Genomic DNA, 57,671 nt, shown 5'->3' on the forward strand with positions numbered 1-57,671 from the left:
TATTCGCCGCTGTTCCAGGTGATGCTGTCGTTCCAGAACAACCGGATGGACGCGCTCGAGCTGCCCGGGCTGACCGTGCGCGTGATCGACGACATGGCGCAGGGCGCCAAGTACGACCTCACGTTGACGATCACCGAGAAGGCCGACGAGTCGGGTCGGCCCGCGGGTCTGGGCGGGCGGTTCACGTTCGCCACCGACCTGTTCGAGCGCGGCACCGCCGAACGTATCGCGGAACGGTTCGTCGGGATCCTCGAGGCCGTCGTCACCGATCCCGGTGTCGCTGTAGGCGACATCGACATTCTCACCGAACACGAGAGAGCAAAGTTGAGCCAAGCGCGACCTGCCCGCACGATGACGGTTCGCGAGCTTCCGCAGCTTCTGGCTGCTGCGGTCGACGTCGCCCCCGACGCCGTGGCCGTCGCCCACGACGGCATGCAGGTGACGTACCGCGAGTTCGACGAGCGCCTGCGCCTGATGTCGGCTCCGCTGTCCGAGCGGGGCATGGGCCACGACGCGATCGTGTCCGTCGTGCTGTCCGGCCTGGTTCCCACCATCATGATGGCCCCGCCGTCGGAGGACGGGAAGGACGGCTTCGGTACGATCCTCGACCAGGTCATCGCGGACGCGCACGCCCTGGTCGGCGACATCGAGATCGTGGCGCCCGCACCGGAGATCGTCGCCGCACCCGAGGCGGAGACCGCGGAGACGGAGGGCTGGCCGCTCGAACTCTTCGTCACCCGCTGGCAGGAGTGGGTCGAGCGCGACCCGCAGGCTCCCGCCGTCGTCGCCGGGGGTGTCTCGACCACCCGCGGCGACGTGAACCGTCGCGCCAACCAACTCGCCCGCGAACTGGTGTCGCGCGGGGTTCGCCCCGACGACGTCGTCGCACTCGTCATCCCCCGTTCCCTGGAATGGGTGATCGGCATGATCGCCGCCTGGAAGGTCGGCGCGGCCTACTCGCCGTTCGACCAGAAGTGGGGGATCGAGCGGATCACGGGACTCGTCGACGACAGCGGAACGCGGGCCGTGGTGGCCACCCGGTCCTGGAGCGGGCTCACCGGCGCACTCACCGGGAACGCGGCGCTCGACGACCCGATCGTGCTCGACGACCCCGAGACGATGCGTCACCTCGCCTCACTCGACGACACCGATTTCCCGCACGATCCGTGGTCCGACGAGCACGCGGGCAAGCGACTGGGGCACGTCATCTCGACGTCGGGCTCGACCGGACGGCCCAAGCCGACGATGGTCCCGATGCTGGGTCTGTCCAACAACTACCAGTCGTACCAGGGCGACCTCCGGGTGAAGGACGGCACCGGACTGCTGATCGCGAACTCCCCCCTGTTCGACCAGACGCAGAAGAACATCTGGGTGGGACTCGCGTACGGCGGCGTGCTCCACCTCGCCGACGACGGCTTCGATCCGGGACCGATTCTCCGCATGATCGGCACCGGCGACGTCCAGATCACCAACCTCGCGCCGAGTGCGTTCGAGGTGCTCACCGAACTGGACACCGAGGGTGTCCTGCCCAACCTGAAGGTGATTCTCCTCGGCGGCGAGATGCTGCGGCCTGCGGCGTGCACGGCGCTGATCGGCACGGACTCGCGCCTGCTCAACAATTACGGTCCGACCGAGGCCTCGGTCACGTGCTCCTCGTACGAACTGGACCTCTCCACCGCGGACGCCGAGAAGTGGCCGGTCCCGTTCGGCACCGCGTTCCGCGGTGTCCGGTACCACGTGCTCGACGGCCGGATGCGCCCCGTGCCGCCGGGAGTGACCGGTGACCTGTACATCGGCGGCCAGGTCCTGGCCCGCGGTTACGGCAACATGTTCGGCACCACCGCGTCGCGGTTCGTGGCGAACCCGTTCGAGGGGCCCGGCGCCCGCATGTACCGGACCGGCGACCGTGTCCGCGAACTCGACCACGGTGGGCTCGTGTTCGTGGGCCGCAGCGACTTCCAGGTCAAGATCCGCGGTCTCCGGATCGAACTCGGCGAGATCGAGGCCGCCCTCACCGCGAACAGCGCGGTGCAGAAGTCGGTGGTGGTGGTGCACGACAGCGAGCAGGGCCCCCGGCTCGTCGCGTACGTCACCGCGACCGCGGGCGCGGAACTCGACGTCGACGCGACCGTGGACGCACTGCGCGACGTGCTGCCGTCGCACATGATCCCGGACACGGTGATGGTCCTCGACGAGATGCCGCTCAACGCGAATCTCAAGGTCGATCGCAAGGCTCTTCCGGAACCGGTGTTCACCACCGGCACCACAGAATTCGTCGCACCGCGCACGGCGCTCGAGGAGGTCGTCGCAGGCATCTTCGGTGACGTGATCTCCGCTCCGCGGGTGAGCGTCGACGAGTCGTTCTTCGACCTGGGCGGCAACTCGCTCAGCGCCACCCGGGTGGCCGCCCGCGTCACCTCGGCGACCGGCACCGAGGTCGGGATCCGGGACCTGTTCGAGGCGCCCACGGTCGCGACCCTCGCGAAGGTCGTCGAGGATCGGGCCCACAACGGCACCCGCCGCCCCGCACTGGTCGCGGGACCGCGGCCCCGGGCGTTGCCGCTGTCGCTCGCGCAGCAGCGGATGTGGTTCCTCAACCGTTTCGATCCGTCCTCACCCGCGTACAACGTTCCGCTCACCGTGCGGCTGCGCGGCGAACTGGACGTCGAGGCCCTGGCCGCGGCGCTGTCCGACGTTCTCGCGCGGCACGAGGTGCTGCGGACCGTGTTCCCGGACTCCGATTCCGGTGCGCACCAGGTGATCCTGCCTGCCACCGACGTCGACCTCGCCCTCGAACCGGTCGACGTCCGCGAGGAGGACCTGCGGGACCGGATGTTCGAGTTCGGGTCCACCGGCTTCGACGTCACCGACACGATCCCGGTCCGGACCCGCCTGTTCCGGCTCGGCGCGAACGACCACGTCCTCGTGCTCGTCATGCACCACATCGCGTCCGACGGCGCCTCCACGCTGCCGCTGGCCCGCGACGTCATGACGGCGTACGCGGCCCACCGGGAGGGCACGGAGCCCGCCTGGCCCGTGCTGCCCGTCCAGTACGCCGACTACGCGCTGTGGCAGCGGGACGTGCTCGGATCCGAGGACGACCCCGATTCCCTGGCCGCCGCGCAGATCGACTTCTGGTCGAAGACCCTCGCGGGTGTCCCCGACGTCCTGGCTCTCCCCACCGACCGTCCCCGCCCCACGGTGCGGTCGATGGCAGGCGCCTCCGTCGGCTTCTCCGTCGACGAGGACGTGCACCGTCGTCTCGGCGAGGTCGCGCGGGCGCACAACGTGTCTCTGTTCATGGTGCTGCACGCCTCGCTGTCAGTGCTGCTGGCGCGGCTCAGTTCGAGCACTGACATCGCCATCGGCGCCGCGGTGGCCGGTCGCGGCGACGAGGCGCTCGAGAACCTCGTCGGCATGTTCGTCAACACGCTGGTGCTGCGGACCGAGGTCGAGCCCGGAACCTCCTTCGCCGAACTGCTCGAGCAGGTCCGCGCCCAGGACCTCGCCGCATTCAGCAACCAGGACGTTCCGTTCGAGCAATTGGTGGACGCCCTGAATCCGACCCGGTCCACGGCGTACTCGCCGCTGTTCCAGGTCGTGCTGACCCATCAGGTCAACGGCATCCCGTCGCTCGAGTTCGCCGGGCTCGAGGCGACACCCGGTGCCGTGGACGTCGAGTTCAGCAAGTTCGACCTCACCGTCGACCTGCGCGAACTGTGGTCGGACGAGGGTGCGCCCACCGGGATCACCGGTGTTCTCGGGTACGCCACCGAGATCTTCGACGCGGCCACCGTGCAGGGATTCGCGGACCGCTTCGTGCGGATCCTCACCGCCGTCGCAGGCGGCGGAACCGACGTCGCGGTCGGGGACATCCCCATTCTCGACGCCGCGGAGACCGAGGAACTGACACCGGTCCGCGGTATCGAGGGCGTCGCGCCCACCACGCTCGTCGAACTGCTCGAGGCTGCGGTCGCCGCGAACCCGGACGGGGACGCGATCGTCTCGGGCGGCGACAGCATCACCTACCGCGAACTGGACGAGCGCTCGAACCGGGTGGCGCGCATCCTGATCGAACGCGGGGTCGGCGCGGAAACGTTCGTCGGGCTCGGCATCACCCGCTCGATCCCGTCCATCGTCGGCATCTGGGCCGTCGCCAAGAGCGGCGGCGCGTACGTGCCGATCGACCCCGGGTACCCGGACGAGCGCATCGCCCACATGGTCACCGATTCCGGTGTGACACTGGGTCTTTCCGTGAGCTCCGAGGTCGGCAGGCTTCCGCAGGGCGTCGACTGGCTGATCCTCGACAGCGACGACTTCGTGGACGCCTCGGCGCGCTACTCCACGGCTCCCGTCGCGGAGGCGGAGCGCCGGACGGCGGTTGCGCCGGCCAACAGTGCTTACGTGATCTACACGTCCGGCACCACCGGGCAGCCCAAGGGCGTCGTCGTCACGCACCGGGGTCTGGCCAACTTCGCCGCCGAACAGCGTGAGCGCTACTCGGTGACGACCGACTCGCGGACGCTGCACTTCGCGTCGCCGAGTTTCGACGCGTCCGTTCTGGAGCTGCTGCTCGCGGTCGGCGCCGGTGCCACCATGGTGATCGCCCCCACCGACGTGTACGGCGGACCCGAGTTCGCGAACTTCCTGCGCGAGCACCGTGTCACGCACGGCTTCGTCACGCCGTCGGCGCTGGCCTCCGTGGACCCGTCCGGGCTGGACGACTTCCAGTTCGTCGTCGCCGGCGGCGAGGCCGTCCCGGCGGAACTCGCGGCCCGCTGGGCGCCGGGACGTTCGCTGTTCAACGGCTACGGTCCCACCGAGACCACGATCATGACCAACATCAGCGACCCGATGGCCGCCGACGGCCCGGTCACCATCGGTGGTCCGATCCGCGGCACCAGCGCGCTGGTCCTCGACGATCGGCTTCGACCCGTCCCGGTCGGTATCGCAGGTGACCTCTATCTGTCGGGCCTCGGACTGGCCCGTGGCTACCACCGGCGCACGCCGCTGACCGCGGGACGCTTCGTGGCGAACCCGTACGGTGAGCCGGGCGACCGGATGTACCGCACCGGCGACGTCGTGCGCTGGACGAAGGACGCGGACGGCGCGCTGACCGTCGAGTACGTGGGCCGCTCGGACCAGCAGGTGAAGGTCCGAGGGTTCCGCATCGAACTCGGCGAGATCGACGCGGTGCTGGCGAAGCATCCCGCCGTCGACTTCGCGACGACGTCGGTGCTGCCCGGGCCGTCCGGGGATTCGGTCCTCGTCTCGTACGTGCTGCCGGCGCCGGGCGCCGAGGTGGACCTCACCGCGGTGCTGGACTTCGTGGGCGAGTTCGTTCCCACGTACATGGTGCCGTCGACGATCGTGACGCTCGACGCGATCCCGCTCACCCCGGTCGGCAAACTCGACCGCCGGGCGCTGCCCGAGCCGGACTTCCTGGCGGAGGACCGCGAGTTCCGTGCTGCGGGAACCGCTCTCGAACAGCGGGTCGCCGCGGTGTTCGCGGAGGTGCTCGGTGTCGACCAGGTCGGCGCCGACGACTCCTTCTTCACGCTCGGCGGCAACTCGCTCGCCGCCACCCGCGTGATGGCGCGGATCAACGAGGCCGTCGGAATCGACGCGCCGGTCCGCGAGATCTTCGAGGCCCCCACGGTGGCGCAGCTGGCCCGCAGGCTGGAAGCGCTCGGCGTGGACGGCGGCGCCCGTCCGCCCGTCACCGCCGGACCGCGCCCGGAGCGTCTGCCGCTGTCGCTGGCGCAGCAGCGGATGTGGTACGCCAACCGATTCGACCCCGAATCGGCCGAGTACAACATCCCGCTGGCGCTCCGGCTCACCGGCGCACTGGACGTCGATGCGCTGCGGACGGCGATCACCGACGTCGTGGCCAGGCACGAATCGCTGCGCACGGTGTACCCGGATTCCGTCGACGGCCCCTACCAGGTCGTCCTGTCCGCGTCCGACACGCAGTCCGCACTCGACGTGGTCGGCGTGGTCGGCGAGCAGGAACTGCGGGAGCGGGTCGTCGAGCTGGCGTCGGCAGGTTTCGACGTCACCGCCGACGTCCCGGTGCGCGCCGCCCTGTTCGCGCTCGGGGAACGCGACCACGTCCTCGTGGTCGTCGTCCACCACATCTCGGCGGACGGTTCGTCGATGGCCCCGCTCGCGCGGGACCTGTTCGGCGCGTACGGCGCACGCGTGCAAGGGGAGGGGCCCGGCTTCTCGCCGCTGCCCGTGCAGTACCCCGACTTCGCCCTGTGGCAGCGCACTCTCCTCGGCTCCGAGGACGACCCGGAGTCGCTCGCGGGCAAGCAGATCGCGTACTGGGCGCACGCCCTCGGCGATGCGCCGGAGGTCCTCGACCTCCCGGCCGACCGGCCACGCCCGGCGGTCCGCAACCCGCAGGGCGGGCTGATCGAGTTCGAGATCGGGCAGGACGTGCACCGGTCCCTGAACGAACTCGCGCAGACCCACCAGGCGTCGCTGTTCATGGTGGTGCACACCGCGCTCGCCGTACTGCTCGGACGACTGAGCAGCACCAGCGACATCTCGGTCAGCACGCCGGTCGCGGGCCGCGGTGACCGCGCGCTCGACGACCTCGTCGGGATGTTCGTCAACACTCTGGTGTTGCGCACCGACGTCGACCAGAACGCCCGCTTCAGCACGCTGCTCACGCAGGCCCGTGAGGTCGATCTCAACGCCTTCGCCAATGCCGATGTGCCGTTCGAGCAGATCGTCGAGGTGCTCCGGCCGTCGCGCACCGCCGCGTACGCACCGCTCGCGCAGGTGATGCTGAGCTTCCAGAACCTCGAACGGCCGAAGCTCGAACTCGCCGGGCTGACCGTCGAGGTCCTCGAGAGCGGTCTCACCACGAGCAAGACCGATCTCGGTGTCGCCGTCGAGGAACGGTTCGACGAGGAATCGGTCGCGAACGGCATGCGGGGCTGGTTCTCCTACGCCACCGATCTCTTCGACGAGGCCACGGTCCGCGGTTTCGCCGATCGTTTCGTCCGTGTGCTGGAGGCCGTCACGGCCGACGCGGACGCCGTCGTCGGCGACATCGACATCCTGACCGAGGACGAGAAGGCCGGGCTCGCCGTACCGGACGAGGGCGGACAGTCCCTGTTGTCGCACTCGATCTCGCAGGAGCTGGCGGCCACCAAGTCGCTGCCCGAACTCCTCGACGGCGCCGCGTCGATCAACCCGGACGGAATCGCGCTGTCGCACAAAGGTACCGATGTCACGTACGTGCAATTGCGGGACAAGTCCGCGGAACTCGCGCGCACGCTCGCCGGCGTGGGCGTCGGCCCGGAGGCCGCGGTCACGGTGGCCCTGTCCACCCTGCTGCCCGGACTGCTCGACGGATCGTCGGGCGAAGGCTTCGCCGACACGTTCGCCGGTGTCCTCGCCGGCGTGATCGCCGACGCGATGTCGGCGACCTCCGCCACCGACGCGGAGGAGCAGACCGTCGTCGACCTGTTCGACGAGCAGGTCGCGCGGACGCCGGACGCCGTGGCCCTGGTGTCCGGCGACGAGTCGCTGACCTACGCCGAGTTCGACCAGCGTGTCAACGCCCTCGCGCGAACCCTGATCGAGATGGGTGTCGGGCCGGAGGTCCGGGTCGCGCTCGCGATCCGGCGGTCGATCGACTCGATGGTCGCGATGTACGCGATCGTGAAGGCGGGTGGCGCGTATGTTCCGCTCGACCCCGACCATCCGGCCGAGCGCACGTCCTACGTGCTCGACAGCGCCTCGCCGCTCTGCATCCTGACGGTTGCGCGAGATGCTCTCGACCTTCCCGCCGGGCACAACGTGGTGGAGATCGACCGGCTGTCCGTCGACATGCCGGCCGAACCGCTGCGCGACGAGGAGCGCCGGGGGACTCTCCGGCCGTCGAACCCCGCCTACGTCATCTACACGTCCGGTTCGACGGGTCGGCCGAAGGGCGTCGCGGTGAGCCACGCGGCGGTCCTGAACCAGATCTCGTGGATCGTCGACGAGTACGGACTCGGCGCGCACGACGTCGTGCTGCAGAAGACCCCGGCGACGTTCGACGTGTCGGTCTGGGAGTTGTTCGGCACGCTCGTCGCGGGTGCCCGCCTGGTGATCGCGACGCCCGACGGTCACGGTGATCCCGAGTATCTCGCGGCGTTGATCGCGCGCGAGGGCGTCACGGCGACCTCGTTCGTGCCGTCGATGCTGTCGGTGTTCGTCGGCGAGGCCGAACGGCACGACCTTCTCAGCCTTCGAATCGTGCTCGTCGCGGGCGAGGCGTTCCCGCCCGCGACCGCCGAGGCGTTCCGCGGACTGTCGGACGCCGAAGTGCACAACCTGTACGGTCCGACGGAATTCACCGTGCACGCGACCGCCGGGCAGGTCGACCGCGATGTCCGCGGCACAGTGCCCATCGGTAGTGCGGTGCGGAACACCGATCTCCACGTGCTGGACTCACGCCTTCGCCCGGTGCCGGTCGGGGTTCCCGGCGAGCTGTACCTCGCGGGGACGCAGTTGGCCCGCGGATACGTCGGACGGAGCGATCTGACCTCCGATCGGTTCGTCGCCAACCCGTTCGGCGGGTCCGGGCAGCGGATGTACCGCACGGGCGACGTCGTTCGCCGGCGCGCCGACGGGAACCTCGAATACATCGGACGTAGCGACTTCCAGGTCAAACTGCGTGGATTGCGGATCGAACTCGGCGAGGTCGAGGCCGCGTTGCTGACGCACGAATCCTTGGCGCAGGCAGCGGTGACGATCCATCGAAGCGAGTCGACCGGCGAGAATCTCGTCGCCTATGTGGTGCCGCGGTCCGGCGCCCGCGTCGACACGAAGTCGGTGCAGGACGCGGCGGCGCAGGTGCTGCCCGCGTACATGGTGCCCGCACGCATCGTCGTCCTGGACAGTTTTCCTCTCGGTGCCAGCGGGAAGCTGGACCGGAAGGCCCTGCCGGAGCCCGAGTTCGCCACCGTCGCGGTGGAATACGTGGCCCCGCGCACGCCGATGGAGACCGTCGTGGCGAGCGTGTTCGCCGACGTTCTCGGTGCCGAACGGGTCGGGTCCGCCGACTCGTTCTTCGACCTCGGCGGAAACTCGATCAGCGCGACCAGGCTCACGGCCCGCCTCCGGGCGGCGGTCGGCGCGCACCTCTCGGTGCGGGAGTGCTTCGAAAATCCGACCGTCGCGGAACTCGCGGCGCTGCTCGAGGCGACGTCGGGGGCCGCGGAGCAGCGTCCCGCGCTCGTCGCCCGACCGCGGCACGACCGCATCCCGCTGTCGCTGGCCCAGCAGCGGATGTGGTTCGTCAACCAGTTCGATCCGACCTCCCCGGCGTACAACCTGCCGTTGGCGGTGCGGTTGACCGGCTCGATCGACGCGGCGGCGCTGAATGCGGCGTGGGCGGACGTCGTCGAGCGGCACGAGTCGCTGCGCACGGTCTTCCCGGTCGGCGACGAGGACGCGCACCAGGTCGTGCTGCCCGCAGCGGACGTGGTGTCCGACCTGACCCCGACCCCGGTCGCGGACGAGCAGGACCTGTTCGCGCGTCTGCGTGAACTCGGTGCCACCGGATTCGACGTCACCGAGACGGTCCCGGTGCGGGTCGCCTGCTTCGAGGTGAACCCCACCGACCACATCCTGATGATGGTCGTGCACCACATCTCGGCCGACGGTGCGTCGCTGGCACCGCTGTTCACGGACGTGATGACCGCCTACGCGGCGCGTGCCGCCGGCAGTGCCCCCGGCTGGGAACCGCTGCCCGTCCAGTACGCCGATTACGCTCTGTGGCAGCGTGAGTCGCTCGGCAACGAGTCGGACCCCGACTCGCTGGCCGCCCGCCAGCTCGGTTACTGGCAGCAGGCGCTCGGCGGGCTCCCCGAGGTGCTCGAATTGCCGACCGACCGGCCCCGGCCGCCGGTGCAGTCGCTGCGCGGCGCGTCGGCACGGTTCACGATCGACGCGCAGACCCACCGCGGGCTGCTCACGATCGCACAGGAAACGAACACGACCCTGTTCATGGTCGTGCACGCCGCGCTCGCGGTGCTGCTCGAGCGGCTGTCGTCGCAGACGGACGTCGCGATCGGCACGCCGGTCGCCGGCCGCGGCGAGCAGGAACTCGACAGGCTCGTCGGCATGTTCGTCAACACCCTCGTGCTCCGCGCGTCGGTGCGTCCCGACGACACCTTCGCCGACCTGCTGGCACAGGTGCGCGCCACCGATCTGAATGCGTTCAGCCACAGCGACGTTCCGTTCGAGCGCCTCGTCGAGGTCCTCGACGTCCCGCGGTCGACGGCGCACCAGCCGCTGTTCCAGGTGGCGTTGTCGTTCGACAACAACGAGTCCGTCCGGATGGAGTTCCCGGGCCTCGAGATCTCCGCGCTCGACGCCCCGCTCGAGGTCGCGAAGTTCGACCTCCAGCTCAGTGTCGGGGAGCGCTACGCCGACGGGGCCGCCGCGGGTATCGCCGCGACGTTCAACTACTCGACCGACATCTTCGACGAGCAGACCGTCCTGAGCTTCGCGGACCGGTTCGTCCGGATCCTCGGCGCCGTGTCGTCCGACCGCGGCGTGGTCCTCGGCGACATCGAGATCCTCGACGCCGCGGAGAAGGCCGCGATCGCCCCGGTCCGCGGGCCGCAGTCGGTCGAGCCGAGCACACTGCCGGAGCTGCTGCGTTCGGGCGTCGAGATCTCGCCGGAGTCGGTCGCGGTGTCCTTCGAGGGTCGTGAGCTCACGTACCGCGAACTCGACGAGCAGTCGAACCGGCTGGCGCGTGTCCTGATCGATCGGGGTGTGGGGCCGGAGGACTATGTCGCGCTGGCGATCACGCGCTCCGTCGAATCCATCCTCGGGATCTGGTCGATCGCCAAGGCAGGCGGCGCCTACCTGCCCGTCGATCCGAAGCTTCCGTTCGAGCGGATCGGCGAGATGCTGTCCGATTCGGGGGCGGTCCTCGGACTGACGGTCGCCCGCCATCACACCGGCCTGCCCGGCACGGTGCCGTGGATCGTCCTCGACGAGACGGCAGCCGCCGAGGAGATCGCTGCCCGCGGTGCGGCCGCGGTGGTGGACGCCGATCTGCGCCGCGCGCTGACGGTCGACCACCCGGCGTACCTCATCTACACCTCGGGTTCGACGGGCAAGCCGAAGGGCGTGGTGGTCACCCATCGCGGTCTGGCCAACCTCACCCGTGAGGTGCGCGAGCACTACGTCGTGTCGCCGGACTCCCGGTTCCTGCACGTGGCGTCGCCGAGCTTCGACACGTCGGTCGGGGAGATGCTCGCCGCGTTCAGTGCGGGCGCCACCCTGGTGATCTCGCCCGCGGACGTCTACGGCGGCGACGAACTCGCCGACCTGATCCGCCGCGAACAGGTCAACAACGTGGTCATGACACCGACCGCGCTGATGACGGTCGACCCGGACGGCCTCGACTCCGTCACGTCCGTCGTGGTCGGCGGCGACACCTGCACGCCGGAACTCGTGGCGCGGTGGGCGCCCGGCCGCGAGATGCGCAACGCGTACGGTCCCACCGAAACGACGGTCATCGTCACCATCACCGAACCGATGGTGGCCGGTGAACGCGTCACGATCGGTTCGCCGCTGCGTGGCGTCGAATCGCTCATCCTCGATTCGCGGTTGCGTCCGGTGCCGGAGGGCGTGCCCGGGGAGCTGTACATCTGCGGTCCGTCGGTGACCCGCGGCTACCACAACCGTCCGTCCGTCACGGCGGAACGGTTCGTGGCCAACCCGTTCGGCGAGCCCGGCGCCCGCATGTACCGCACCGGCGACGTCGTGCGGTGGGCGGACGGACATCGGGTGGAGTACGTCGGCCGGTCCGACTTCCAGGTGAAGGTCCGCGGATTCCGCGTCGAACTCGGTGAGATCGACGCCGCCCTGACCGCGCAGCCGGACATCGAGTTCGCGGTGACCGTGGGTCGCGAGAACCCCGCCGGGCTGACGACCCTCGTGTCGTACGTCCTGCCCGCGGACGGCGCGGCCGTCGATCCGGAATCGCTGAAGTCGGTTGTCGGCGACACACTTCCGCCGTACATGGTGCCGTCCGTCGTGATCCTCCTCGACGAGATCCCGCTGACCGGCATCGGCAAGCTGGACCGGGCGCGGCTGCCCGAACCCGAGTTCGTGTCCGCGGGTGCGGAGTTCCGTGCCCCGACGACACCCGCCGAAGAGACGATCGCGGGCATCTTCGCGGACGTGCTCGGGCTCGAGCAGGTCAGCGTCGACGACAGCTTCTTCGACCTCGGCGGAAACTCGCTGAGCGCCACCCGGGTCGTGTCGCGTGCCGGACAGGTCTTCGGCCTCCGCATCGGCGTGCGGGAACTGTTCGAGGCCCCGACGGTCGCGGGCCTGGCCGCCCGCATCGCCACCCCGGACGAGAACGTCCGGCCACGGCCCGTCCTCGCACCGCGGGAGAGGTATGCCTTCGTCCCGTTGTCGCTGGCGCAGTCCCGGATGTGGTTCATCAACCGCTTCGACCCGGACTCGCCCGCCTACAACATCCCGCTCGCGGTCCGGTTGACCGGCGCGCTGGACGTCGACGCACTACAGTCCGCGGTGTTCGACGTGCTGGAACGGCACGAGTCGCTGCGCACGATCTACCCGGATTCGGCCGACGGACCGCACCAGGTGATCCTCCCGGCCGCGCAGGTGCCGATCGACGTCGCACCCGTTGCGGTCAGCGAGACCGAACTGCGTGAGCAGCTGGTGGAGATGGTGTCCACCGGATTCGACGTCACCGCCGACGTGCCGCCGATCCGGGTGCGACTGTTCCAGGCCGGTCCGAAGGACTACGTGCTGGCACTCGTCGTGCACCACGTGTCGACCGACGGCGAATCCACCGCCCCGTTCGTGCGGGACGTCATGGTGGCGTACGCATCCCGGGCGGCAGGCCACGAACCCGGCTTCGCGCCGCTTCCGGTGCAGTACGCGGACTACGCGATCTGGCAGCGGGAACTCCTCGGCAGCGAGGACGACCCGGACAGCCTGATCGCCGCCCAGCTGGGCTTCTGGACGAAGACCCTCGCGGGCGTGCCCGACCTCCTCGAGCTGCCCGTGGACCGGCCGCGCCCGCCCGTGCAGTCGCTGCGCGGGTCGCGGATCGATTTCACCGTCGACGCCGAGGTGCACCGCGGACTGGCCGCACTGGCCCGCAGGCACAACGCCAGCGTGTTCATGGCCGTGCACGCCGCGTTCGCGGTGCTGCTCAGCCGGCTGTCCGGCACCGAGGACATCGCCGTCGGCACCCCGATCGCCGGCCGCGGCGAACGCGAACTCGACGACGTCGTCGGCATGTTCGTCAACACCCTCGCGCTGCGGGTGCAGGTCGACGGGCGGCAGACGTTCGACGAGATCCTCGATCGCGCCCGGGAGGCCGACCTCGAGGCGTTCTCGCACGCCGACGTCCCGTTCGAGCGCCTCGTCGAGGTCCTGAACCCGGCACGCTCGATGGCCCACCACCCGATCTTCCAGGTGGGCTACTCGTTCCAGAACACGACGAAGGCCGAGCTGGAACTGCCCGACCTCACCGTCGCGCCGCTCGACGTCGAGGGCGACACCGCGCAGTTCGATCTGCATCTGATCCTGGGAGACAGCCCCGAGGGTGAGCAGATGTCGGGTGTGTTCACGTTCGCCACCGACCTGTTCGACGCCGCCACCGTTCAGCGTTTCGCGGACATGTTCCGCCGCGTGCTGGCCGCCGCGGTGGATTCGCCGCAGACAGCGGTCGGCGACCTGCCGCTCACCGGCAGCGACGAGCGCGCACTCGTGGTGTCCGGATGGAACGACACCGCGCAGGTATTGCCGGCGACGACGCTGGCGGACATGTTCGCGGCCGCTGCCGCGGAGAACCCGGACGTCACCGCTGTCGTGTTCGACGGCGAATCTCTCACGTACGCCGAATTCTCGGCGCGGGTGAACCGGTTGGCCCGGCATCTCGTCGGCCGCGGTGTCGGCCCCGAAACCGTGGTGGGCCTGGCTATTCCGCGTTCGGTGGAACTGCTGGTCGGAATGTATGCGATCGCCGCGGCAGGCGGCGCGTACCTGCCGATCGACCCGGACCATCCGGCCGAGCGCACCGCGTACGTGCTGGAGAGCGCGCAACCCGTCTGCGTCCTGGCGACCCGCGACGTCGTCGGGGGACTGCCCGGTGGCGTCGACTACCTCCTGCTCGACGAACTGGATCTCGGCGGTATCGACCCGGCTCCGCTGACCGACTCGGAGCGGACCGCACCGCTGCGGCCGGAGAACGCCGCGTACGTGATCTACACGTCCGGCTCGACCGGACGGCCGAAGGGCGTGGCGATCGCGCACGGTGCGATCGCGAACCAGTTGCGGTGGAAGCAGTCGGAATACCCGCTCACCGCCGAGGACTCGGTGCTGCTCAAGACGGCGGCCACGTTCGATCTGTCGGTGTGGGAGTTCTGGTGGGCGCTGACCGCGGGCGCACGGCTCGTCGTCGCCGCACCGGACGGCCACCGCGATCCGTCGTACCTGGCCGGACTCGTCGCCGAGCAGCAGGTGTCGACGGTGCACTTCGTGCCCTCGCTGCTGTCGGCGTTCGTCGCGGTGGCGGAACCGGCACAGCTGGCGTCGTTGCGGCGGGTGCTGTGCATCGGTGAGGCCCTGCCCGCCGACACGGTGCTCCGGTTCCGGGACGTCTGCGACGCGGACATCTTCAACCTGTACGGCCCCACCGAGGCCGCCGTCAGCGTCACCCACTACCGGTGCGGCGACGAACGCGACGGTTCGGTCCCGATCGGCAGGCCCGAATGGAACACGCAGACCTACGTTCTCGATTCGCGTCTGCACCCCGTTCCCGCCGGCGTGACAGGTGAGCTCTATCTCGCGGGCGAGCAGTTGGCGCGCGGGTACTTCGGCCGCCACGACCTCACCGCGGAACGATTCGTCGCCGGCCCGTTCGGCGAGCCCGGTGCGCGGATGTACCGCACCGGCGACCTCGTGCGGTGGAACCGCGACGGCAACCTCGACTACGTCGGGCGCAGCGACTTCCAGGTGAAGGTCCGCGGTTTCCGCATCGAACTCGGCGAGATCGAGCGTGCCCTCGTGGCGCACCCGGCGGTCGCGCAGGCCGTCGTCGTGGTGCACAGCGACCGGCACACCGGCGACCGCCTCGTCGGTTATGTCGTGCCGGAGCCGGGCGGTGCCGTCGACGACGCCGACGTGCTCGCGTTCGCGGGTAGGTCGGTACCCGGCTACATGGTGCCGTCCGCGCTGATCGCGCTCGACGAGCTGCCGCTGAACATCAACGGCAAGCTCGACCGCAAGGCGCTTCCCGAACCCGAATTCGGCGGTGCCGCGGACCATTACCGGGCTCCGCGGACCCCGGTCGAGGAAATCGTGGCGGGGGTCTTCGCCGACGTTCTCGGCCACGAGCGGGTCAGCGCCGACACGAGCTTCTTCGACCTCGGCGGCAACTCGCTGGTCGCCACCCGCGTGGTCGCCCGGCTCAACGCAGCCCTCGACACGTCGATCGGTGTGCGCGAGTTGTTCGAGGCGCCGACGGTGATCGCGCTGTCGGCTCGCGCCGAGCAGTCCGATTCGGCGGGTGCGAACCGGCCGGCACTGGTGCCGCAGTCGCGTCCCGCCCGGATTCCGCTGTCCCCGGCGCAGTCCCGCATGTGGTTCATCAACCAGTTCGACACCGCGTCGGCGGCGTACAACATTCCGCTGGCGATCAGGCTGACCGGCCACCTCGACGTCGCGGCGCTCGAGCAGGCGCTCGGCGACGTCGTCGAACGGCACGAGACGTTGCGCACCACCTACCCCGACACCGGTGACGGACCGGGCCAGGTCGTGCTGTCGCGGGCCCGGAGTTTCACGGCCCTGGACGTCGAGGACGTCGCCGACGAGACTGTGCTGCGCGAACGCGTGATCTCCCTCGTCACCGCCGGATTCGACGTCGCGACGGCGGTTCCCGTCCGGGCCCGCCTCCTGCGGATCGACGCCGACCGGCACGTGCTGGTCATCGTCGTCCACCACATCTCCTCCGACGGCGCCTCGACGGCACCGCTGGCACGCGACGTGGTGATCGCCTACAGCGCCCGCGCCGCCGGCTCGGAACCCGCCTGGGCTCCGCTCGACGTCCAGTACGCGGACTTCTCGCTGTGGCAGCACGAGTTGCTCGGTGACGAGAACGCCCCGGATTCGCTGGCCACCCAGCAGATCGACTACTGGCGGACCACGCTGAGCGGTCTGCCGGACGTGCTGCCGTTGCCGACGGACCGGCCGCGGCCGCCCGCACAGTCGATGCGCGGCGCGGGCTTCGACTTCGAGATCGACGCGGCACTGCGCGACCGGCTCGGGGCACTGGCCCGCGAACACAACGCGTCGCTGTTCATGGTCGCGCACGCGGCGCTGTCGGTGCTCCTCGCGCGGCTGAGCGCCACGGACGACATCGCGGTGGGCACCGCGATCGAGGGCCGCGGCGAGGCCGCACTCGACGACCTGGTCGGCATGTTCGTCAACACGCTGGTGCTGCGCGCGCAGGTCGACGTCGACGCGACGTTCGCGGACCTCCTCGCGCAGGTGCGTCAGCACGACCTCGGCGCGTTCACCCACACCGACGTGCCGTTCGAGCGGCTGGTCGAGATCCTGCAGCCGGAACGCTCGACCGCGTTCTCGCCGCTGTTCCAGGTGGCTCTCGCGTTCCAGAACATCGAGAAGGCGCACCTCGAACTGCCCGGCCTGACGGTCGAGGGACTCGACGGTGGGATCAACGCCGCCAAGTTCGATCTGCAGCTCACGCTCGCCGACGCGGCAGGCGCGGACGGGGACGCGCCGATGCGCGGCGTGTTCACCTACGCGACGGATCTGTTCGACGAGCGCACCATCGCGTCGTTCGCGTTCCGCTTCCAGCGCATCCTCGAGGCGATCACCGCCGACGCGTCCGTGCTGATCGGCGACATCGATGTCCTCAGCGAGAACGAGCACTCCGTGCTGGCTCCGGTGCGGGGCGCGGACACCGCCGCACCCGAGCTGCTGTCGGGCATCCTCGGCGCTGCCGCGGCGGTGAACCCGGATGCCGTCGCCGTCGTGTGCGGCGACGACCAGGTCACCTACCGCGAACTCGACGAGCGCTCGAACCGTCTCGCCCGCGTCCTCATCGGCAGGGGCATCGGCGCCGACGACTTCGTGGCCCTCGCGCTGACCCGTTCCGTCGAATCGATCCTCTCCATCTGGGCGGTCGCGAAGACCGGGGCGGCGTTCGTCCCGGTCGATCCGAGCTACCCGTTCGACCGGATCATGCACATGGTCACGGACTCCCGCGTGGAGATCGGTCTCACCACCGGCGCCCATGTCGCCGAACTCCCGGACACCGTGCGCTGGCTCGTGCTCGGCGCGGACGAGATGGACGAGGCGTGCGCGTCCGTGTCGGACGAGGCCGTCACCGACGCGGACCGCATCCGTCCGACCCGCGTCGACGACGCGGCGTACGTGATCTACACGTCGGGATCGACGGGTCTGCCCAAGGGCGTCGTCGTCACCCACACGGGCCTGGCGAACGTCACGACCGAGCAGGTCGAGCGGCTCCGGCTCACCCCGCAGTCGCGGGTGCTGCACTTCGCCTCGCCCAGCTTCGACGCATCGGTATTCGAGTTGCTGCACGCAGTGGCCGCCGCGTCGACGATGGTCATCGCGTCCGGCGTCGTGTACGGCGGAGACGAACTCGCACGGTTGCTGAAGAAGCAGAAGGTCACGCACGCCTTCATCACACCCGCCGCGCTCACCACGGTGGACCCGGCCGGGTTGGACGGCATCGAGGTGCTGTCGGTGGCCGGCGAGGCCTGCCCACCGGAGCTCATGCAGAAGTGGGCGCCGGGCCGCCGCATGTTCAACCTGTACGGCCCGTCCGAGGCGACGATCTGGAGCACGTCGAGCAACCCGATGAAGGCGGATCGGCCCGTCACCATCGGCGGTCCCACCCGGGGCGTCGACGTGGTCGTTCTCGACTCCCGGCTCACGCCCGTCCCGGTGGGTGTCGCGGGTGAGCTGTACGTCGCGGGCCCGAGTGTGGCCCGCGGTTACCACAACCGGTTCGCCCTGACGGCGGAGCGATTCGTCGCCAACCCGTTCGGCGGTCCCGGTGAGCGGCTCTACCGCACCGGCGACGTCGTCCGCTGGGTGCACGACGACGAGACGGGCGACCTGGTCCTCGACTACGTCGGCCGTTCCGACTTCCAGGTGAAGGTCCGCGGATTCCGCATCGAACTCGGCGAGATCGACGCCGAACTCGGCAGGCACCCGAGTGTCGACTTCGCCGTCACGCTCGGCCACCACCGCGAGCAGACCGGGCAGACCGTGCTCGTGTCGTACGTGATGCCTGCGGCGGGCGCGTCGATCGACGTCGCCGAGCTGTCGGCGTTCGTCTCCGAGACCCTGCCCGGGTACATGGTGCCGTCGTCGATCATGGCCATCGACTCGGTTCCGCTGACACCCGCGGGCAAGCTCGACCGCAAGGCGCTTCCCGAGCCGCAGTTCGTGTCGGTCGCCAGTGAGTACACCGCGCCGTCGACGCCGATGGAGAAGGCCATCGCCGACGTCTTCGCGCAGGTTCTCGGCGTCGACCGGGTCGGCGTCGACGATTCGTTCTTCGCCCTCGGCGGCGACAGCATCGTGTCCATCCAGCTGACGACCCGGGCGAAGAACGCCGGGGTGCTGTTCACCGCGCGCGACGTCTTCGAGCGCAAGACCGTGGCGGCGCTGGCCGAGGTGGCCGCGTGGGCCACCGAGGTCGACTCGGTGAAGCTCGAGGAGTTGCCGGGCGGCGGCGTCGGAACGATGCCGCTCACCCCGATCGCGCGCTGGCTGGTGGAGACGGCCGGATCCTTCGAGAAGTTCTCGCAGGCCGTGCTGCTGACCACCCCGCCTGCCGTCACGCGAGATCAGCTGGCGGACACGGTGGACGCCATCCTGGCGCGCCACGACATTCTCCGCTCGCGGCTCACGCGGGTCGGGGACGACTGGTCGTTCGAGTCGCTGTCCGTTCGACGCGCGTTCGACGCGGACGAGCTGATCGAGCAGATCGAGTTCACCGACAAGCCGGGCACCGCCGAGTTCGAGCGGCTGGCCCGCGCGGCGCTCAGCCGTGCCGCAGACCGGCTCGATCCGGCGGCCGGCCGGATGACGCAGTTCGTCTGGTTCGCCCCGGCGGAGTCGTTGCCGGGTCAGAGCGGACGCCTGCTGGTGCTCGCGCACCACCTCGTCGTCGACGGGGTGTCCTGGCGAGTGCTGTTGCCGGACTTCGCGACCGCGGGTTCGCAGATCATGGCGGGAGCGCCCGCGCAGCTCGAACCGGTCGGATCCTCCGTCCGGGCGTGGGCGCACGGACTCGCCGAGGAGGCGAAGTCTCCGCACCGCGTGGCCGAACTCGACTTCTGGCGCGGCATGCTCGCGGGAACCGATCCGCTGATCGGACGGCGAGCATTCGATCCGGAACGCGACGTGATCGCCCGGACCGACCGTCTGAGCATGACGTTCTCGACGCAGGTGACGCAGGCGCTGCTGACCACGATCCCGCAGTCCGTGAACGGCGGCGTCAACGACGGCCTGCTCGCGGCGCTCGCCCTCGCGGTGTCGCGCTGGCGTGAACGCCGCGGCGGCACCGCGGATCGTTCCGTGCTGATCAACCTGGAGGGACACGGCCGCGAAGAGTCGACCGTTCCCGGCGCCGACCTCGCCCGCACGGTGGGCTGGTTCACCAGCCTGTATCCGGTGCGGCTGGACGTGTCGCGGGCCGACCTCGCGGACGCGTTCGACGGCGGCACCTCGGCGGGTTCGGCGTTGAAGGCCGTCAAGGAACAGTTGCTTGCCGTGCCCGACAAGGGCATCGGCTACGGCCTGCTGCGCTACCTCAACGACGAGACCGCCCCGGCTCTGGCGTCGCTGCCGACTCCGCAGATCGGGTTCAACTACCTCGGCCGGGCGGGTTCGGTGGATCTGCCCGCCGAGATCCGGGATCTCGGCTGGATTCCGGACAGCGACTCGGGTGAGTTCGGCGGCGCCATGGACGACGAGATGGTGGCGCCGGCGGTGCTCAGCATCAACGCCGTGACGTCGGAGACGGCGTCGGGCCCGCAGATCGAGGCCAAGATCGCGTTCGCCACCGAGATTCTCGACGAGGCGGACGTGTGGGAGTTCGCGGAGCTGTGGCACGCCGCGGCGACCGCGCTCGCCGAGCACGCGTCCGGGCCGAAGAGCGGCGGTCTCACACCGTCCGACGTCCCCCTCGTGACCGTGACGCAGGACGACCTCGAGGCGCTCGAACGGCGCTACCCTGCGGCGACCGACGTGTGGCCGCTCGCTCCGCTGCAGTCCGGAATGTTCTTCCATTCCGTTCTCGCCGAGGGCGCAGTGGACGTCTACACCGCGCAGGTGGTGCTCGACTTCCGGGGCGTCGTCGACACCGGCCGCCTCCGCGGCGCGGCAGAAGCGTTGATCGCGCGGCACGCGAACCTGCGCACCGCCTTCGTCCCCGACGATTCGGGGACCGCGGTCCAGGTGGTCGTCGACCACGTCGCACTGCCGTGGGAGGAACTCGACCTGTCTGCGCTGTCCGAGGCCGACCGTGAGGAGCGGATCGGTTCCGTTCTGAGCGAGCACCGTTCGGCGCGGTTCGACATGGGCCGTCCGCCCCTGATGCGGTTCCTGCTGATCCGCACGGGGGAGAGCAGCTACCGGTTCTCCATCAGCAACCACCACATCCTGCTCGACGGATGGTCGATGCCGTTGCTGATGAAGGATCTGCTGGTGCTGTACGCGACCCGCGGGGACGGCTCGGTGCTGCCGCGAGTCCGCGGTTACCGTGACTTCCTCAGCTGGCTGTCCGAACGCGACGCCAACGCCTCGCGCAGCGCGTGGGCGCACGCACTGGCCGGGCTGGACGGGCCGACCGTCCTCGCCCCGGCGCCTGCCGGCGAGGACCGCCCCGAGCCCGCCGAGTTCGCACTGCATCTCGGTGAGGTGGTGAGCGAGAACCTGGCGCGCATCGCGCGGGATCGCGGCCTGACGATGAACACGATCGTCCAGGCGGCGTGGGGACTGCTGCTGGCCCGGATGACCGCGTCCGACGACGTCGTCTTCGGCGCCACCGTGTCGGGCCGCCCACCGGAGGTCGCGGGCATCGAGTCGATGGTGGGTCTGTTCATCAACACCATCCCGATCCGGGTGCGTGTCGATCCCCGCGAGTCGATCCTCGGCCTCCTCGAAAGGCTGCAGGCGGAACAGTCCGCTCTGTTCGACCACCATCACATCGGTCTCCCCGAGATCCAGCAGATCGCCGGAATCGGCGGGCTGTTCGACACGTTGACGGTGTTCGAGTCGTACCCGGTGGACCGGGCGGGACTCACCGAGGACAGCGACATCGACGGCCTGCGGGTCGCCGGGGTGCAGATCAGCGACGCCTCGCACTACCCGCTGAGCCTGCTGGCGCAGTCGGACAGCGAACTGCAGTTGGTCCTGAAGTACCTTCCGGACGTGTTCGGCGCCGACACCGTCGAACGCCTCGGTTCCCGGCTGAACCGGATCCTGCAGACCATCGCGGCCGGAAGTTCCACTCTGGTGGGGGATCTGGATCTGCTCACGCAGGACGAGCGCGACCTCGTCCTGTCCGGATGGAACGATTCCCGCCGCGACGTCGCGGAAGAATCCGTCGTGTCGATGTTCGGCGCCCAGGTGGCGCGCACACCCGATCGGACCGCCGTGGTGGCGGACCACGTGCGGCTCACCTATGCCGAGTTCGATGCGCGGGTCAACCGCCTGGCGCGGCACCTGATGGCGATGGGTGTGGGACCGGACACGGTGGTGGGCATCGCGATGCGGCGCTCGCTCGACATGCTGACCAGCCTCTACGCCGTTCACGCGGCGGGCGGCGCGTACGTGCCGATCGACCCCGAGCATCCCGCCGACCGGACGTCGTACGTGGTGGACAGCGCCGCTCCGGCCTGCGTGCTGAGTTCGGCCGACGACATCGCGAACCTCGACGTGGAGGTCCCGGTGTACCTGGTCGAGGACTTCGACCTCACCGGGTACGGCGACGGCCCGATCGAGGACACCGAACGGCTCGGCGACCTGCGCCCGGACAACCTGGCGTACGCGCTGTACACGTCGGGTTCGACGGGACGTCCGAAGGGTGTGGCGATCCCGCACTCGGCGCTGGCCAACCAGCTGGCGTGGATGCGCGACGTCTATCGCATCGATGCGCAGGACGTGGTGCTGCAGAAGACACCGTTCACGTTCGATGCCTCCGTGTGGGAGCTGTTCCTGCCGTTGGTGGTCGGCGGAACCCTGGTGATGGCCTCACCGGACGGTCATCGCGATCCCGAATACATGGCCGCGACGGTCGACACGGAATCGGTGACGGTGATCCAGTTCGTCCCGTCCGTGCTCACGATGTTCCTCGACGCCGCGACCGCCGACGGGTGCGGTTCGCTGCGGCTCGTGTTCGCGGGCGGCGAGCCGCTGCCGCAGTCGGCTGCCGAGCGGGTCGCGGGACTCGGCTCCGCGGAGCTCGTGAACCTGTACGGCCCGACCGAGGTAACCATCAACTCGACGGCCCACGTGGTGGAGCGGTCGGGGACGGCCACGATCGCGCCGATCGGTTCGCCGGCCTGGAACACGCGGGCCTACGTGCTCGACGCCCACCTGAATCCGGCGCCGGTCGGTGTGCCCGGCGAGCTGTATCTCGACGGCGCGCAACTCGCCCGCGGCTACGTCAACAGCGCCGCGCTGAGTGCGGAGCGGTTCGTCGCCGACCCGTTCGGCGATCCGGGTGTGCGGATGTACCGCACCGGTGACCTCGTCCGGTGGAACGAGAACGGTGTCCTCGAGTTCGTGGGCCGCACCGACTTCCAGGTGAAGGTGCGCGGACTGCGCATCGAGCTCGGCGAGGTCGAGGAGGCGTTCGTCCGGCACGGCGACGTGGCGCAGGCGGCCGTCATCGTGCACAACAGCGAGGTGGGGGCGCGGCTCGTCGCCTACGTCGTGCCGAGGCCCGGCGCGGCCATCGACCAGGCGGCGCTCGATGCGTTCGTCGCGGAATCGTTGCCCGAGTACATGATCCCGGATTCCGTGATGGTTCTCGCGGAACTTCCGCTGGGCACCAGCGGCAAGCTCGACCGGCGTGCGCTGCCGGTGCCGGACTTCGCGTCGGCGGCCGAGTTCCGCGCGCCGCGCACCGACACCGAACGGGCCCTCGCGACCGTGTTCGGGGAGCTGCTCGGCCGGGAGAACGTCGGCATCGACGACTCGTTCTTCGAGCTCGGCGGCGACAGCATCGTGTCCATCCAGTTGGTGGCGCGGGCCCGGTCGGCCGGTATCCACTTCACCGCGCGAGATGTGTTCGAGCGGCGCACCGTTGCCGAGCTGGCAGCAGTGGCCGATTCGGGTGAGTCCGCGGCGGCGGCACTGGCCGAGTACGAGGGGGGCGGCGTCGGAACGGTGCCGCTCACCCCGGTCGCCCGCAAGATGGTCGAGCGCGGCGGCGACTTCGACCGATTCGTCATGCCGTTGCTGCTGACACTGCCCGCCGGGATCGACCGCGAGCAGGTCGTCGCGACGATCACCGCGGTGGTGGACCAGCACGACGTGCTGCGGTCGACACTGGTCACGGGCGGTGCCGGGGACGCGCTCGAGATCGCGCCTGCGGGCAGCGTCGACATCGACGCCACCGTGCAGCGGGTGGAGATCGCGGCCGGCGCCGAGCCGGGTTCGCCGGAGTTCGACGCGGTAGCGGGCGCGGCATTCGATGCGGCGCTGGATCGTCTCGATCCGCGCACTGGGTCGATGCTCCAGTTCGTCTGGTTCGATCCCGCGGAGGCGGATCGGCGCGGACGGCTCCTCGTCGTGCCGCACCACCTCGTCATCGACTCCGTGTCGTGGCGGATCCTGGTGCCGGACTTCGCGACCGCAGGCGCCCAGATCGCCGCAGGCACGACGCCGTCGCTGGAGCCGGTCGGAACGTCGCTGCGGCGATGGACCGACGGCCTGCTCGAGGCGGCGGCGACACCGGAGCGGGTGGCCGAGTTCGCGGTGTGGGAACGGATGCTGACCGGTCCGGATCCGCTGCTCGGATCCCGTGAGCTGGACCTGCGCACCGATCTGGTCAGCACTCTGGAACGGACCCGGGTGGACGTGCCCGCACCGGTCACCGAGGCGTTGCTGGGCGACACACCGGGTGCGCTCGACGGTGAGATCGGCGACGTCCTCGCGGCAGCCCTCGCGTTGGCGGTGGCCGCGTGGCGGCGAGACCGCGGAGTCGAGGCCTCGTCGACGGTGGTCACGCTCGAGGGCCACGGACGTGAAGAGTCCGCGGTGCCGGGCGCGGATCTGTCGCGGACGGTCGGCTGGTTCACCACGATGTACCCGGCACGGCTCGATCTGGCCGGGGTCGACATCGCCGACGCCCTGCGGGGCGGTGCGGGCGCCGCGGACGCCGTGCGCGCGGTGCGGGATCAGCTCGGTGCGATCCCGGACCGGGGAATCGGGTACGGCCTGCTGCGGTACCTCAACCCCGACACGTCGCCGGTGATGAGGAGCTGGGCGGAACCGCAGATCGTGTTCAACTACATCGGACGCGTCAGCGCCGCCGAGGTTCCCGAGGCGGTCCGCGGACTCGACTGGCTGCCCGACTTCGAATCGCCCGTCACGGGTGGGTTCGAGAAGAGTGCGATGCCTGCCCAGGCCGTTCTCGACATCCAGTCGGTGATCTCGGAAACTGCTGAGGGCCTGCAGTTGTCGGCGTTCATGTCGTTCCCGCCCGGCATCCTCTCGGCGCCGGACGTGGACCGGTTCGGGCAGTTCTGGGTGGCGGCGCTCACCGCGCTCGTGGCTCAGGCCGAGGAGCGGTCCGGGCACTGATCTCCGAGCGACCGTGGTGGGAAGGCTCCGCGCCTTCCCGCCGCGGGCATCGTCGGTTCAGGGGTCCGCCTCAGCGGCTCACCGCGGTTTCCCGCTCGACCCGCGACAGCTTCTCGGGGTTGCGCACGATGTAGAGCCCGGTGATCAGGCCGTCGTCCATCCGCACGGCCACGACGTCGTCGATCTCCCCGTCGAGCCGGACGATCAGCGCGGGGGAGCCGTTCATCTGCACGGGTTCGACGGACACCTCGCCGCCGATCCGGGGCAGGCCGGCCGCCAGCAGGCGGCCCACCTTGTCGGCCCCGACGATGGGTCGCAGCACGGCCTGCTTGACTCCGCCGCCGTCACCGAGGAGGACGACGTCCGGTGCCAGCTGGTCGAGCAGGCTCTGCAGGTCGCCTGTCTCGAGCGCCCGCTTGAACGCGTCGAGTGCATCCCGGGACTCGGCCGGAGTGACGACGCCCCGCGGCCGGCGCGCCGCGACGTGGGTCCGCGCCCGGTGCGCGATCTGGCGGACGGCGTCCGTGCTCTTGTCGACGGCGGCCGCGATCTCCCCGTACTCCAGATCGAACACCTCATGCAGCACGAACACCGCTCGCTCGGTGGGTGCGAGCGTCTCCAGCACCAGCATCATCGCCATCGAGACGCTGTCGGCCAATTCGACGTCCTCCGCCACGTCGGGCGCGGTCAGCAACGGCTCCGGTAGCCAGGGTCCGACGTAGGACTCCCTGCGCCTGCCGAGCGTGCGCAGCCGGACCAGCGCCTGGCGGGTGGTGATCCGCACCAGGTACGCCCGCTGATTCCGCACCGTGCCCAGATCGACGCCCGCCCACCGCAGCCAGGTCTCCTGCAGGATGTCCTCCGCGTCGGCGGACGAGCCGAGCATCTCGTAGGCGACGGTGAACAGCAGATTGCGGTGCGTGACGAACGCCTCGGTGGCGGGATCGGAACGGGCATCGGTGTTCCCGCCGCGATCGTCGGGCGTGGTGTGCGACGTGCTGGCCATGGGTGGCTCCTCTTCGTTCTCGACGGTGTCACACACCAGACACCGGGACCCGCCGTTCTGTGACAACCGGACGGGAGAGGCGCGGGCGAGCCGGCTTTCCTGCGACGTCAGGCCCACTCGTAAGACATCTCGCCCGCGACCCCGAGGTGTTTGCACAGTTTGTGGATGCCACCGAAATCCTGGACCAGAGCGGACCGGCGGGTGTCGTGTTCGGCGTCGTCGATCATCGCCTGACCGCCGTCGAGGTCCAGGATGTCGACGATGGTGTGCCAGGTCGAGTAGTCGTTGCTGCTGAACGCGGTCATCGCGTCGACCAGCCCGTCGAGGAAGAGCCGCCGGTCGCCGGGGTTCAGGGTGTCGTAGACGACGCCCGCGATGTCGTCGGCGATGGAGGCGTGACAGTACTCGTCGCGATTGTGCAGCCGGACCGTCGCCCTGTTCACCGGTTGGATGACGTCGTTCTCGGAGATCAGGTCGAGGTAGGAGCTGATCGAGATCTCCGCCACCGTCATGAAGGCGAACGTCGTGATCGCCCGCTGTCGCGCATCGGCGGCCTCGGCCGTCGCCGCGCGCTGGCGGCGCAACGTCAGGACGTCGGGCAGGGCGCTGTTGGGCATCGCCCAACCGCGTTGCCTGCGGGTGACCGCGCTCGCGTTCAGGTGCATGAGCGTGTGGTACTGCTCGTCCACCATCGCCTGGTGGACGGCCACGGCGAACGTGTCTCCGAGCCCGGTGTCCAGGGCGTCGTGCGCGACGAGGTCGAACCCCGGGTTGACCACGTACTGCTCGATGTCCATGACGTTCTTGTTGAACGCGATCCAGGCCCACGCCCGCAGCTGGTTCCGCTGCTCCTCACCCATGCGGAGGAACCGGTCGTGATCGGCGAAGGGCAGCAACTCGTCCGGGTAGTCCTGTTTGCCCAGGTCGAACAGCGCGTCGAGGTCCGGCTCCGGTTTCTTCACGGTCGCCCGCTGCCCCCAGTTGCGGGCGAGCCGCGTCACGACGGCGCTCTCCACCGGATCGGACGGGTCGTACTCCGGGAGCGAGGGAATGTTCCGGGTCGTCATGACGTCTCTCCGTTCCGCGGCTGTCGGTGAACGAGATCGGTGAAGAGGTCGGCGCACAGCCGGGCGAGGGGTTCGCTCCGGTCGCCGAGGGGCGACGTCGCGCGGGACATGAGCGCGGCGAAATCGTCCTCCGAGCCCTGCTCGACGGTGTCGGTGAGAGTGGCGAGCGCGGCGGCGAGCGCGCGGCGGGCGTCGCCGGCGAAAGGATTGCCGGCCTGGATGTCCCGGTAGACCTCGGGGCCACCGCCGCCGACCCGTGCGAGGAGCGCGAGCGAGACGAGATGCGGTGGGGTGGCCGCCGCGGTGAGTTCGGCGCCGTCGACTCCGAGTTCGGCGAGGGCGAGGCCGAAGGCGAGCACGCCGGCGTGCGTCAGTGCCTGGGTCGCTGCCGTGAGCCGGTCGTGGTGTTCGGCGTCCATGCGGACCACCGACGATCCCCAGCCGGACAGCGCGGACAGGAACCACTCGACCCCGGTGCCGTCCCGGTAGGTCACGGCCGCGACGGGCCGGCCCTCCGGTCCGAGGGACGGCGCGAACATCGGGTTGATGCCCACCGCGCCGCCTCGCAGTGCGCTCTCCCGCAGGGCCGCACCGAACCGGGACTTCACGGACAGCGTGTCGACCAGCAGCGCGTGCTCGGGCAACTCCGCGACGACGAACGGAATCGACTCCAGCGCGACGTTTTCGGGGATCGCGAGGATCACCGCATCGGCGGCACGCACCACCGCCCGCAGCTCCGGCGACGGGTCGGTGACGTCGCCCTTGACCTGATCGGCGTCGGACCGGTCGGTGAACCGTATATCGATGGTGCGCACGGTGTTTCCGTCGGCGCGGAGCCGATCCGCGAGCATCCGGCCGACATCGCCCGAGCCGCCGATCAACGCGACGGTCCTGGCGGATGCGGCCGGAACGTTCACTGCCCGATCTCGTTCGGCCGGTCCGCCGTCACGGACAGCGCCCGCAACATGGTGGCGGCCTTGACCATCGCCTCGTCGAACTCCTCCTCCGGGTCCGACAGCGCAGTGATCGCACCGCCGATGCCGAACGTCACCTCGTTGTCGGTGGCGACGATCGTGCGGATGACGATGGACAGGTCGGCCGTTCCCGTCAGCGAGAAATAGCCGATCGAACCGGAATACACACCGCGCGGCCCGGACTCGAGCCGGTCGATGATCTCCATTGTCCGGATCTTCGGGGCGCCGGTCATCGATCCGCCGGGGAAGGCGGCCCGGACGCACTCGACGACGGAGGCGTCGGCGCTGAGGGTTCCGCGCACGGTCGACACGAGTTGATGCACGGCCGCGTATGTTTCGACGTCGAACAGCTTCGGGACGTGCACCGAGCCTGGGACGCACACCCGGGCCAGATCGTTCCGCGTCAGATCGACGATCATCAGGTTCTCGGCGCGGTCCTTCTCGCTGTCGAGCAGGTCCTGCCGCAGCGCCGCATCCTTGGCGGGGGTGGCGCCGCGCGGACGGGTCCCCTTGATGGGTTTGGACTCCACCACCCGGTCCGCGCCGATCCTCAGGAACCGTTCGGGGGAGGCACTGAGAACGGACAGCCCGGCGAACTGGAGGTACGCGCTGTATGGCGTGGGGCTGATGGAGCGCAGCAGTTCGAACGTGTGCAGGGGATCGATCGACTGGTCCACCGTCGCCATGTTGGTCAGGCACACCTCGTAGGACTCGCCGGTCCGGATCTCGCCGAGCGACGACGCGATGTGGTCGAGGTACTTGTCGTGGTCGTGCCGCAGGGCCAGTTCGGCGGATTCGGGTTTCCGGATCGGCGGCACCGCGGTCGGAGGCTGGTCCGGCTCGGCCAGCCGGTGCAGCGCTGTCTCCATCTCGTCGAGCCAGCGGCGCAACTCCGGATCGTCCGGGTGGTCACTCAGGCACAGCGCGTACGTGCGCTCGTTCGAATGGTCGATGACCACCGCGCGGTCCGCGAACACCAGTGCGGCGTCCGGGGTGGGCGACTTGTGTGCCGCTGTGCCACCGGTCTCGGCCTTCAACTCGTAGCCGAGGTACCCCACGTAGCCGAGGCCGAACGGCACACCCGGGAGTCCGGGCACCGACCGTGCCTGCAGTTGCCGTTCGAGGTAGTCGAAGAACGGTGCGTGCACCTGTTCGACCGGCAACCCCTCGCGTGTGATCCGGACGATCGCTTCACTGACGTCGTACGTGATGTATTCGGCGCGCGGACCGGAACAGTTGCCCATGATCGTGAAACGCGAAGTCGGTTCCGACGCCGACGTCCCGTCGAGCCAGAACGCGTTGGGCCCGGACGCGAACAGGTCCTCGAACGTGGTGCGGGGGTCGACCTCGTGGTCGACGCGCACCTGCTGGACCACGTACGGCGCGTGGGGGATCGGGATTCTGAGCAGGGAACCGTGGGTGGGTGTTCCGGAATGCGTCCGGGTGAGGTCGCGGAAGTTCGCGAGCAGTTCGTGGCCGAAGGCGGTGCTGATCGATTCGGGGTGGAATTGGACACCCCACAGCGGGCGCGTGCGGTGCCGCACGCCCATCAGGAGTCCGTCGGCCGTCCAGGCGGTCGCCTCGAGGTCGTCGGGGAGATCCTCGACGATGAGCGAGTGGTAGCGGACCGTCGGGAACGGTGAGGGAATGCCGGCGAAGAGTTCGGATCCGTCGTGGTCGACGAGGGACACGCGGCCGTGCATCGGCTCGGGCGCGAGCACCACCTTGCCCCCGAACAGCTGGCACAGCCCCTGGTGGCCGAGGCAGACACCGAGCACGGGGAGTTCGGTCTCCCTGATGATGCGGGCACTGATCCCGAAGTCGCGTTTCCGGTCCGGCCGGCCGGGGCCGGGGGAGATGACGATGTTGTCGAAGTCGGACCAGGGGATCGAACTCCACTCCACGTCGTTGTGCACGACCGTGGGCGGTTCCCCGTTCACCTCGGCCAGCAGAGTGAACAGGTTGTAGGTGAAGGAGTCGTAGTTGTCGACCAGCAGCGTCCGGGTACTCATCACGACTCGACATTCGCAGACGGCACGGAACTGTGGCGAACCTGGTGGTTGCCGGCACGGCCGCCGTTGTGGGTGCCATTGTGGCGGGGTGTCTCGTCGACGGTCTCCGCGTTGATCACGAGGTCCTCGAGCCTGCACGTCTCGGCGATGAGGAGGTCGTAGAGCGAATCGAAGAACTCCGGGGACAGGGAGTGGCTGTCGGCGTACCGGCGCGCCCGTTCGTGGACGATGTGGATCCGTCCCGGCTGCATCATGGCGATGTGCTCGCGGCGCTTGAGTTCGCCGATGCGCAGGCACACTTCCAAACGCTGCCGGACCGTCTCGAGCAGGGTCGCGTCGACGGCGTCGAGTTCCGCGCGCAGACTCTCGAGTGCGTGCTGCGCCGAGGCGTCAGAATGCTCTCCGGAATCGTCGCCGTTCCGCTGTTCTACGGAGAAATACATAGTCGCCCCACTCACTCGATCGGCAGTAGCTTTCTCATCCCGACTATCGTGTGCAGTTGGTGGTTCGTTTCCATGAGCCTTCCGGATGGCCGGGAGGGCCGTGGTCGATCGGCCGAATACGAACCAGGTCGGTGATCACCCCCGAGTCTCGATCTCAGGTTGAGACTTTGATGGACGGTTGGCTAACGTAACCTGAAGTCTATTTCCGCAAACTCAGGATACGAGGAATATGCGTATATCGTCGGCCACTAGGGCTCTGTTGTGCGTGCTGGCAGGCATCGTGATGCTGGGCAGTGCGGCACCCGCGGCAGCGGATCCCGTGGAAGCGGAGCCCGCGCCCGTGGTCGATCCGTCCGCGCTTCCCGGGGCCAACGACTGGAGTTGTAGGCCGTCGGCGGCGCACCCCCGTCCCGTCGTGCTGGTGCACGGCACCTGGACCGGCATGGTGGGGACGTGGAAGGACCTCGCTCCGGAGCTCAGCGCGGAGGGCTACTGCGTCTTCGCCCTCAACTACGGACAGGCCGCCGGTCTGACCAAGGGCAACATGATGCGCATGTTCGGCGGCGCCGACATCGAGGAGTCCGCTCGGCAGCTCGCGGGGTTCGTCGAACTGGTCCGCACCGCCACCGGTGCTCCGCAGGTCGACATGATCGGCCATTCGCTCGGCGGCACGGTGTCCCGCCAGTACCTGCGGTTCGAAGGCGGCGCCGACCGGGCGAACCCCGCACTGAACAAGGTGCACTCGCTGGTCACCCTCGGCGCCACCAACCACGGCAGCAGCTTCGGAGACGTCCAGGCGCTCGGTGCGATCGCGCAGGCGCTGGGTGTGCCGGTCACGACGCTCGCCGGCGTCGCGGTCGGGCCGTCCTACATCCAGCAGATGGTGGGCTCGCCCTTCCTGCAGCTCCTCAACGCGGCGGGCGACACCGACCCGGGCATCGACTACACCGTGGTCGCCAGTCGCAGCGACACGGTGTCCACCCCTCCCGAGAACACATTCCTGACAGCCGGTCCGGGGGCCGCCGTGCACAACATCTGGCTCCAGGACGGCTGCGACACGAACACCGCGGACCACGGCCAGCTGACCACCGATCCGCGGGCCGTGTACATCATCCAGCGGGCGCTGGACCCCACATACGGAGAGCGCAACCCCGCGCCGTGCTGACCGGGCGCGGGTGATCGGCGGCGCTGGTCAGTCCCAGATGCCGACGTCGTCGAGATGTGCGACCAGTCGCTGGGCACCGTCGATGAAGTGGGCCTTGTTCTCGGCACCGACCACGTCGGCCTTCCCGTCGGCGAGTGCGGCGATGAGGCGGCGGTGGCTCTCGACCGCAGCCTCGCCCCAGGCCGGATCGGACGAATAGAACTGCACCGGTGTGTACCGGGTGGCGCTGAGCAGGAACCACGACAGCTTGCTCGCGTCGGCGAGACGGTTGATGACCCGGTGAAACGAGAACTCGAGATCTTCGATGCGGTCGGCCTCGCCGTCCTCGACGGCCCGCCGCAGCTTCTCGTTGATCGCGGTCAGCTCCTCGACGACCTCCGGGGTGACGGACCGCGTCGCGCGGACCGCGAGTTCCTCGGCGATCTGGCCCTGGAGCCAGAAGAGGTCGTGAATGTCGTCCCGGCTGAGCGGGGCGACCACGTAGCCGCGGTGGGGTACGAGTTCGACGAGTCCCTCGCCGCGCAGGGTCAGCAGCGCCTCGCGGACGGGTGTGACGCTGACCCCCAGGTCTGCCGCCGTCTCGTCGAGGCGGATGAAGTCACCCGGGCGAACGCCCCCGGACATGATCAGGTTGCGGACGTGCACGGCGACGTCGTCCGACAACTGGGGTCGGCGGCGCAGGGTGCGGCCCGCTGCGGATCGTGACACGGAGGGCGATGCCATGGAGAACTCCTTCGATGCGGCAAACCAGCATAAACCGCAGTGGATGTTTACAAGCCGTAGGTCTTGCCGATGATGTCGCGCTGAATCTCGTTGGTACCGCCGTAGATGCTCGAGACGATGGTGGAGCGGACGTGCTTCTCCATGTCGAACTCGGTGGCGTAGCCGTACCCGCCCATCATCTGCATGCCCTCGAGCGCGACCTTCTTCGCGGTCTCCGTGACCTTCAGCTTGGCCATCGATGCTTCGCGGGCCAGCATCTTGCCGGGGTTCGCGTCGACGTCCTCGGCGACGCTGTACACGAGCAGTTTGCAGCACTCGATCTCCGTTGCGAGATCGGCGATGCGGTGACGTAGCGCCTGGAACGATCCGACGGGACGCCCGAACTGCTTGCGCTGGGTGACGAAATCGAGGGTGTCGGCGAACGCGCGCTGCGCGGTGCCGAGCATCATGGCAGCGAGGATCAGGCGTTCGAAGTTCAGTCCGGTCATCAGCTGGCGCCAGCCGTTGCCGACCTCGCCCACCACCGCGTCCTCGGGGAGGACGCAGTCGGTGAAGTAGAGGTCGTTGACCTCCTTGCCGCCCATCGTGTCGATGCCGCTGATCTTCAGTCCGGCGGTGTCTGCGGGGACGTGGAACATGGTCAGGCCTTCGTGCTTGCCGTCGCCGCGCCCGGTGCGGGCCACGAGCAGGATGTTGTCGGCGAAGTGCGCGTTGGAGCACCACGTCTTCTGGCCGTTGATCACCCAGCCGTCGGCGGTCTTCTCCGCACGGGTGCTGAGGTTGCCGACATCGGAACCGGCCTCCGGCTCGGACATCGAGATGGACTGCGACCGGCCTGCGACGATGCCACGCAGCACGACGTCCTTCTGTGCGTCGGTCCCGAACTTCGCGTAGGCGCCGCCTGTGATCAGGGTGGGCCCGATCCCGCCGATGGGCGCCATGCCCTTGGCGGCCTCCTCGAGCAGGATGCACATGTCGACGTGGCTCGCGGCCGAGCCGTCGTACTCCTCGGGGATGGTGATGCCCAGCCAGCCCAGCTTCGCCATCTTCTCGTAGAGGTCCTGATTGTGGTTGTGCTCGCCGTGATTCGTCAGCCTGTCGCGTTGCTCGCGGGTGCCGCTCTCGCGCTTGCAGAAATCGGCGATCGCCGCCGCGAAGTCCTTCTGTTCACTGGTGAATTCGACGCTCATGTCCGGGGAACTCCTCGTGGGTGGTGGGTCGGCGAACAGGCCGGCCGGGGTGACTGTGTGGGGCTTGCCGCGATGGGGTCGGCCGCATACTGTGATGTCCACTACATTACATCACATCACATATATTTGATGTGATCTCGAGGGAGGATATCGACCATGCCACAGCAGGCGGAGACGACCGAGACGACGGCAGGCGCTCAGCCCACGGCTCCGACGGGGCCGGCGGAGTCGGCGCCGAAGACGTTCGCGTCCCTGGACCCGCGCGACGGCACCGTCCTGGCCGAGTACCCGATCGAGGGGGAGCGGGAGGTGCGCGCCGCCGTCGACGCGGCCCGGTCGGCCGCGCAGTGGTGGACCGCCCTCGGCTTCGACGGCCGCAAACAATGGCTCCTGGACTGGAAGAAGTCGATGGCACGGGACGGCGAGCAACTCGCCGCCCTCGTCGCCGCCGAGACCGGCAAGCCCCACGGCGACGCGCTCCTCGAGGTGATGCTCGCCATCGAGCATCTCGACTGGGCGGCGAAGAACGCGGGCAAGGTCCTGAAGCGGCGCAAGGTGCCCTCCGGCCTGGTCAGTGCGAACCAGGCCAGCAGCGTCGGGTACGAGCCGATGGGTGTGGTCGGTGTGATCGGGCCGTGGAACTACCCCGTCTACACGCCGATGGGCTCCATCTCCTACGCGCTGGCAGCGGGCAACACCGTCGTCTTCAAACCCAGTGAGCTGACCCCCGGCGTCGCGGTGTGGCTCGCCGACAAGTGGAAGGCACTCATCCCCAATCAGCCTGTCCTGCAGGTGGTCACCGGCGACGGGTCGACGGGTTCCGCCCTCGTCTCTGCCGGCGTCGATAAGATCGCCTTTACCGGGTCCGCCGCCACCGGCAAGCGGGTCATGGCCGCCTGCGCCGAAACGCTCACGCCCCTGGTCGTCGAGGCGGGAGGCAAGGACGCCATGCTCGTCGACGCCGACGCGAACCTGGACGAGGCGGCCGGGTTCGCCGTGTTCGGGGCGATGGGCAACGCCGGACAGACGTGCGCGGGCGTCGAGCGCATCTACGTCGTCGACGCCGTCTACGACGAGTTCGTCCGGCTGGTCGCCGAGAAATCGAAGGTCCTGCGCCCGGGACCGCGGGACGCGGCGTACGGCCCCATGACGATGACCGGCCAGTCCGACGTGGTTCGCAGCCACGTCCGGGACGCACTCGACAAGGGTGGATCCGCGGTGGTCGGCGGACTCGACTCCATCGCGGACGGGTACGTCGGGCCCATCGTGCTGACCGGCGTTCCCGAGGACAGCACCGCGATCCGCGAGGAGACGTTCGGCCCCACGGTGGTCGTCAACAAGGTCGCGAGCCTCGACGAGGCGGTCGCGTTGGCCAACGGCACCACGTTCGGCCTCGGCGCGTCCATCTTCACCAAGGATGCGACCAAGGCGATGCAGGCTGCCGGGAAGCTCAGGGCCGGCGTCGTGACGATCGGCTCGGTGCTCGGATTCGCCGGTGTCGCGGCGTTGCCGTTCGGCGGTGTCGGAGACTCGGGCTTCGGCCGCATTCACGGGGCGGACGGGCTGCGGGAATTCAGCCGGGTCAAGTCCATCGCCCGGCAGAAGTTCGCGGCGCCGCTCAATCTGCTGACCATGCAGCGCAAGTCGCGGGACATGAAGATTTCCGCCTGGATGTTGAAGAACCGACACGGACGCTGATCGCGGGAGGGTATTCACATGCTGAGGAAGACCACGCCGGGCGGGGTTCCACGGGGCAGGCACGGCTGGCAGCGCCGGATCGAGGAACTCGACCCGGTCCGGGACCACGAGGAGATCCACCGCATCACGGCCGGCTACGAATTTCCGTGGGACTACCAGCGGTCCCTCGAATTCGCGCTGTTCCGAACGTATTGCGTCCCCACGATTTCGGAACTGCTGCAGCGCACCGGCGAATTCGAGAAGCGGCCGCAGAAGCGATACGACGACACCGCGTTGCTGATGGCCGAACTCGTCGAACACGGCTACGACTCCGAACGCGGCATCGAATCACTGCGCGTCGTGAACCGCATGCACGGCAAGTACGACATCGACAACGACGACATGCTGTACGTACTGACCACGTTCATCTACGAACCGATCGACTGGATCGACCGGTTCGGGTGGCGGCGGCTCACCCCGAACGAGCGTCTTGCGTGCTTCCACTTCTACCGTCAGGTGGGGGTTCGCATGGGGATCAGGAACATCCCCGAGACCTTCGAGGACTTCTACCGGTTCAAGGCCGAGTACGAGCGGACACACTTCCGGTACACCGACGACAACCATCGGGTCGGCACCTACACGCTGACGCTGTTCTGCTCCTGGTTTCCGGCGGCGCTCCGGCCACTCGTCGCGCAGGGGGTCTACGCACTCCTCGGCCCGATGATGCTGGCGGCGTTCGGATTTCCCGCAGCCCCGCACTGGTTGCAGCGCGCGTCCCGACGTGTGCTGCAGATCCGGGCACGGTTCGTGCGCCTCCTGCCACCGCGCCGCGAATCGAAGGCCGCACGCGATCCGCGCAACCGGACCTACCCCGGATACCCGGTGGGCTACCGCCCCCGCGACCTCGGTGCGGACAACGACAAGCAACGAGGAGCCCGCCGGCGGGCCGCATGAGAACTGTGCCCCTGGGCGATTCGCCCAGGGGCATGGGCTAGTGACCCAGCAGCACGGCCGTCATCAGGGTGTGGAGTCGGGCACGGGACTCCTCGCGGGTGTCGAAGTGGACCAGTCGGCCGATGTCGAGAACCAGTCCGAGCGCCGCGTGTACCAGGAACCGTGCCTCGGGCGCCGAGAGTTCGGACCGCACGGCGGTCACCAGATGGACCCATTCCTCGACGTGGAGGCGCTGCACGTTCCGGAGGTTGGTCCGTTCGTTCTTCGGGAGGTTCCCGATCTCCGCGAAGTAGACCGACAGCACTTCCGGGTTCCCGAACGACAGTTCCAGGTACGACTCGGCGAGCTTGCGGAGGGCGTCCTCGGGGTCGGCGGCCGTGGACAGCGCCGCCGACGTGGCCACGGCCAGCCGGTCGGACGCGCGGTAGAACACCGCCGCCAGAAGGTCTGCCTTGCTGGGGAAGTGGCGGTAGACGCTCGACGCGTTGATGCCGGCGGCGGCGCCGATCTCCTCGATGCTCGAGTCGTGGTAGCCGTGCCGGTCGAAGATCTTGACGGCCTCGTTGATCAGCAATTCACGCTTGGACGTCACGGCGAGTCCCCGCACCGCGCCGGCGGGGGCGCCCCTGCCCGCGATCGGGACGGCGTGCGGAAGTGTCGCGTTCAGGATCGACCCGCATGCCGACTTCAGGAGCGTGTCGAGTCTGCGGGTGGCGAGGGTGGTCCGGTGTGCGCTGATGCTGCCCATCACACTCAGCGTCGACGCTCCCAGCGTCGTCGCGTCGACGGCGGTCAGTTCGGGGCGAATCTCGCGCAGCGGCGCGGCCACACACTGCGTGACGTGGACGAAGACGGCACGAATCCGCTTGCGGTCCTCGGCCTCGAGATACCGGCCCTCCCAGCGGTAGAGTCCGGCGACCTTACGGTTCTCGATGCTGTTCGCGACGAGCGCGGAGATCAGGTGTTCGAGTCGGTCGCCGGGTTCGAGTCCGTCGACGCCGTCGAGTGCGCCGTCCGCGGTCGCCTGGAGCGCGTCGGCCGTCGTCGTCGCCGCGTGGACGAACAGGGCGTATTTGTTGGGATAGTGCCGGTACAGGGCGGGCCCGGAAATGCCGATGGTGGCGGCGATCTCGTCGACACCGACGGCGTGGTAGCCGCGCTCGCTGAAGGCTTCGGCTGCGACGTTCGCGATCTGGGCCTTGCGATTCTTGGGGCGGCGGCGGATCGGCCGGTCGGTGGCGGCACCGGCCGCCGTGCTGGTCCGGGCCACGGTCACCTCCAGTAGTGGGCAGTTGTCTGCCGGTTCCTCTGCCGGTCATCTTAACCGAGACTCCCTCACTGCCGAGCCCTGGATGGTCGGCGCGAATCCGAGTGTTCGCCCGGCGTCTCGATGAATGGCCAGCAAGACAGTGCGAAATGTGTTCCGAGAGGTATTGACACGCACCGAACGGCACTAATAAGTTAACAGCAATTCGCGTGTGGTGGTGGCCTCTAGCGGTTCCCCGCCCTTCTCCGGCCACGCAGGCCGATTCTCTCGGAGGTAGCTGGCGTCATGAGTGCACCACGGCAACTGTCGACCGTTCCCGCCGTCGCAGCCGACGGTCTCCGGGTGGTCGTGGACGGCGGGATCCTCCGGATCGCGATCGACCGGCCCGACCGGATGAATGCGCTCGATCTGGCTCACATGACCGCACTCGGCGACGTGCTCGAAGGCGCGGCGGCGGATCCTGCCGTCCGCGTCGTCGTCCTCTCGGGTGCGGGCGCGGCATTCTGCACCGGCGCGGATCTCGCGGCGGCGGCCACCGCGGGCGGCCGGGCGGCGTCGCCGGAGGTGGTGATGGATTCCGCCAATCGCGTGATCCGCGCGATCGTCGACCTCCCGATCCCGGTGATCGCCCAGGTGGGCGGCGCGGCTGTCGGGATCGGGGCGTCCATCGCCCTGGCGGCGGACCTGACGTACGCCGCCGAGGACGCGTACCTGCTCCTCGCATTCGTCAACGTCGGGCTCATGCCCGACGGCGCTCCAGCGCGTTGATCGCCGCCTCGATCGGCAGGGCCAGGGCCACCCGGATGGCGCTGCTCGGCGAACGGCTGCCCGCCGACCGGGCGGCGGACGAGGGCCTGATCGCCGGTGTGCTCGCGGCCGACGACCTCGCGGCCCACGTCGACGCCGTCGCGGCGAGGCTGGCGCGTGGTCCGAGGCGGGCCGTCGCGCTGACCAAGCAGGCCCTCACGGCGACGACGCTGACGGAACTGGACCCGGCGCTGGTCCGCGAGAAGGCCGGCCAGACCGAATTGCTCCAGTCGCCGGACTTCGCCGAGGGGGTCACGGCGATGCTCACGAAACGTGCTCCGAACTTCGGCAGCTGATGCGAATTGCCGTTAACAAGACTGTTCCGATCAACGTCGACATCTGTAATACTCGTCACAGCCTCCGTGTGGGGCCCGAGGGGCGAACTCGAGTACAGCGAAGGGACCACCACCACATGTCATCACGTAGCGAGCCGCTCACGCAGCCACTGCAATCCCGCCGCAACCACTGGAACAACTGGGTTGCCACCCATGCCCAGGCGAAGCCCGACCACCCCGCATTCCGCCATCTCGGGCAGAGCACGTCGTGGCGCGAACTGCACGAGCGCTCGCAGGCCCTCGCGGGGGCCCTCTCCCGGCGCGGGGTGAACTTCGGCGACCGCGTCCTGCTGCTCACGCTCAACCGCACCGAGTTCTTCGAGGCGGTACTCGCGATCAATGCGCTGGGTGCGATTGCGGTCCCGGTCAACTTCCGGCTCACCCCGCCCGAGGTCGCCTTCATCGCCCGGGACTCGGGCGCACGAGCCGTCTTCACCGAGCCCGCGCTGGCACCCCTCGTTTCCGCTGTGCGGCAGGATGTTCCCGATCTCGGCCTGGCGATCGTCATGGGCGCGGACACCGAGGGCGACGCTCTCGGTTACGAGGACCTCGTCGCGGAAGACGGTCCGGCCTTCACCCCCGTCGACCTGCCGGAGGACACGCCGTCGCTCATCCTCTACACCTCCGGCACCACCGGAACGCCCAAGGGGGCGGTGCTGTCGCACTCGAACATGGTCGGGCAGTCCATCATCTGCATCCGGGCGATGCGCTACGACAGGGGCGACGACGTCGGGTTCCTCGCGTCCCCGGTGTTCCACGTCGCCGCCCTCGGTTCGGTGGCCCCGATGCTGATGCTCGGCGCCACCACCGTGATCCACCCCCTCAAGGCGTTCGACCCCACCGAGATGCTCGACGTGTGGGAGCGCGAGCGCATCACCACGGTGTTCCTCGTTCCGGTGCAGTGGCAGGCAGTCTGCGCCGATCCCACCGCCGCGGGCCGCGACCTCGCCCTCCGCGTCATCAGCTGGGGCGCCGCACCCGCATCGGACACCGTGCTGCGCGCCATGGCGGAGACGTTCCCGAAGGCTCTCGTCGTGGCGGTGTTCGGGCAGACCGAGATGTCCCCGATCACGTGCGTGCTCGACGGCGACGACGCGATCCGCAAGCTGGGCTCGGTGGGCAAGCCGGTCCCGACCATCCAGACGCGGATCGTCGACGACGAGATGAACGACGTCGCCCCCGGCACCGTCGGCGAGATCGTGTACCGCGGCCCGACCATGATGCAGGGTTATTGGCAGAACCCGGCCGCGACGGCGGACGCATTCGCCGGCGGATGGTTCCACTCGGGCGACCTGGTGCGGCAGGACGAGGAAGGCTTCGTCTACGTGGTTGATCGCAAGAAGGACATGATCATCTCCGGCGGCGAGAACATCTATTGCGCCGAGGTGGAGAACGTCCTGTTCGGGCATCCGAGGATCCGGGAGGCCGCCGTGGTCGGCAGGCCCCACCCCAAGTGGACCGAGGTGCCCGTCGCGATCGTGGCGCTCGACGACGACGGAGACGATCTGACGGTCGACGAACTCGCCGCGTGGCTCGAAGACAAGCTGGCCCGGTACAAGCATCCGAAAGACGTCGTCGTGGTCGACGCCCTCCCGCGGAACGCCAGCGGGAAGGTCGTCAAGGGTGAGCTTCGAAAAGCCCACGGCGCGAACGACGTCGCGGTCGTCTGACCCCGATTCCCATACTGCTCGACGCCGGTCGCCGATCGTGGGTGACCGGCGCCGGGGGAGGACCGCGTGACATTCCAGCTGCCACCCGCCAAGGGGCCCGTCAGTCATTTCGCCAACGAAGTCGGAGCGCTCATCGGGTTCTCCATCGCGACCACGGTGGCCGCCGTACGAGTCCTGGTGCGGCGCAAGCTCGCCTGGCGGGAACTGCTGGACCAGGCCTGGCGGATCGCGTCGGTCACGTCGGCGCCCGCCCTGCTGCTGATGATCCCCATCGGAGTCCTCATCGCCGTCACGATCGGCAGCCTCGCCGGTCAGCTCGGCGCCGAGGGGTACACGGGGGCCGTCGTCGGGTTCGTGATCGTCGGGCAGGCGTCCGCGCTGGTCTGTGCGCTGATGCTGGCCGGGGTCGGCGGGTCCGCGATCTGCGCGGACCTCGGCTCGCGCACGATCCGCGAAGAGGTCGAGGCCATGGAAGTCCTCGGACTCGATGTGATCGAGCGACTCGTGGTTCCGCGAGTGCTCGCCGCGGTGCTCGTCGGCGTCGCACTCTGCGCCATGGTCACCGCCGTCGGCGTGTCGGCGTGCTTCCTCTTCCAGGTGGTCGTCCAGAACAGTTCGGCGGGAAGCTTTCTCGCGGCACTGTCGCAGTACACGCGGCTGTCGGATTTCGTGGTCGCCCTCGTCAAGTCGATGGCGTTCGCGGTGACGTCGGCGCTCGTCGCCAGCTTCAAAGGGCTGCACGCCAAAGGCGGACCCAGCGGTGTCGCCGACGCCGTCAACGAGGCCGTGGTGCTGGCCTTCATCCTCGTGTTCATCGTCAACACCGTGCTCAGTCAGCTCTATTCCGTTCTCGTCGTCCCCGTAGGTGGTTACTGATGGTCGTGAGCACCCGATGGCCCGCCGCGCACTGGGTGCGGGCACGGGCGCGACAGCCCCTGGGCCTGATGACGGGCCTCGGCCGGGAATTCACGTTCTACGGCAGCGTGACCGCCGGCGTCCCCCTCGCGGTCGTGAAGTACTGGCGGCACATCATGCGGCAGATCGGCGACATCAGTTTCGGCGGCGCGACCCTGCTCGCCGGCGGCGGAGCGATCGGAGTCGTCTTCGCGATGTCCGCGGTCGCGGCGACGCAGGTGGGCATCGAGGGGTTGCGCGGACTGGACCTGCTGGGCATGGGTTCGCTGTCCGGGCTCTTGTCCGCGATCCTCAACACCCGCGAACTCGCGCCCGTGATCGCCAGCATCGCGCTCGCCGCGAAGGTCGGCACGGGATTCACGGCACAGCTCGGCGCCATGCGCATCTCGGAGGAGATCAGCGCACTGGACGCGATGGCGATCCCGTCGCTGCCGTTCCTCGCGAGCACCAGGCTGGTGTCGTGCCTGATCTGCGTGGTGCCGCTGTATGTCGTGGGGCTGCTGTCGTCCTACCTGGCTTCGCGACTGGTGATCGTCACGTTCAGCGGGCAGTCGGCCGGAACCTACGACTACTACTTCCATCTCATGCTCACCCCCACCGACGTCGTGTACTCGTTCGTGAAGGCGATCGTGTTCGCGACGATCATCGCGCTCGTGCACTGCTCGTACGGGTACCACGCGTACGGCGGGCCCGAGGGCGTCGGCCGGGCGGCCGGGCGCGCGCTGCGCACCAGCATCCTCGCCATCGGCATCGTCGACCTGCTGCTGACCCTCACCCTGTGGGGCCTCGTCCCGTCCGCCCCCGCCCTGGGGTTGCCGTGATGCGCGGCCGCCCGGGAGGTCCGGGCAACGGCGCCCTCGCGGTGCGGGGGGTGATCGGGGTGGCGATTCTGGCCGTCGGATCGGCGCTGCTGGTCGGTTTCGGCACCGGTGCCATCGTCACCGACCCCGTGGTGACGGCGACGCTTCCGTCGGACGCCGGAGCGGTGAAGGCACACACGACGGTGTCCTACAAGGGCGCAACCGTCGGCACCGTGTCGAGCGTCGACCCCGGACAGGACGAGACGAGCATGCACATCAGCCTCCGCCCCGAACAGATGCAGCACATCCCAGCGTCCGTCCAGGTGCGGGTGGTGCCCCGCACGTTGTTCGGCGACCAGAACGTCGAACTGGTGTCCACCGCGGGAACCGGCGGTGCGAGGCTCGTGGCCGGTGCCCGGCTGCAACCCGACACGTCGGCCGAGACCGTCCAGATGTACGACCTGTACTCGAAGGTCTACGACCTGGTGTCCAGGGTGAAGCCCGAGCAGATGCAGGCCGCGCTCAGCGCCGTCGCCGACGCGTTGCGTGGACGCGGCGAACAATTGGGGAACACCATCGACAGCCTCCACACGGTGGCGCAGTCGACCGCGCCTCTCGTCGACTCCGTCGCGGAGCGCGCGCCGCAGATCGCACGGATCAGCGAACAGCTGGCGACGGCCGCGCCCGACGTCCTCGCGACCATGGACGCGGCGGTGTCGCTGTCGAATACTCTCGTCGAGAACACCGACAGCTTCACCGGTTTCCTCGCCGCGTCCCTCGTCGTGACGAGGAATTCCGGCGACGTCCTGGAACAGAACGCGGACGACATGATCGCGGTGGCACTGAACGTCTCACCGACCCTGGGCACCTTGGCCGGCAAGTCCGACCTGCTGCGGGCGACCCTGGACGAGGCGGGCCCGTTCGGTGACGCCGGCGCCGCCGTGTTCTCCACCGGCAAGTTCGCGGTGCGGGTCGCCGCCGACCTGTCCAACCCGCGGCCCTACACCTCGTCCGACTGCCCGCGGTACCCCGGCCTGAACGGACCGAACTGCGGGGGCGGTGGCGGGGGATGAGCGTCCGGAACTCGGCAATCAAACTGGCGGTCTTCGCCGTCTTCGGGATTCTCTCCGCGGTCCTCGTGGTGAACACACTGCGGGTGCCGGTGGAGGGACCGACCGTCGCGTACATGGCGTTGTTCACCGACGCCCAGGGGGTGACTCCCGGCAGCGACGTCACCATCGCCGGTGTGCGGGTGGGACGGGTGGCTTCGGTCGACATCGTCGACGGTGATGCCGGAAGCGCCACCGCCCTGGTGAATTTCGAGGTACAGCGCGATCAGACTCTGCCCGCCGACACGACCGTCGCGATCCGGTACGGCGACCTGCTCGGGATCCGGTATCTCGATCTCGCGGCCGGGTCGCCGGGCGACGAGGGCACCCTCGCGGAGGGCGACACGATTCCGCTCGACCGGACGTCGCCCGCACTCGATCTCACCAGTCTCTTCAACGGATTCAAGCCGCTGTTCGACGCGATCGACCCGAAGCAGGTCAACGAACTCGCCACCGAGGTCGTCGCCGTGTTCGACGGACGGAAGACGAGCATGGAAACGCTGCTGCGCAGGGTCGCGGACGTCACCGGCAACCTCGCGAATCACGATCAGCTGATCGGTGATCTCATCGCGAACCTCGAGGTGGTGGTGGGAACCGCGGCGGCCCGCGGTCCGGAACTGTCCCACCTCGTCGACAGTCTCACCCAGTTCACCGGGATGCTCGCCGAGAACAACGAGGTTCTCATGGACACCCTCGACCAGAGTGCGGCGGTGAGCCGATCGGCGCTGCAGATCGTGGACGGGCGGGTCCCGGAACTCGGACGCACGGTGAACCGACTCGAATCGCTGACGGGGGCGATGGTCGGTGCCGACCCGGAATTCGATCACCTGATGGTGGCCATGCCGCAGTTCTTCTCCTCTGTCGACCGCTCGGGCTCCTACGGCTCGTGGCTCAACATCTACCTGTGCACCTTCATCGTCAACGTCGACGGCCGCGAAGGCGCCCTGGGTCCCGACCTGCATTCGAGGTACTGCCAATGAGTGTCACCGACACGGTGCGCGACGTCTGGGACTCGCTGGCCGGAAACCAGCGGGTGCGGCCGGTCAACCCGCTGATCGTCGGAATCGTGGGAATCCTCGCCGCAACACTGGCTCTGGCCCTGGTTCTCGTGATCCCGCGGGTGAGCTTCAGTGTGCGAACCGACGGCTACACTGCGGAACTCGCGAACGCTGCGGGCCTGACCGATTCCGACTACGTGTACGTGGCCGGGGTGCCCGCCGGCCGGGTGACCGCCGTGGACCTGGCGGGCGATCGCGTGGTGGTGCGCTTCCGGCTCGACGGCGCGCGTCACCTCGGGTCGACGACGTCCGCGGGCGTCAAGCTGTCGACCATCCTCGGTAAGCGGTACCTGGACGTGTCACCGTCGGGGCCCGGCGACCTGGGCGACGACGGGACGATTCCCCTCAGCCGCACTAGTGTTCCGTACTCGCTCGACGACATCGGGTCGTCCGCGCTCGAGACGGCGGACGACCTCGACCTCGGCGGACTGCAGAAGATGCTCACCGTGGTGACGGACACGGTGCCGCAGGACGCGACACTCAACAGGGAGGCGCTGTCGGGGGTGAGTGCGGCGTCCGCGATCCTGGCGAAGAACGCGGATCAGGTCACGCAACTGCTCGACAGCTCGCGAACCCTCACCGACGTGCTGGTCGGTCAGCAGCATCAGCTGACCACCCTGCTCGGCAACGCCGACGTCGTGATGAACACGCTCGCCACCCGTCGCGAGGCGATCCGCCGGATGGTCGACGATCTGCAGGCCCTGATCGCGCAGGCGTCCCAGTTCCTGGGGGAGAACACCGCCGAACTCGACGCACTGCTCGCGAACGCGCGGCAGGTGACGGAACGACTCGACGCGAACCTCGCCAACCTCGACGCACTGCTCACCACGGGTGCGCCGGCAGCGAGGGCGCTCGTCAACGCCACCGGAAACGGTGACTGGGCCGACGTGTCGGCGCCGTCGGCCGTGATCGCCGACAACCTGCTCTGCGTCGTCGGACTGATCACGGGGTGCTCGTGAACGCGGGCACCGCACGCCGGATTGCCGGGATCGGCGGCGTGCTCGCCCTCGTGGTGGCGATCGTCGTTTCCGGGTGGTTGCTGATCTTCCGCACGTCCTCCACCGTGGTTCATTCCGAATTCGCCTATGTCAACGGCGTATTCCCCGGCACCGAAGTCACCGTGCTCGGCGTGCCCGTCGGCATCGTCGAGTCCGTGGAACCGCGGGGCGGGGCGGTGACGGTCACGATGTCGATCGCGTCCGACGTCGTGGTGCCCGCCGACGCGAATGCGTACGTGCTGGTGTCTTCCGCGATCGGGGAGCGTTTCGTCGAACTCGGTCCCGCGTACACCGGTGGTCCGGTGCTGGAGAGCGGGCAGACCATTCCCCCCGAACGCAGTCATTCGCCCATCACCTGGGACCAGCTGATGGACAGCGTCGACACCGTGGTCGAGACCCTCGGCCCCGACGGCGGCGACGCCGGCGCCGCGATCTCGGCAGCCGCGGCGTCCACGGACGGGCTCGGTCCCGCGATGAACGACGCCATCCTCACACTGTCGCAGGCGAGTTCGGTGATCGCGGGCAACAGCGCGGATGTCGGAGCGCTCGTCGACAACCTCGAGATTCTCGTCAACGCGATCTCGGCGCGGCAGGCGCAGGTCGACTCCCTCGCCGGTTCGCTCACCGCCATCGGCGACGAATTCGCCGGGCAGCACTTCGCGATCGGCGACACGGTGAACCAGCTGTCCGCGTTGCTGAATCAGATCGACCACCTCGTGTCCGCCCGGGGCGGCGACATCGCCGCCGGCGTCGACGATCTGGCGGGGGTGAGCGAGGTGCTGCGGAGGCACGACACCGACCTCGCCGAGATCATGGACCTGGTGCCGTTGCTGATCGACAACATCCAGCGCGCGGTGACTCCGGACCAGCGTGCCCGCATCCGGTTGAACATCTCCACCAACCTGGCGCAGGCCGAGCCGACGTCCCCGCTCTGCGCGGTGGTGGATCCGATCCTCTGCCGGGGAGCGGGAATCACCAACCCGATCCAGTTTCCGCCGAGCATGTCCGACCCGTTCGGGCTGCGCGAACTCATGGTCGGAGGACGATGACGATCCGCACGAGAACGACGTCCCTGACGGCGGCGCTGATCGTCGGCGTGACATTGCCGGCCGCGGGTTGTTCGCTGAGCCTGCAGGAACTGTCGGTCGGCCGATCGCCGGACGGTCCGTCCTACGAGATCACCGCGCAGTTCGACGGCGTCGATCGCGTCGTGCCCGGCGCCGAGGTCCGAGTGGGACAGGAAGTGGTGGGCCGTGTCTCGGACGTGTCGACCCGGGATTTCACCGCGGAGGTCGAGATGCGGATCCGAGACGACGTCCCGATTCCGCGGGACGCGACGGCACGCATCGAATTGCCCACGGCCCTCGGCAATCCCTTCATCCGACTCGACGTCGCGGATGCGGCCGGCGCACCGATGGGCGAGGGCGACGTGCTCCCGACGGCGCAGACGTCGCGTGGCCCCGACATCGAGAGCGGGCTCGCGGCCCTCGCCACGGTGCTCAACGGCAGCGGCATCGACCAGATACACGCCATCATGAACGAATTGACCGTCGCCTTCACCGGACGCTCCGACAAGATCCGGGAACTGGTGGACATGCTGAACGACACACTGGGCGTCGTCGACGACCACCGGGACGAACTCGACCGGGCGATGGTGGCGTCCAACGCGTTCGCTGCGGAACTCGCCGCGGGCCAACCGGTCCTCGACCGCGCGATGACCGATCTGGCGCCGATCGTGGATCTGCTGGTGTCGCAACGAGATCGGATCACGGCGCTGATGGGGGAGGCGTCCCGGCTCAGCCGTGAGGCGCAACGCGTCCTCGGCAGTGCCGGATCCGCACTGTCGACCGAGATCAGCGACGCCGGGACCGTGCTCGCCGCCCTCGACGGCTTCGAGTCGGAACTCGCCCCCACCCTGAACTCGGTGGCGACGTTCCTCGGCGGATTCGCCGCGGCCACACCCGGTGACTACACGACATTCGACGGAACGTTCGACGTCACCGCCGTCATCGCGAAACTGCTCACCGGCTCGGCCCCGCTCGAGGTGCCCGAAGCCCGCACGTTGCCCGAGGTACTCGGCGGAGGTGTCCGATGATGACACGCCACGTCGTGGCGCAGCTGGTGCTGTTCCTCGTCATCTCGGTCGCCGCGATCCTGTTCGGGCTGCGGTACGTCACCGGCCCGGACACGTTCGGAGACCCCATTCACCTGACCGCCCGCCTCGACCACGCCGCCGGTCTCGCCCAGGGTGCCTCCGTCAACTACCGCGGAGTCGGAGTGGGAAAGATCAGCTCCGTCGACGTGAACGGGGAGGGGACGGGCATCGTCCTCGGCATCGAACTGCACCCCGGCACTCAGGTGCCCGCCGGGTCGACCGCGAAGATCACCACCGAGAACGCGATCGGTATCCAGGCGCTCGACATCATGCCCGACAGTGGGGATCCGCCGTACCTCGCGGACGGGGACCTCATCGACGTCCCGCAGGAGGGGATTCCGCGATCGCTCGACGCGACGCTCGTCCAGACGACGGACCTCGTGAACTCGATGGACGTCACCGCCCTGTCCTCGCTCGCGGACACGTTCGGCACCGCCTTCGGAGGCACCGGACCCGACCTGCAGAACATGCTCGACGGTTCCGCCGAGATCGCGCGGACCCTCGAAACCCGCACCGATGCACTGTCGACCATCGTGAACAAGGGCTTACCACTTCTGGACACGGTGGACGGCCTCACCGCGGCCCTCCCCGAATCGGCGAACACCGCCCGCAGCGTGCTCGAACAGTTGCGGGCCCACGACGCTGCGCTCGTCGACCTGCTCGGACGCTCGCCGCAGACGATGGCGAGCCTGGACGCACTGCTGTCGGGCAACCGCGACTCCCTGGGCGCCCTGATGGCGAATCTGGTTCTCCCCACCGAGATCGTCGGCGACCGGACCCCCTCCCTGGAATACGGTCTGACCATCATGCCCGGCGCACTACCGAAGATCGCGTCGATCGAGAAGGGCGGCCTCGCCGACCTGCTCCTCGTCGGAACGCAGGGGCCGATGTGCGTGTACGACGCCCCACGCCGTCTGGTGACCGATGCGGAACCGAGCACGCCCGCCCTGGACTGGACCTGCCGGTCGCAGCAGTACCTCGAGCAGCGGGGAGCCGTGAACGTCCCCCGGCCCGACGACCTCGGGCAGGAGAATGCGACCAGGAACGGCGGCGTCTACGGACCACCCGCCGCGGACGATCCGCTGGTCGTCGAACCCCCGCTGACGGGGCACACCCCACGTTAGGCGCGGTGCTACGCCGGGGTGCCCGCGGCCCGGCGGTAACCGCGCACCGCGGGATAGGTGAAGATCAGCAGGCCGCCGACCGACCACGCGATCGTCTTCAGCAGAGGTTCCGCGACGGGACCGCCCATCGACAGTCCCTTCATCGCGTCGATCGCGCAGGACATCGGCTGGTTCTCCACGAACGGCTGAAGCCACGTGGGGTAGGCGCCGGTGGGCACGAATCCGGAGTTGAAGAACAGCAACAGAGTGCAGAGCAGCGACAGGAGTTCGACGAGCGGCGCCTTCGCCGCGTTGACCGCGAGGGCCGTCACCATCGTCGCGAAACTCACCCCGAACAGCAGCGGCAGCAGCATCAGTGCGATCCCGGCGAGAATGCCCTGGTTGAAACGGAATCCGAGGGCGAAACCGACCGCGATGATCAGCACGGTGGTGAGCACGATCCGCACGGATTCGGCCATGAGACGGCTGAGCAGTCCCGATGCGCGGTGCACGGGCAGCACCCAGAAACGGCTCAGGAGCCCGTCCGCCCACTCCTTCTTCAACGACAGACCGCCGGCGATGGAACCGAACATCGCGCCGACCAGCGTGATCATCGGAACGGTCCCGAAGACACTGTTCACGCCGGTGGCCTTGGTGATCGAAATCCCGAGCACCGCCCAGAACATCAGCAGCATCAACGCCGGGTACACGATCGCCTGCAGCATCGTGTACGGGTCCCGCGCCCAGCGAAGCAGAAGGCGCTTGGTCTGCAGCAGGCTGTGCGAGAACAGTGCGGTGAGTGAGTTCTCCGGGTGGGGTTCGATCACCTCGGGAAACGTCACCGTCGCCGGTGTGTCGGATCGGTACTCGGTGGTCATCCGCGCCTCACATTCGACCAGATCGACAACGGAATGAAGACCAGCGCCAGCCCGCCGCACCACAACAGAGTGGGTGTCAGCTGGTGGAACGTGATCGTGCCGTCCGTCATTGCACGCATGGACGAGGAGAACTGCGAGATGGGCTGATTGCGCACGAAGCCCTGTGCCCACTCGGGGAACTGTGTCACCGGAACGAAACCGGAGGAGAACATGCCGAGGATCAGCTGAGGGAGCGTCAGCGCCTGACTGGTGACCTCGGGACTGCGGGTGAGGGTGCCGAGGGCATCGGCGCCCGTCGTGAGTGTGAACCCGATCAGCATCGCCAGCCCGCAGAACGCCGCTGTCATCCCCAGTCCGCCGGAGAACCGGAAGCCGATCGCGTATCCGTAACCGATCGCGGCGACGAGTGAGATCGTCGAGTGCACGAGGCACGCGGTCATGCGCGCCGTCAGCGGGACCGCCGCCTTGACCGGCATCGTCTGGAACCGGGAATTCATGCCGTTCGACGCCTCGGTGGCCGCGCGGTGCGCTGCCGAGATCGCGGTGAACGCCATGGCCTGCAGGACGATGATCGGCATGACGAATTGTGCGTAGTCGATGCCCTGGAACTTCATGACCAGGCGTAGCGGAAGGTAGAAGCCGATGGTGAAGATCAACGGCGCCAGCACCGCGATGAAGAACTGTCCGAAGACCCACATCGTGTGCAGGTTGCGTGCGGACAACGCAATCCACTGCTGGACGCTCGAAGGATGCGGCCGCCGGTGCCTGCTGCCGAGGGTGCTCTCGAACCCGAGCTGGGCGGGCGCCGTCACGACGGCAGGCTGTCGTCGACGCGGACGTGGCCGGTGAGTGAGAGGAACACGTCGTCGAGGGACGGGCGCCGCAGGGCGATGTCGGCGAGGGTGACGCCGGCGAGGTCGAGTCGGCGCAGCACCTCGGCGAGGGTCTGGGCGCCGTGCTCGGCGGGAATCGACAACCGGTCGGTGCCTTCCTCGATGACCCTGCCGGGCGGGCACAGGTTCGTGAGGATCTCACGGACACGCGGCAGGTCGTCGAGGCTGACCGGAACCACCTCGCAGTAGCTTCCGCCGGTCCGGGCCTTCAATTCGTCCGCCGTACCCTCGGCGATCACGGTGCCCTTGTCGATCACGACGATGTTGTCGCTGAGGAGGTCGGCCTCCTCGAGGTACTGCGTCGTCAGCAGGATCGTGATGCCCTGCTCCTTGAGCGCGGACACGAGCGACCACACGCCCTGGCGGCTGCGGGGGTCGAGGCCGGTGGTCGGCTCGTCGAGGAACACGACCTCGGGACGGATCACGAGGCCGCAGGCGATGTCGACGCGCCGGCGCATACCGCCGGAATACCCGGACACCTTCCGGTCACCCGCGTCGAGCAGATCGAACTGCGTCAGCAGATCCTGCGCGCGCGATTTCGCGGCCGCCTTGGGCAGGCCCATCAGCCGGCCGAACAGCACGAGATTCTCGCGCCCGGTCAGCGACTCGTCCAGTGCGGCGTATTGGCCCGTCATCATGATGCTGCGACGGACGTCGGCAGCCTCCTCGACCACGTCGTGTCCGGCGACGAACGCGCGGCCCGCATCGGGGCGCAGCAGGGTCGACAGCACGTTGACGGTGGTGGTCTTCCCTGCGCCGTTGGGGCCGAGGATGCCCAGGACCGTGCCGCGGGGCACCTCGAAGCTGACACCCCGCAACGCTGCTACGTCACCGAAGGATTTCTCGATTCCCTCGACAAGAACGGCGGTGTCAGGTGCTGGCATGTCCCCGAGTATGTCACGCGAAGAGGGCGACCAAAGCAGACCCGCGAAGACCTCCCGGCCCACGGAACACGGACGGAAATCGTGTGTAACGGGTCGAGACACGTCCGCGATAAATGCCGGACGTCTGTACCACTTCGACCCCGGTGACCACGGTGCAACCGATCCCGTCCGGCCGGAAGCTCCTGCTGCGCCGCGATGTTCCGGCTTCGAGGAAGTGCCACACGGCAATTCGGGTCGCCGCCACGGCCGCCGGACCGAATGTGAGCTTCGACATGCGCCTTTCGTGCTCTACCGCGGCGTGACCCACGTCGTGATGTCGGCGTGGACGACCTCGGCCCCATGGCGGTCGAAGATGCGCACGGGCACGACCACGTCCGTGCCCGCGGTCATCGCGCCGAAGTCCGGCAGTTCCGTCAATTCCGCGACGGCGCGCAGCGGCCCGTTCGCCTTGGAGAGGTAGTCGACGGTCATCGACTTCGGGATCCACCGGTGGGTCGACGGCACGGTCGCCTCGGACAGCATGCCCATGGCGGCCTCGGCGAGGTTGCATGCGGCGATCGCATGGAACGTGCCCAGATGGTTGCGGACGCCCCACCACTTCGGCGCCCGTACCTCGCAGCGGCCCGGCCGCATCTCGACGACGCGGGGGAGCACCGAGCCGAAGTAGGGGACGCGGACGCACATGCCGACGGAGAACAACGCGTGTCCGAGCGCGTTGTCGGGGAGCTTCTGCCATGCGGCGTAGGTGGGGCTCGAGGGTGTCATGCCCAGATCTTACTTGAAAGTAAGTTTGAGCCCGGCGGGAGTGATCGAGCCCGGTTTGATCTCTTCTGCCCGGTACGGCATACTGGTCGGGTTGCCTTGTCTGGGACGCGATCGTTTGCGGCCCGAAACAGGTGGGGTGAAACGTCGCGGTGTAGATCGAATGACCTGCTCGCGGCCACATGCAAGACGGAAGCAGTACCTACTGGCACTCGCATCGAGTGCATCCGGTACGCGTTCCCGGCCCGAAGAGCTGAAAAGTTGCGGGTCGGAGAATGAGTGGGAGGGCGACACGCCCGACCGCGTGTACCGGAGAACCATGACAGATGAACAGCGGCAGCGGATCGGGTGTGTCCCGGTCGCCTAGCGTTCGGACAGTTGCGGCCCAGGTAAGGGACTGTGCAGACGAGGTAGTTCGGCCCGACTCGGGTGGGACTACGAAACGCGGCAAGAAAAGGACACTAAGCGTGGCGGGACAGAAGATCCGCATCAGGCTCAAGGCCTACGACCATGAGGCGATCGACGCGTCAGCGCGCAAGATCGTCGAGACGGTGACCCGTACCGGGGCCCGCGTCGTTGGACCCGTGCCGTTGCCGACCGAAAAGAACGTGTACTGCGTCATCCGCTCGCCGCACAAGTACAAGGACTCGCGCGAGCACTTCGAGATGCGTACTCACAAGCGGCTTATCGACATCCTCGACCCGACGCCCAAGACGGTTGACGCGCTCATGCGCATCGACCTTCCGGCCAGCGTCGACGTCAACATTCAGTGAGCGCGGCGGAGACAAAAACAATGACTGATACCAAGATCAAGGGAATCCTGGGCACCAAGCTCGGCATGACCCAGGTCTTCGACGAGAACAACCGGGTCGTTCCGGTCACCGTCGTGAAGGCCGGACCGAACGTCGTGACCCAGATTCGTACCGAAGAGCGTGACGGCTACAGCGCCGTGCAGCTCGCGTTCGGCGCCATCGACCCGCGCAAGGTGAACAAGCCGACTTCCGGCCAGTTCGCCAAGGCCGGCGTCACCCCGCGCCGCCACGTTGTGGAGCTCCGCGTTGCCGACACCTCGGAGTACGAGGTCGGCCAGGAACTTACCGCCGAGGTCTTCGAGGACGGCGCCTACGTCGACGTCACCGGAACCAGCAAGGGTAAGGGCTTCGCCGGAACCATGAAGCGCCACGGCTTCGCCGGCCAGGGTGCATCGCACGGTGCGCAGGCCGTTCACCGTCGCCCCGGTTCCATCGGTGGTTGCGCCACCCCGGGCCGCGTGTTCAAGGGCATGCGCATGTCCGGCCGCATGGGTAGCGACCGCATCACGACGCAGAACCTCTCCGTTCACAAGGTGGACGCCGAGAACGGCCTGCTGCTGATCAAGGGTGCGATCCCCGGCCGCAAGGGTGGCCTCGTGATCGTCAAGAGTGCAGTGAAGGGTGGTGCACGAGCATGACCAGCACCGAGACATCGACGACCAAGCTGACGCTGGACGTCAAGGTCGCCGGCGGCAAGACCAACGGCACCGTCGAGCTCCCCGCGGAGATCTTCGACGCGCCTGCCAACATCGCGCTTCTCCACCAGGTTGTCGTCGCGCAGCTCGCCGCTGCACGTCAGGGCACCCACGCCACCAAGACCCGCGGCGAGGTTCGCGGCGGTGGCAAGAAGCCGTACCGCCAGAAGGGCACCGGCCGCGCTCGTCAGGGCTCGACCCGTGCGCCGCAGTTCGCCGGCGGTGGCACCGTCCACGGCCCGCAGCCGCGCGACTACAGCCAGCGGACCCCCAAGAAGATGAAGGCCGCCGCTCTGCGCGGTGCCCTCTCCGACCGGGCCCGCAACGAGCGCATCCACGTGATCACCGAACTGGTCGCCGGTCAGACTCCGTCCACGAAGTCCGCCCGCACCTTCCTCGGCGAGATCTCGGATCGCAAGAAGGTCCTGCTCGTCGTCGGACGCGCGGACATCGCGGCCTGGAAGAGCGTGCAGAACCTGGACGGCGTGCACCCCATCGCACCCGACCAGCTCAACACCTACGACGTGCTCAACAGCGATGACGTCGTGTTCAGCGTCGAGGCGCTCAACGCGTTCATCCACGGGCCCGCCGAGACCGCCCAGGAAGAGAACAAGGAGGAGGGCAAGTGAGCACCATCGCCGATCCCCGCGACATCCTGCTCGCCCCGGTCATCTCCGAGAAGTCCTACGGACTGATCGAGGAAGGCACCTACACCTTCCTGGTGCACCCGGACTCGAACAAGACGCAGATCAAGATTGCCGTCGAGAAGATCTTCGGCGTCACCGTGACCAGCGTCAACACCGCCAACCGTCAGGGCAAGCGCAAGCGGACCCGGTTCGGTTACGGCAAGCGCAAGGACACCAAGCGCGCGCTCGTGACCCTCTCGGCCGACAGCAAGCCCATCGAGATCTTCGGAGGACCGGTCGCGTAAGCGCCGGGACTTGACGAGACATAGAGGACGAGAAGACTCATGGCAATCCGTAAGTACAAGCCGACTACCCCGGGCCGTCGTGGCTCGAGCGTCTCGGACTTCGCCGAGATCACTCGGTCGACCCCCGAGAAGTCGCTGGTTCGCCCGCTCCACGGACGCGGTGGACGTAACGCACACGGTCGTATCACCACCCGGCACAAGGGTGGCGGACACAAGCGCGCCTACCGGCTGATCGATTTCCGTCGCAACGACAAGGACGGCGTGCCGGCCAAGGTCGCTCACATCGAGTACGACCCCAACCGCACCGCGCGTATCGCCCTGCTGCACTACGCGGACGGCGAGAAGCGCTACATCATCGCCCCCAAGGGCCTGTTCCAGGGTGCACCGGTCGAGTCCGGTGCAGGCGCCGACATCAAGCCCGGCAACAACCTGCCCCTGCGCAACATCCCGACGGGTACCACCATCCACGCGGTGGAACTCCGCCCGGGTGGCGGCGCCAAGATGGCCCGCTCGGCCGGATCCAGCATCCAGCTGCTCGGTAAGGAAGGCACCTACGCCACGCTGCGTATGCCGTCCGGCGAAATCCGTCGCGTCGACGTTCGCTGCCGCGCCTCGATCGGTGAGGTCGGCAACGCCGAACAGTCGAACATCAACTGGGGCAAGGCCGGCCGCATGCGCTGGAAGGGCAAGCGCCCGACCGTCCGTGGTGTCGTGATGAACCCGGTCGACCACCCGCACGGTGGTGGTGAGGGTAAGACCTCCGGTGGTCGCCACCCGGTCAGCCCGTGGGGCAAGCCCGAGGGCCGCACCCGCAAGAACAAGGCGAGCGACAAGCTCATTGTCCGTCGTCGCCGTACCGGCAAGAACAAGCGCTAGGAGGGAGTGAAGGATGCCACGCAGCCTCAAGAAGGGCCCGTTCGTCGATGACCACCTCCTCGCGAAGGTGGACGTGCAGAACGAAAAGGGAACCAAGCAGGTCATCAAGACCTGGTCCCGTCGTTCCACGATCATTCCGGACTTCATCGGCCACACGTTTGCGGTTCACGACGGCCGCAAGCACGTCCCCGTGTTCGTTTCCGACTCGATGGTCGGACACAAGCTCGGAGAGTTTGCACCGACCCGCACGTTCAAGGGGCACATCAAGGATGATCGGAAGGCGAAGAGGCGATGAGCAACACCGAAACCGCCAACCCGACCGCCAAGGCAGTAGCGCGCCACGTGCGCGTCACGCCGATGAAGGCGCGTCGCGTTGTGGACCTGGTCCGCGGGCGTTCGGTTGAAGACGCCCTGAACATCCTGAAGTTCGCGCCGCAGGCAGCGAGCGAGCCGGTCGCCAAGGTGATCGCCTCCGCAGCGGCCAACGCCGAGAACAACCTCGACCTCGACCCGAGCACGCTTGTCGTCGCCACGGCGTTCGTGGACGAGGGCGCGACCCTCAAGCGGTTCCAGCCGCGTGCACAGGGACGTGCGTTCCGTATCCGCAAGCGCACCAGTCACATCACCGTGATCGTGGAGAGCCTGCCGAAGACCGGAACATCGACCCGTAATCGCCGGAAGGGAAGTGCTCAGTAGTGGGCCAGAAAATCAACCCGCACGGCTTCCGCCTCGGCATCACCACCGACTGGAAGTCTCGCTGGTACGCAGACAAGCAGTACGCGGAGTACGTCAAGGAAGACGTCGCGATCCGTAAGCTCCTCGCCACCGGCATGGAGCGCGCAGGCATCGCGAAGGTCGAGATCGAGCGCACGCGTGACCGTGTTCGTGTCGACATCCACACCGCCCGCCCGGGCATCGTCATCGGCCGCCGCGGTGCCGAAGCCGATCGCATCCGTTCCGAGCTCGAGAAGCTGACCGGCAAGCAGGTCCAGCTGAACATCCTCGAGGTCAAGAACGCCGAGGCCGAGGCTCAGCTCGTCGCACAGGGTGTGGCCGAGCAGCTCTCGAACCGTGTCGCCTTCCGTCGCGCGATGCGCAAGGCCATCCAGTCGGCCATGCGTCAGCCCAACGTCAAGGGAATCCGCGTTCAGTGCTCCGGTCGTCTCGGCGGTGCCGAGATGTCCCGGTCGGAGTTCTACCGCGAAGGCCGCGTGCCGCTGCACACGCTTCGCGCGGACATCGACTACGGCCTCTACGAGGCCAAGACCACCTTCGGCCGCATCGGCGTGAAGGTCTGGATCTACAAGGGCGACATCGTCGGTGGCAAGCGTGAGCTCGCCGCCAACGTGGCTGCTCCCGCAGGCGACCGCCCGCGGCGTGAGCGTCCGAGCCGTCCCCGTCGCTCCGGCGCCACCGGCACCACCGCGACCAGCACCGAGGCCGGCCGCGCAGCGACCGCCACCGCCGATGCACCCGCTACGACTGAACAGAAGGAGGGCTGACGCATGTTGATCCCACGGCGGGTCAAGCACCGCAAGCAGCACCATCCGAGCCGTTCGGGTGCCGCCAAGGGTGGAACCCAGGTGACCTTCGGTGACTACGGCATCCAGGCTCTCGAGCCCGCCTACATCACCAACCGGCAGATCGAGTCCGCTCGTATCGCCATGACCCGGCACATCAAGCGTGGCGGCAAGATCTGGATCAACATCTTCCCGGATCGCCCCCTCACCAAGAAGCCGGCCGAAACCCGCATGGGTTCCGGTAAGGGTTCGCCCGAGTGGTGGATCGCGAACGTCAAGCCCGGTCGCGTGATGTTCGAAATGAGCTACCCCAATGAGGAGATCGCTCGTGAGGCCCTGCGTCGCGCGATGCACAAGCTCCCGTGCAAGTGCCGGATCGTGACAAGGGAGGAGCAGTTCTGATGGCTACTGGAACCCCAGCCGCAGAGCTCCGCGAGCTCACCGAAGAAGAGCTGGTCACCCGGCTTCGTGAGTCGAAGGAAGAGCTGTTCAACCTTCGTTTCCAGATGGCCACGGGTCAGATGGACAACAACCGTCGACTTCGTACCGTCCGTCACGAGATCGCGCGTATCTACACCGTTCTGCGTGAGCGTGAGCTCGGGCTGGCCGTCGGTCCGGACGCAGGTGACGCGGCATGAGTGAGGAAAAAGCAGTGAGCACTGAAGAGCGCGGCAGCCGCAAGGTCCGCACCGGATACGTCGTCTCCGACAAGATGGAGAAGACGATCGTGGTCGAGCTCGAGGACCGGGTCAAGCACCCGCTCTACGGCAAGATCATCCGGCGCACCAGCAAGGTGAAGGCGCACGACGAGAACGGCGTCGCAGGCATCGGTGACCGCGTGCAGCTGATGGAGACCCGTCCGCTGTCCGCGACCAAGCACTGGCGTCTCGTCGAGGTCCTCGAGAAGGCCAAGTAAGAAACCGAATAATGCATCCAGTACGATGGTGGGGTTGCCTTGCGGCAGACGCACGGCAACCCCACCGTTGTGCCGCCCACCCGGGCGGCCCCTCTCGCAGGGCACGGGTGCAGACCGCGCACGTCGGGTCGGAAATCTGCCGTGCAACAGTCCAGGTCAAGGAGAAGTAAGTGATTCAGCAGGAGTCGCGG

General features: G+C 68.5%; 37 protein-coding genes and 1 pseudogene (2 of these 38 cut by a window edge). 26 read left to right on the forward strand and 12 right to left on the reverse strand.

Annotated elements, in window-relative coordinates:
• A protein-coding gene (locus ACFU5V_RS21045) for a non-ribosomal peptide synthase/polyketide synthase (RefSeq protein ID WP_378701645.1) crosses the window boundary here: on the forward strand, positions 1 to 24,885 show its 3' portion. The gene continues 8,841 nt to the left of window position 1, outside the view; the window shows 24,885 of its 33,726 coding nt (coding positions 8,842–33,726); the start codon falls outside the window, past its left edge; it ends in the stop codon at positions 24,883 to 24,885.
• 70 nt (positions 24,886 to 24,955) lie between these two features.
• Here ACFU5V_RS21045 and ACFU5V_RS21050 read toward each other — a convergent pair whose 3' ends face one another.
• The 5 genes from ACFU5V_RS21050 to ACFU5V_RS21070 all read right to left on the reverse strand — a co-directional run bounded on the left by ACFU5V_RS21050 (position 24,956) and on the right by ACFU5V_RS21070 (position 30,387).
• Positions 24,956 to 25,891: an RNA polymerase sigma-70 factor gene (locus tag ACFU5V_RS21050; protein WP_378701647.1), complete on the reverse strand. Its 936-nt coding sequence runs from the start codon at positions 25,889 to 25,891 to the stop codon at positions 24,956 to 24,958.
• 107 nt (positions 25,892 to 25,998) lie between these two features.
• Positions 25,999 to 26,958 carry a diiron oxygenase gene (locus ACFU5V_RS21055; RefSeq protein WP_378701650.1) on the reverse strand — a complete coding sequence of 320 codons (960 nt, stop codon included), beginning with the start codon at positions 26,956 to 26,958 and terminating at the stop codon, positions 25,999 to 26,001.
• Entirely contained in the window at positions 26,955 to 27,875 is a 921-nt protein-coding gene (locus ACFU5V_RS21060) for a prephenate dehydrogenase/arogenate dehydrogenase family protein (protein ID WP_378429570.1), read from the reverse strand. Before ACFU5V_RS21060 ends, ACFU5V_RS21055 begins: the two co-directional genes overlap by 4 nt.
• Positions 27,872 to 29,944, reverse strand: coding sequence for an aminodeoxychorismate synthase component I (pabB, locus tag ACFU5V_RS21065; RefSeq protein WP_378429571.1), 2,073 nt, complete (start codon positions 29,942 to 29,944; stop codon positions 27,872 to 27,874). Before pabB ends, ACFU5V_RS21060 begins: the two co-directional genes overlap by 4 nt.
• Positions 29,944 to 30,387, reverse strand: coding sequence for a chorismate mutase family protein (locus ACFU5V_RS21070; protein WP_378701653.1), 444 nt, complete (start codon positions 30,385 to 30,387; stop codon positions 29,944 to 29,946). Before ACFU5V_RS21070 ends, pabB begins: the two co-directional genes overlap by 1 nt.
• A 229-nt stretch (positions 30,388 to 30,616) precedes the next feature.
• Between ACFU5V_RS21070 and ACFU5V_RS21075 the strand changes: the two genes are divergently transcribed.
• The gene (locus ACFU5V_RS21075) at positions 30,617 to 31,552 is read left to right on the forward strand and encodes an esterase/lipase family protein (RefSeq protein WP_378429573.1); all 936 of its coding nucleotides are present in this window, start codon (positions 30,617 to 30,619) and stop codon (positions 31,550 to 31,552) included.
• Between the two features lie 27 nt (positions 31,553 to 31,579).
• Here ACFU5V_RS21075 and ACFU5V_RS21080 read toward each other — a convergent pair whose 3' ends face one another.
• Positions 31,580 to 32,275 (reverse strand): GntR family transcriptional regulator, encoded by a 696-nt coding sequence (locus tag ACFU5V_RS21080; protein WP_378701655.1) that lies wholly within the window; start codon positions 32,273 to 32,275, stop codon positions 31,580 to 31,582.
• Positions 32,276 to 32,322: 47 nt separating this feature from the next.
• Positions 32,323 to 33,465 (reverse strand): acyl-CoA dehydrogenase family protein, encoded by a 1,143-nt coding sequence (locus tag ACFU5V_RS21085; RefSeq protein WP_378701657.1) that lies wholly within the window; start codon positions 33,463 to 33,465, stop codon positions 32,323 to 32,325.
• A 156-nt stretch (positions 33,466 to 33,621) separates the two neighbouring features.
• Between ACFU5V_RS21085 and ACFU5V_RS21090 the strand changes: the two genes are divergently transcribed.
• The gene (locus ACFU5V_RS21090) at positions 33,622 to 35,163 is read left to right on the forward strand and encodes an aldehyde dehydrogenase family protein (RefSeq protein WP_378701660.1); all 1,542 of its coding nucleotides are present in this window, start codon (positions 33,622 to 33,624) and stop codon (positions 35,161 to 35,163) included.
• Between the two features lie 18 nt (positions 35,164 to 35,181).
• A complete protein-coding gene (locus ACFU5V_RS21095) occupies positions 35,182 to 36,096 on the forward strand; it encodes an oxygenase MpaB family protein (RefSeq protein ID WP_378701663.1) in 915 nt (304 codons plus the stop codon).
• 37 nt (positions 36,097 to 36,133) lie between these two features.
• Here ACFU5V_RS21095 and ACFU5V_RS21100 read toward each other — a convergent pair whose 3' ends face one another.
• Positions 36,134 to 37,372: a TetR/AcrR family transcriptional regulator gene (locus ACFU5V_RS21100; protein WP_378701666.1), complete on the reverse strand. Its 1,239-nt coding sequence runs from the start codon at positions 37,370 to 37,372 to the stop codon at positions 36,134 to 36,136.
• 276 nt (positions 37,373 to 37,648) lie between these two features.
• Here ACFU5V_RS21100 and ACFU5V_RS21105 point away from each other — a divergent pair.
• The 10 genes and pseudogenes from ACFU5V_RS21105 to ACFU5V_RS21150 all read left to right on the forward strand — a co-directional run bounded on the left by ACFU5V_RS21105 (position 37,649) and on the right by ACFU5V_RS21150 (position 48,334).
• Positions 37,649 to 38,466: pseudogene (locus ACFU5V_RS21105) on the forward strand (enoyl-CoA hydratase).
• Positions 38,467 to 38,582: 116 nt separating this feature from the next.
• Positions 38,583 to 40,175 (forward strand): fatty-acid--CoA ligase FadD5, encoded by a 1,593-nt coding sequence (gene fadD5, locus ACFU5V_RS21110; RefSeq protein WP_378701669.1) that lies wholly within the window; start codon positions 38,583 to 38,585, stop codon positions 40,173 to 40,175.
• A gap of 66 nt (positions 40,176 to 40,241) precedes the next feature.
• On the forward strand, positions 40,242 to 41,051 hold the full coding sequence (locus ACFU5V_RS21115; RefSeq protein WP_072945674.1) for an ABC transporter permease: 810 nt from the start codon (positions 40,242 to 40,244) through the stop codon (positions 41,049 to 41,051).
• The gene (locus tag ACFU5V_RS21120; protein WP_378429580.1) at positions 41,051 to 41,911 is read left to right on the forward strand and encodes an ABC transporter permease; all 861 of its coding nucleotides are present in this window, start codon (positions 41,051 to 41,053) and stop codon (positions 41,909 to 41,911) included. Before ACFU5V_RS21115 ends, ACFU5V_RS21120 begins: the two co-directional genes overlap by 1 nt.
• Positions 41,911 to 42,963: an MCE family protein gene (locus tag ACFU5V_RS21125; protein WP_378701676.1), complete on the forward strand. Its 1,053-nt coding sequence runs from the start codon at positions 41,911 to 41,913 to the stop codon at positions 42,961 to 42,963. The genes ACFU5V_RS21120 and ACFU5V_RS21125 overlap by 1 nt, the downstream gene beginning before the upstream one ends.
• Entirely contained in the window at positions 42,960 to 43,979 is a 1,020-nt protein-coding gene (locus ACFU5V_RS21130) for an MCE family protein (RefSeq protein WP_378701678.1), read from the forward strand. Before ACFU5V_RS21125 ends, ACFU5V_RS21130 begins: the two co-directional genes overlap by 4 nt.
• Positions 43,976 to 45,016 (forward strand): MCE family protein, encoded by a 1,041-nt coding sequence (locus ACFU5V_RS21135; protein ID WP_378701680.1) that lies wholly within the window; start codon positions 43,976 to 43,978, stop codon positions 45,014 to 45,016. Before ACFU5V_RS21130 ends, ACFU5V_RS21135 begins: the two co-directional genes overlap by 4 nt.
• The gene (locus ACFU5V_RS21140) at positions 45,013 to 46,104 is read left to right on the forward strand and encodes an MCE family protein (RefSeq protein WP_378701682.1); all 1,092 of its coding nucleotides are present in this window, start codon (positions 45,013 to 45,015) and stop codon (positions 46,102 to 46,104) included. The genes ACFU5V_RS21135 and ACFU5V_RS21140 overlap by 4 nt, the downstream gene beginning before the upstream one ends.
• A complete protein-coding gene (locus tag ACFU5V_RS21145; protein ID WP_378701684.1) occupies positions 46,101 to 47,150 on the forward strand; it encodes an MCE family protein in 1,050 nt (349 codons plus the stop codon). Before ACFU5V_RS21140 ends, ACFU5V_RS21145 begins: the two co-directional genes overlap by 4 nt.
• Positions 47,150 to 48,334 carry an MlaD family protein gene (locus ACFU5V_RS21150; RefSeq protein WP_378701686.1) on the forward strand — a complete coding sequence of 395 codons (1,185 nt, stop codon included), beginning with the start codon at positions 47,150 to 47,152 and terminating at the stop codon, positions 48,332 to 48,334. Before ACFU5V_RS21145 ends, ACFU5V_RS21150 begins: the two co-directional genes overlap by 1 nt.
• An 8-nt stretch (positions 48,335 to 48,342) precedes the next feature.
• On the opposite strand, the gene ACFU5V_RS21155 is transcribed toward ACFU5V_RS21150, so the two are convergent.
• The 4 genes from ACFU5V_RS21155 to ACFU5V_RS21170 all read right to left on the reverse strand — a co-directional run bounded on the left by ACFU5V_RS21155 (position 48,343) and on the right by ACFU5V_RS21170 (position 51,733).
• Entirely contained in the window at positions 48,343 to 49,191 is an 849-nt protein-coding gene (locus tag ACFU5V_RS21155; RefSeq protein WP_378701688.1) for an ABC transporter permease, read from the reverse strand.
• Positions 49,188 to 50,003: an ABC transporter permease gene (locus tag ACFU5V_RS21160; protein ID WP_276135825.1), complete on the reverse strand. Its 816-nt coding sequence runs from the start codon at positions 50,001 to 50,003 to the stop codon at positions 49,188 to 49,190. The genes ACFU5V_RS21155 and ACFU5V_RS21160 overlap by 4 nt, the downstream gene beginning before the upstream one ends.
• Positions 50,000 to 50,968 (reverse strand): ATP-binding cassette domain-containing protein, encoded by a 969-nt coding sequence (locus ACFU5V_RS21165; RefSeq protein WP_378701690.1) that lies wholly within the window; start codon positions 50,966 to 50,968, stop codon positions 50,000 to 50,002. Before ACFU5V_RS21165 ends, ACFU5V_RS21160 begins: the two co-directional genes overlap by 4 nt.
• A gap of 288 nt (positions 50,969 to 51,256) precedes the next feature.
• Entirely contained in the window at positions 51,257 to 51,733 is a 477-nt protein-coding gene (locus ACFU5V_RS21170; RefSeq protein WP_378429589.1) for a hotdog fold domain-containing protein, read from the reverse strand.
• Between the two features lie 464 nt (positions 51,734 to 52,197).
• Between ACFU5V_RS21170 and rpsJ the strand changes: the two genes are divergently transcribed.
• The 12 genes from rpsJ to rplN form a co-directional block, all read left to right on the forward strand.
• Complete coding sequence (gene rpsJ / locus ACFU5V_RS21175; RefSeq protein ID WP_003938093.1) at positions 52,198 to 52,503, forward strand: 30S ribosomal protein S10; 306 nt, start codon at positions 52,198 to 52,200, stop codon at positions 52,501 to 52,503.
• Positions 52,504 to 52,523: 20 nt separating this feature from the next.
• Positions 52,524 to 53,180 (forward strand): 50S ribosomal protein L3, encoded by a 657-nt coding sequence (rplC, locus tag ACFU5V_RS21180; RefSeq protein WP_009479366.1) that lies wholly within the window; start codon positions 52,524 to 52,526, stop codon positions 53,178 to 53,180.
• Positions 53,177 to 53,866, forward strand: coding sequence for a 50S ribosomal protein L4 (rplD, locus tag ACFU5V_RS21185; RefSeq protein WP_378429590.1), 690 nt, complete (start codon positions 53,177 to 53,179; stop codon positions 53,864 to 53,866). The genes rplC and rplD overlap by 4 nt, the downstream gene beginning before the upstream one ends.
• The gene (rplW, locus tag ACFU5V_RS21190; RefSeq protein WP_005239632.1) at positions 53,863 to 54,168 is read left to right on the forward strand and encodes a 50S ribosomal protein L23; all 306 of its coding nucleotides are present in this window, start codon (positions 53,863 to 53,865) and stop codon (positions 54,166 to 54,168) included. The genes rplD and rplW overlap by 4 nt, the downstream gene beginning before the upstream one ends.
• A 39-nt stretch (positions 54,169 to 54,207) precedes the next feature.
• A complete protein-coding gene (gene rplB / locus ACFU5V_RS21195) occupies positions 54,208 to 55,044 on the forward strand; it encodes a 50S ribosomal protein L2 (protein ID WP_015889918.1) in 837 nt (278 codons plus the stop codon).
• Between the two features lie 13 nt (positions 55,045 to 55,057).
• The gene (rpsS, locus tag ACFU5V_RS21200; RefSeq protein WP_003940820.1) at positions 55,058 to 55,339 is read left to right on the forward strand and encodes a 30S ribosomal protein S19; all 282 of its coding nucleotides are present in this window, start codon (positions 55,058 to 55,060) and stop codon (positions 55,337 to 55,339) included.
• Positions 55,336 to 55,740 carry a 50S ribosomal protein L22 gene (rplV, locus tag ACFU5V_RS21205; RefSeq protein WP_005239634.1) on the forward strand — a complete coding sequence of 135 codons (405 nt, stop codon included), beginning with the start codon at positions 55,336 to 55,338 and terminating at the stop codon, positions 55,738 to 55,740. The genes rpsS and rplV overlap by 4 nt, the downstream gene beginning before the upstream one ends.
• On the forward strand, positions 55,740 to 56,546 hold the full coding sequence (rpsC, locus tag ACFU5V_RS21210) for a 30S ribosomal protein S3 (protein WP_005239635.1): 807 nt from the start codon (positions 55,740 to 55,742) through the stop codon (positions 56,544 to 56,546). Before rplV ends, rpsC begins: the two co-directional genes overlap by 1 nt.
• A 3-nt stretch (positions 56,547 to 56,549) precedes the next feature.
• Positions 56,550 to 56,966 (forward strand): 50S ribosomal protein L16, encoded by a 417-nt coding sequence (rplP, locus tag ACFU5V_RS21215; RefSeq protein ID WP_005239636.1) that lies wholly within the window; start codon positions 56,550 to 56,552, stop codon positions 56,964 to 56,966.
• Entirely contained in the window at positions 56,966 to 57,202 is a 237-nt protein-coding gene (rpmC, locus tag ACFU5V_RS21220; RefSeq protein WP_005239637.1) for a 50S ribosomal protein L29, read from the forward strand. Before rplP ends, rpmC begins: the two co-directional genes overlap by 1 nt.
• Positions 57,199 to 57,480, forward strand: coding sequence for a 30S ribosomal protein S17 (gene rpsQ, locus ACFU5V_RS21225; RefSeq protein ID WP_005239638.1), 282 nt, complete (start codon positions 57,199 to 57,201; stop codon positions 57,478 to 57,480). Before rpmC ends, rpsQ begins: the two co-directional genes overlap by 4 nt.
• Positions 57,481 to 57,650: 170 nt before the next feature.
• Positions 57,651 to 57,671, forward strand: partial view of a 50S ribosomal protein L14 gene (rplN, locus tag ACFU5V_RS21230; RefSeq protein ID WP_005239639.1) — the 5' end (the start) only. Its footprint extends 348 nt past the window's final position; the window shows 21 of its 369 coding nt (coding positions 1–21); its start codon is at positions 57,651 to 57,653; its stop codon lies off the right edge, out of view.

Origin of the sequence: Rhodococcus sp. NPDC057529, from assembly GCF_042802055.1 — a bacterium.
GTDB lineage: Bacteria > Actinomycetota > Actinomycetes > Mycobacteriales > Mycobacteriaceae > Rhodococcus_F.

Excerpts from the sequence above, each read along its gene's own strand:
- ACFU5V_RS21090 (WP_378701660.1), top strand. The coding sequence starts at position 33,622 with ATGCCACAGCAGGCGGAGACGACCGAGACGACGGCAGGCGCTCAGCCC.
- ACFU5V_RS21130 (WP_378701678.1), top strand. The coding sequence starts at position 42,960 with ATGAGCGTCCGGAACTCGGCAATCAAACTGGCGGTCTTCGCCGTCTTC.
- rpsQ (WP_005239638.1), top strand. The coding sequence starts at position 57,199 with ATGAGTGAGGAAAAAGCAGTGAGCACTGAAGAGCGCGGCAGCCGCAAG.
- fadD5 (WP_378701669.1), top strand. The coding sequence starts at position 38,583 with ATGTCATCACGTAGCGAGCCGCTCACGCAGCCACTGCAATCCCGCCGC.
- rplC (WP_009479366.1), top strand. The coding sequence starts at position 52,524 with ATGACTGATACCAAGATCAAGGGAATCCTGGGCACCAAGCTCGGCATG.
- ACFU5V_RS21080 (WP_378701655.1), bottom strand. The coding sequence starts at position 32,275 with ATGGCATCGCCCTCCGTGTCACGATCCGCAGCGGGCCGCACCCTGCGC.
- ACFU5V_RS21165 (WP_378701690.1), bottom strand. The coding sequence starts at position 50,968 with ATGCCAGCACCTGACACCGCCGTTCTTGTCGAGGGAATCGAGAAATCC.
- rplD (WP_378429590.1), top strand. The coding sequence starts at position 53,177 with ATGACCAGCACCGAGACATCGACGACCAAGCTGACGCTGGACGTCAAG.
- ACFU5V_RS21150 (WP_378701686.1), top strand. The coding sequence starts at position 47,150 with ATGACACGCCACGTCGTGGCGCAGCTGGTGCTGTTCCTCGTCATCTCG.
- ACFU5V_RS21085 (WP_378701657.1), bottom strand. The coding sequence starts at position 33,465 with ATGAGCGTCGAATTCACCAGTGAACAGAAGGACTTCGCGGCGGCGATC.
- rpsS (WP_003940820.1), top strand. The coding sequence starts at position 55,058 with ATGCCACGCAGCCTCAAGAAGGGCCCGTTCGTCGATGACCACCTCCTC.
- ACFU5V_RS21055 (WP_378701650.1), bottom strand. The coding sequence starts at position 26,958 with ATGACGACCCGGAACATTCCCTCGCTCCCGGAGTACGACCCGTCCGAT.
- ACFU5V_RS21095 (WP_378701663.1), top strand. The coding sequence starts at position 35,182 with ATGCTGAGGAAGACCACGCCGGGCGGGGTTCCACGGGGCAGGCACGGC.
- ACFU5V_RS21145 (WP_378701684.1), top strand. The coding sequence starts at position 46,101 with ATGACGATCCGCACGAGAACGACGTCCCTGACGGCGGCGCTGATCGTC.
- ACFU5V_RS21070 (WP_378701653.1), bottom strand. The coding sequence starts at position 30,387 with ATGTATTTCTCCGTAGAACAGCGGAACGGCGACGATTCCGGAGAGCAT.
- ACFU5V_RS21120 (WP_378429580.1), top strand. The coding sequence starts at position 41,051 with ATGGTCGTGAGCACCCGATGGCCCGCCGCGCACTGGGTGCGGGCACGG.
- ACFU5V_RS21155 (WP_378701688.1), bottom strand. The coding sequence starts at position 49,191 with ATGACCACCGAGTACCGATCCGACACACCGGCGACGGTGACGTTTCCC.
- ACFU5V_RS21050 (WP_378701647.1), bottom strand. The coding sequence starts at position 25,891 with ATGGCCAGCACGTCGCACACCACGCCCGACGATCGCGGCGGGAACACC.
- rplP (WP_005239636.1), top strand. The coding sequence starts at position 56,550 with ATGTTGATCCCACGGCGGGTCAAGCACCGCAAGCAGCACCATCCGAGC.
- rplB (WP_015889918.1), top strand. The coding sequence starts at position 54,208 with ATGGCAATCCGTAAGTACAAGCCGACTACCCCGGGCCGTCGTGGCTCG.
- rpmC (WP_005239637.1), top strand. The coding sequence starts at position 56,966 with ATGGCTACTGGAACCCCAGCCGCAGAGCTCCGCGAGCTCACCGAAGAA.
- rplV (WP_005239634.1), top strand. The coding sequence starts at position 55,336 with ATGAGCAACACCGAAACCGCCAACCCGACCGCCAAGGCAGTAGCGCGC.
- ACFU5V_RS21075 (WP_378429573.1), top strand. The coding sequence starts at position 30,617 with ATGCGTATATCGTCGGCCACTAGGGCTCTGTTGTGCGTGCTGGCAGGC.
- ACFU5V_RS21125 (WP_378701676.1), top strand. The coding sequence starts at position 41,911 with ATGCGCGGCCGCCCGGGAGGTCCGGGCAACGGCGCCCTCGCGGTGCGG.
- pabB (WP_378429571.1), bottom strand. The coding sequence starts at position 29,944 with ATGAGTACCCGGACGCTGCTGGTCGACAACTACGACTCCTTCACCTAC.
- ACFU5V_RS21135 (WP_378701680.1), top strand. The coding sequence starts at position 43,976 with ATGAGTGTCACCGACACGGTGCGCGACGTCTGGGACTCGCTGGCCGGA.
- ACFU5V_RS21170 (WP_378429589.1), bottom strand. The coding sequence starts at position 51,733 with ATGACACCCTCGAGCCCCACCTACGCCGCATGGCAGAAGCTCCCCGAC.